The sequence below is a fragment of the Blastococcus sp. TF02A-35 genome (assembly GCF_004571075.1).
In the GTDB taxonomy this organism is placed as follows: domain Bacteria; phylum Actinomycetota; class Actinomycetes; order Mycobacteriales; family Geodermatophilaceae; genus Blastococcus.
In genome coordinates this window covers 1-46718 of the sequence record NZ_SPQP01000031.1, presented here as the reverse complement: position 1 = coordinate 46718, position 46718 = coordinate 1, and the positions used below count along the sequence as shown (strand labels likewise).

The 46718-nt window shown below is 75.2% G+C and carries 49 protein-coding genes, 1 tRNA gene, 2 pseudogenes and 1 riboswitch; of the genes and pseudogenes, 24 read left to right on the top strand and 28 right to left on the bottom strand.

Annotation, left to right across the window (positions count from 1 at the left end):
- Both selB and selA read right to left on the bottom strand, forming a co-directional pair.
- Positions 1-1168: selenocysteine-specific translation elongation factor (selB, locus tag E4P43_RS14630; protein ID WP_245159142.1), on the bottom strand; the 1168-nt coding region annotated here is incomplete at its 3' end.
- Positions 1159-2475, bottom strand: a complete 1317-nt coding sequence (gene selA, locus E4P43_RS14625; RefSeq protein WP_135146193.1) for an L-seryl-tRNA(Sec) selenium transferase — start codon at positions 2473-2475, stop codon at positions 1159-1161. The genes selB and selA, both read right to left, overlap by 10 nt.
- 100 nt (positions 2476-2575) lie before the next feature.
- On the opposite strand from selA, the gene E4P43_RS14620 reads away from it, so the two are divergent.
- From E4P43_RS14620 to E4P43_RS14610, 3 genes are read left to right on the top strand one after another with little or no spacing between them, the layout of a single operon-like run.
- Positions 2576-3172: a TetR/AcrR family transcriptional regulator gene (locus E4P43_RS14620; protein ID WP_135146192.1), complete on the top strand. Its 597-nt coding sequence runs from the start codon at positions 2576-2578 to the stop codon at positions 3170-3172.
- Between the two features lie 14 nt (positions 3173-3186).
- A complete protein-coding gene (locus tag E4P43_RS14615; RefSeq protein WP_209313894.1) occupies positions 3187-4104 on the top strand; it encodes a sterol desaturase family protein in 918 nt (305 codons plus the stop codon).
- 5 nt (positions 4105-4109) lie between these two features.
- Positions 4110-5294 carry a prolyl oligopeptidase family serine peptidase gene (locus E4P43_RS14610; protein WP_167759194.1) on the top strand — a complete coding sequence of 395 codons (1185 nt, stop codon included), beginning with the start codon at positions 4110-4112 and terminating at the stop codon, positions 5292-5294.
- A gap of 17 nt (positions 5295-5311) precedes the next feature.
- On the opposite strand, the gene E4P43_RS19990 is transcribed toward E4P43_RS14610, so the two are convergent.
- A tRNA-OTHER gene (locus E4P43_RS19990) sits at positions 5312-5407 on the bottom strand.
- A 53-nt stretch (positions 5408-5460) separates the two neighbouring features.
- Here E4P43_RS19990 and E4P43_RS14605 point away from each other — a divergent pair.
- The 6 genes from E4P43_RS14605 (at position 5461) to E4P43_RS14580 (ending at position 11506) form a co-directional block, all read left to right on the top strand.
- Entirely contained in the window at positions 5461-6045 is a 585-nt protein-coding gene (locus tag E4P43_RS14605) for a WYL domain-containing protein (protein WP_167759193.1), read from the top strand.
- 21 nt (positions 6046-6066) lie between these two features.
- Positions 6067-7074: a selenide, water dikinase SelD gene (gene selD, locus E4P43_RS14600; RefSeq protein ID WP_209313893.1), complete on the top strand. Its 1008-nt coding sequence runs from the start codon at positions 6067-6069 to the stop codon at positions 7072-7074.
- Between the two features lie 202 nt (positions 7075-7276).
- Positions 7277-8164, top strand: coding sequence for a sugar ABC transporter permease (locus E4P43_RS14595; RefSeq protein ID WP_135146189.1), 888 nt, complete (start codon positions 7277-7279; stop codon positions 8162-8164).
- Positions 8161-9009 (top strand): carbohydrate ABC transporter permease, encoded by an 849-nt coding sequence (locus E4P43_RS14590; RefSeq protein ID WP_135146188.1) that lies wholly within the window; start codon positions 8161-8163, stop codon positions 9007-9009. Before E4P43_RS14595 ends, E4P43_RS14590 begins: the two co-directional genes overlap by 4 nt.
- A gap of 60 nt (positions 9010-9069) precedes the next feature.
- On the top strand, positions 9070-10377 hold the full coding sequence (locus E4P43_RS14585; RefSeq protein ID WP_135146187.1) for an ABC transporter substrate-binding protein: 1308 nt from the start codon (positions 9070-9072) through the stop codon (positions 10375-10377).
- Positions 10378-10408: 31 nt separating this feature from the next.
- Entirely contained in the window at positions 10409-11506 is a 1098-nt protein-coding gene (locus E4P43_RS14580) for an ATP-binding cassette domain-containing protein (RefSeq protein WP_135146186.1), read from the top strand.
- Positions 11507-11521: 15 nt separating this feature from the next.
- On the opposite strand, the gene E4P43_RS14575 is transcribed toward E4P43_RS14580, so the two are convergent.
- Complete coding sequence (locus E4P43_RS14575) at positions 11522-12430, bottom strand: DMT family transporter (protein ID WP_135146185.1); 909 nt, start codon at positions 12428-12430, stop codon at positions 11522-11524.
- Positions 12431-12484: 54 nt separating this feature from the next.
- On the opposite strand from E4P43_RS14575, the gene E4P43_RS14570 reads away from it, so the two are divergent.
- Together E4P43_RS14570 and E4P43_RS14565 are read left to right on the top strand one after the other, a co-directional pair.
- Positions 12485-13042, top strand: a complete 558-nt coding sequence (locus E4P43_RS14570; RefSeq protein WP_209313892.1) for a TetR/AcrR family transcriptional regulator — start codon at positions 12485-12487, stop codon at positions 13040-13042.
- A 10-nt stretch (positions 13043-13052) separates the two neighbouring features.
- Entirely contained in the window at positions 13053-14018 is a 966-nt protein-coding gene (locus E4P43_RS14565; protein ID WP_135146184.1) for a zinc-binding dehydrogenase, read from the top strand.
- An 18-nt stretch (positions 14019-14036) separates the two neighbouring features.
- Here the strand turns inward: E4P43_RS14565 and E4P43_RS14560 are convergent, their stop codons facing one another.
- On the bottom strand, positions 14037-14351 hold the full coding sequence (locus E4P43_RS14560) for an SMR family transporter (RefSeq protein WP_135146183.1): 315 nt from the start codon (positions 14349-14351) through the stop codon (positions 14037-14039).
- Positions 14352-14362: 11 nt separating this feature from the next.
- A riboswitch (guanidine-III (ykkC-III) riboswitch) is annotated at positions 14363-14428 on the bottom strand.
- Positions 14429-14499: 71 nt separating this feature from the next.
- Between E4P43_RS14560 and E4P43_RS14555 the strand changes: the two genes are divergently transcribed.
- On the top strand, positions 14500-14733 hold the full coding sequence (locus tag E4P43_RS14555; RefSeq protein ID WP_135146182.1) for a helix-turn-helix domain-containing protein: 234 nt from the start codon (positions 14500-14502) through the stop codon (positions 14731-14733).
- 1 nt (position 14734) lies between these two features.
- Positions 14735-15271 carry a Clp protease N-terminal domain-containing protein gene (locus E4P43_RS14550; RefSeq protein WP_135146181.1) on the top strand — a complete coding sequence of 179 codons (537 nt, stop codon included), beginning with the start codon at positions 14735-14737 and terminating at the stop codon, positions 15269-15271.
- Here E4P43_RS14550 and E4P43_RS14545 read toward each other — a convergent pair.
- The 4 genes from E4P43_RS14545 to lepA form a co-directional block, all read right to left on the bottom strand.
- The gene (locus E4P43_RS14545; RefSeq protein ID WP_135146180.1) at positions 15231-16988 is read right to left on the bottom strand and encodes an MFS transporter; all 1758 of its coding nucleotides are present in this window, start codon (positions 16986-16988) and stop codon (positions 15231-15233) included. The genes E4P43_RS14550 and E4P43_RS14545 overlap by 41 nt on opposite strands.
- Positions 16957-17661 (bottom strand): LppX_LprAFG lipoprotein, encoded by a 705-nt coding sequence (locus E4P43_RS14540; protein WP_135146179.1) that lies wholly within the window; start codon positions 17659-17661, stop codon positions 16957-16959. The genes E4P43_RS14545 and E4P43_RS14540 overlap by 32 nt, the downstream gene beginning before the upstream one ends.
- Before the next feature lie 67 nt (positions 17662-17728).
- Positions 17729-18385: an MOSC domain-containing protein gene (locus tag E4P43_RS14535; RefSeq protein WP_135146178.1), complete on the bottom strand. Its 657-nt coding sequence runs from the start codon at positions 18383-18385 to the stop codon at positions 17729-17731.
- Positions 18382-20211, bottom strand: coding sequence for a translation elongation factor 4 (lepA, locus tag E4P43_RS14530; protein ID WP_135146177.1), 1830 nt, complete (start codon positions 20209-20211; stop codon positions 18382-18384). Before lepA ends, E4P43_RS14535 begins: the two co-directional genes overlap by 4 nt.
- 236 nt (positions 20212-20447) lie before the next feature.
- Between lepA and E4P43_RS14525 the strand changes: the two genes are divergently transcribed.
- Positions 20448-21980, top strand: a complete 1533-nt coding sequence (locus E4P43_RS14525) for a hypothetical protein (RefSeq protein WP_135146176.1) — start codon at positions 20448-20450, stop codon at positions 21978-21980.
- Positions 21981-22112: 132 nt separating this feature from the next.
- On the top strand, positions 22113-22373 hold the full coding sequence (gene rpsT, locus E4P43_RS14520; RefSeq protein WP_135146175.1) for a 30S ribosomal protein S20: 261 nt from the start codon (positions 22113-22115) through the stop codon (positions 22371-22373).
- Positions 22374-22461: 88 nt separating this feature from the next.
- On the opposite strand, the gene holA is transcribed toward rpsT, so the two are convergent.
- The 10 genes and pseudogenes from holA to E4P43_RS14470 all read right to left on the bottom strand — a co-directional run bounded on the left by holA (position 22462) and on the right by E4P43_RS14470 (position 33494).
- Positions 22462-23385 (bottom strand): DNA polymerase III subunit delta, encoded by a 924-nt coding sequence (gene holA / locus E4P43_RS14515; RefSeq protein WP_348522232.1) that lies wholly within the window; start codon positions 23383-23385, stop codon positions 22462-22464.
- 340 nt (positions 23386-23725) lie between these two features.
- Positions 23726-25153, bottom strand: a pseudogene (locus E4P43_RS20945) (ComEC/Rec2 family competence protein); the annotation flags it as partial.
- Positions 25154-25821: 668 nt separating this feature from the next.
- Positions 25822-26643: a ComEA family DNA-binding protein gene (locus tag E4P43_RS14505; RefSeq protein ID WP_135146172.1), complete on the bottom strand. Its 822-nt coding sequence runs from the start codon at positions 26641-26643 to the stop codon at positions 25822-25824.
- Positions 26644-26783: 140 nt separating this feature from the next.
- Positions 26784-27653 carry a DegV family protein gene (locus E4P43_RS14500; RefSeq protein WP_135146171.1) on the bottom strand — a complete coding sequence of 290 codons (870 nt, stop codon included), beginning with the start codon at positions 27651-27653 and terminating at the stop codon, positions 26784-26786.
- Positions 27654-27721: 68 nt separating this feature from the next.
- Positions 27722-28468 (bottom strand): histidine phosphatase family protein, encoded by a 747-nt coding sequence (locus E4P43_RS14495; protein ID WP_135146170.1) that lies wholly within the window; start codon positions 28466-28468, stop codon positions 27722-27724.
- Positions 28465-28866, bottom strand: coding sequence for a ribosome silencing factor (gene rsfS / locus E4P43_RS14490; RefSeq protein WP_135146169.1), 402 nt, complete (start codon positions 28864-28866; stop codon positions 28465-28467). Before rsfS ends, E4P43_RS14495 begins: the two co-directional genes overlap by 4 nt.
- A complete protein-coding gene (nadD, locus tag E4P43_RS14485; RefSeq protein ID WP_280791006.1) occupies positions 28863-29582 on the bottom strand; it encodes a nicotinate-nucleotide adenylyltransferase in 720 nt (239 codons plus the stop codon). Before nadD ends, rsfS begins: the two co-directional genes overlap by 4 nt.
- 334 nt (positions 29583-29916) lie before the next feature.
- Complete coding sequence (locus E4P43_RS14480) at positions 29917-31329, bottom strand: VWA domain-containing protein (RefSeq protein ID WP_135146167.1); 1413 nt, start codon at positions 31327-31329, stop codon at positions 29917-29919.
- Positions 31329-32210, bottom strand: a complete 882-nt coding sequence (locus E4P43_RS14475) for a MoxR family ATPase (RefSeq protein WP_135146166.1) — start codon at positions 32208-32210, stop codon at positions 31329-31331. Before E4P43_RS14475 ends, E4P43_RS14480 begins: the two co-directional genes overlap by 1 nt.
- 30 nt (positions 32211-32240) lie before the next feature.
- Positions 32241-33494: a glutamate-5-semialdehyde dehydrogenase gene (locus E4P43_RS14470; RefSeq protein WP_135146165.1), complete on the bottom strand. Its 1254-nt coding sequence runs from the start codon at positions 33492-33494 to the stop codon at positions 32241-32243.
- 87 nt (positions 33495-33581) lie between these two features.
- Between E4P43_RS14470 and E4P43_RS14465 the strand changes: the two genes are divergently transcribed.
- Genes E4P43_RS14465 through E4P43_RS14450 form a run of 4 tightly spaced genes read left to right on the top strand, consistent with a single transcriptional unit; the run spans position 33582 to position 36805 of the window.
- Complete coding sequence (locus tag E4P43_RS14465; protein WP_135146164.1) at positions 33582-34553, top strand: metal ABC transporter substrate-binding protein; 972 nt, start codon at positions 33582-33584, stop codon at positions 34551-34553.
- Positions 34550-35371, top strand: a complete 822-nt coding sequence (locus E4P43_RS14460; protein WP_135146163.1) for a metal ABC transporter ATP-binding protein — start codon at positions 34550-34552, stop codon at positions 35369-35371. The genes E4P43_RS14465 and E4P43_RS14460 overlap by 4 nt, the downstream gene beginning before the upstream one ends.
- A 1-nt stretch (position 35372) precedes the next feature.
- Complete coding sequence (locus tag E4P43_RS14455) at positions 35373-36389, top strand: metal ABC transporter permease (RefSeq protein ID WP_135146162.1); 1017 nt, start codon at positions 35373-35375, stop codon at positions 36387-36389.
- Positions 36386-36805: a transcriptional repressor gene (locus tag E4P43_RS14450; RefSeq protein ID WP_135146161.1), complete on the top strand. Its 420-nt coding sequence runs from the start codon at positions 36386-36388 to the stop codon at positions 36803-36805. Before E4P43_RS14455 ends, E4P43_RS14450 begins: the two co-directional genes overlap by 4 nt.
- Positions 36806-36807: 2 nt before the next feature.
- On the opposite strand, the gene E4P43_RS14445 is transcribed toward E4P43_RS14450, so the two are convergent.
- The 3 genes from E4P43_RS14445 to E4P43_RS14430 all read right to left on the bottom strand — a co-directional run bounded on the left by E4P43_RS14445 (position 36808) and on the right by E4P43_RS14430 (position 38791).
- Positions 36808-37191 (bottom strand): hypothetical protein, encoded by a 384-nt coding sequence (locus E4P43_RS14445; RefSeq protein ID WP_167759192.1) that lies wholly within the window; start codon positions 37189-37191, stop codon positions 36808-36810.
- A 77-nt stretch (positions 37192-37268) separates the two neighbouring features.
- The gene (locus tag E4P43_RS14435) at positions 37269-37520 is read right to left on the bottom strand and encodes a type B 50S ribosomal protein L31 (RefSeq protein WP_135146159.1); all 252 of its coding nucleotides are present in this window, start codon (positions 37518-37520) and stop codon (positions 37269-37271) included.
- Complete coding sequence (locus E4P43_RS14430; protein WP_135146158.1) at positions 37520-38791, bottom strand: GTP-binding protein; 1272 nt, start codon at positions 38789-38791, stop codon at positions 37520-37522. Before E4P43_RS14430 ends, E4P43_RS14435 begins: the two co-directional genes overlap by 1 nt.
- An 89-nt stretch (positions 38792-38880) precedes the next feature.
- On the opposite strand from E4P43_RS14430, the gene rpmB reads away from it, so the two are divergent.
- From rpmB to rpsR, 4 genes are read left to right on the top strand one after another with little or no spacing between them, the layout of a single operon-like run.
- On the top strand, positions 38881-39147 hold the full coding sequence (rpmB, locus tag E4P43_RS14425) for a 50S ribosomal protein L28 (protein WP_135146157.1): 267 nt from the start codon (positions 38881-38883) through the stop codon (positions 39145-39147).
- Entirely contained in the window at positions 39147-39314 is a 168-nt protein-coding gene (gene rpmG / locus E4P43_RS14420) for a 50S ribosomal protein L33 (RefSeq protein ID WP_135146156.1), read from the top strand. The genes rpmB and rpmG overlap by 1 nt, the downstream gene beginning before the upstream one ends.
- 1 nt (position 39315) lies before the next feature.
- Positions 39316-39618: a 30S ribosomal protein S14 gene (gene rpsN, locus E4P43_RS14415; RefSeq protein ID WP_135146155.1), complete on the top strand. Its 303-nt coding sequence runs from the start codon at positions 39316-39318 to the stop codon at positions 39616-39618.
- Positions 39615-39833, top strand: coding sequence for a 30S ribosomal protein S18 (gene rpsR, locus E4P43_RS14410; RefSeq protein ID WP_348522231.1), 219 nt, complete (start codon positions 39615-39617; stop codon positions 39831-39833). The genes rpsN and rpsR overlap by 4 nt, the downstream gene beginning before the upstream one ends.
- A 40-nt stretch (positions 39834-39873) precedes the next feature.
- On the opposite strand, the gene def is transcribed toward rpsR, so the two are convergent.
- The 6 genes from def to E4P43_RS14380 form a co-directional block, all read right to left on the bottom strand.
- Positions 39874-40356 (bottom strand): peptide deformylase, encoded by a 483-nt coding sequence (def, locus tag E4P43_RS14405; protein WP_135146153.1) that lies wholly within the window; start codon positions 40354-40356, stop codon positions 39874-39876.
- Positions 40357-40386: 30 nt separating this feature from the next.
- The gene (gene proB, locus E4P43_RS14400; protein ID WP_135146152.1) at positions 40387-41526 is read right to left on the bottom strand and encodes a glutamate 5-kinase; all 1140 of its coding nucleotides are present in this window, start codon (positions 41524-41526) and stop codon (positions 40387-40389) included.
- Positions 41523-43088 (bottom strand): GTPase ObgE, encoded by a 1566-nt coding sequence (obgE, locus tag E4P43_RS14395; protein WP_209313891.1) that lies wholly within the window; start codon positions 43086-43088, stop codon positions 41523-41525. The genes proB and obgE overlap by 4 nt, the downstream gene beginning before the upstream one ends.
- 76 nt (positions 43089-43164) lie before the next feature.
- Positions 43165-43422 carry a 50S ribosomal protein L27 gene (gene rpmA / locus E4P43_RS14390; protein WP_113800928.1) on the bottom strand — a complete coding sequence of 86 codons (258 nt, stop codon included), beginning with the start codon at positions 43420-43422 and terminating at the stop codon, positions 43165-43167.
- Positions 43423-43429: 7 nt separating this feature from the next.
- Positions 43430-43741: a 50S ribosomal protein L21 gene (gene rplU / locus E4P43_RS14385; RefSeq protein WP_135146150.1), complete on the bottom strand. Its 312-nt coding sequence runs from the start codon at positions 43739-43741 to the stop codon at positions 43430-43432.
- Positions 43742-43950: 209 nt separating this feature from the next.
- Entirely contained in the window at positions 43951-45999 is a 2049-nt protein-coding gene (locus E4P43_RS14380) for a ribonuclease E/G (RefSeq protein WP_245159140.1), read from the bottom strand.
- A 115-nt stretch (positions 46000-46114) separates the two neighbouring features.
- Between E4P43_RS14380 and E4P43_RS20600 the strand changes: the two are divergent.
- Positions 46115-46718: pseudogene (locus E4P43_RS20600) on the top strand (hypothetical protein); the annotation flags it as partial.

Here is a 46718-nt window from a genome sequence, read left to right as displayed (position 1 = left end):
GTCCGGCTCCGTGGCGGCCCGGCGCTTCCTGCGCCTCCGCTGGGCGCGCATCGCCCCGCCGTTCCTCATCGCGTGCGGCCTGTTCATCTGCCTGCAGGCCTTCTTCGGCGCCCCGCACCCGCTGCCGGGCGGCGCCACGGCGGCGCAGCTCCGGCGGGTCGACGTCGCGGACGTCGGCACCGAGCACGCGGCGCGCGCCGGGGTCGCGCAGCAGCAGCCGGTCGCCGACCCGGAGCGGCAGCGGCCGGGTGAGGCGCAGCCGCACGGCGGCACCGTCGAGCGGGCGGAGGCGGGCGCCCACGGTGGCCGACCCGACGTGCACCACCGGCTCGGCGGGCAGCTGGCCGTCCGGCTCGGCGTCGAGGGTCAGGTCGACGACGTCGGTGGCCCGGAAGGCGCCCGGGGTGAGCAGCGCGTCGCCGCGGGAGATGTCGTCGACCGAGACGCCCCGCAGGTTCAGCGCCACCCGGGCGGTCGCCGCGGCGCGCTCGACCGGCTCGCCCAGGGAGTGGACGCCCCGGACGGCGACCTCCCGGTCCCCGAGCAGGAACCGGTCCCCGGCGGTGACCGAGCCGGCGGCGAGGGTGCCGGTGACGACGGTGCCGGCGCCGGTGATCGTGAAGGCGCGGTCGATCCACAGCCGGACCGGCGCGGCGGCGTCCGGCGCGGGCAGCCCGGCCAGGAGGGCCTCCAGGGCAGTGGTCAGCTGCGGCAATCCCGCGCCGGTCACCGAGCTCACCGCGATGCCGTGGACGTCGCCCATCGAGGTGGCGGCGAGGCGCTCGCGCACGTCGGCGAGCACGGGTGCGGCGTCGGCCAGGTCGGACTTGGTGACGGCGAGCAGCGCGTGCCGCACCCCGAGGGCGTCGAGGACGGCGACGTGCTCGGCGGTCTGGGCCGACCAGCCGTCGTCCGCCGCCACCACGACCAGTGCCGCGGGCACCGAGCCGACGCCCGCGAGCATGTTGCCGACGAACCGCTCGTGCCCCGGGACGTCGACCACGGCGAGCCGGCGGCCCGAGGGGAGCGTGGTCCAGGCGAAGCCGAGGTCGATGGTCAGCCCGCGGCGGCGCTCCTCGGCCCAGCGGTCGGGCTCCATGCCGGTGAGCGCGCGGACCAGCGCGGACTTGCCGTGGTCGACGTGCCCCGCCGTGGCGATCACGTCCACGCGCGGGCCACCTCCAGCACGGCGTCGGCGAGGGCGTCGTCGGCGGCCGGCGGCACGCTGCGCAGGTTGAGCAGGGTGCGGCCGTCCTCGAGGTAGCCCACGACGGGCCGGGCGCCCAGCCGCAGCGGCTCGGCGAAGGCCGGGGGCAGCGAGACCGCCGCACCGGGGAGCGGGTGCTCGGGCGCCCCGCCCCCGCCGACCCGGGAGTCGGCGTCGACCGCGACGGCGTCCACACCGGCGCCGGCCAGCCGGGCGGCCAGCGCGCCGGCGCGGGCGCGCAGCCCCTCGGCGGAGGCGGCGAGCATCTCCTGCACCGGCGGCAGCGGGCCGCGCAGCGTGGCCTCGAGCGCGGCCAGCGTCGTCTTGTCCACGCGCAGCGCCCGGTACAGCGGGTGCCGGCGCAGCCGCTGCACGAGCTCGGCGCGGCCGAGGACCAGGCCGGCCTGCGGCCCGCCGAGGAGCTTGTCCCCGCTGGCCAGCACCAGGTCCGCGCCGGCGGCGAGCGTGGTCTGCAGGTCCGGCTCGTCGGGCAGCACCGGGTGGGGCCGCAGCAGACCGGAGCCGACGTCGGCCACGAGCGGGACGCCCGTCCCCTCCAGGGCCGCGGCCAGCTCGCCCACGTCGACGGCCCGGGTGAACCCGCGGACGACGAAGTTCGACGGGTGCACCTTGAGCACGGCGCCGGTCTGCGGCCCGAGCGCGCCGCGGTAGTCGGCGAGGGTCACCCGGTTGGTGGTCCCGACCTCGCGCAGCCGGGCGCCGGTGCTCTCCAGCAGCTCGGGGATGCGGAAGCCGTCGCCGATCTCCACCAGCTCGCCGCGGGCCAGCACCAGCTCCCGCCCCTGGCCGAAGGCGGTGGCCACCAGGGCGAGGGCGGCGGCGCAGTTGTTGACCACGATCGCGGCCTCGGCGGCGGGCACCGCGTCCAGGAGCGCCGCGACCGCCGCCTCCCCGCGCGGCCCGCGCCGTCCGGTGCGGAGGTCCAGCTCCACGTCGGTGGTCCCGGTGGCGGCCGCGACCGCCTCGGCCGCGGCGGCCGACAGCGGCGCCCGGCCGAGGTTGGTGTGCACGACGACGCCGGTGGCGTTGAGCACCGGCCGCAGGCTGGAGGCGGTGGCCGGGAGCTCGGCGAGGACGGCGTCGACGGCGCCCTCGGCGCTCACCTCACCGGCGCGCACCCGCTGCTGCACCCGCTGCACGGCGCTCTTCACCAGGCCACGGCCGAGCCGCTCCCCGGCGCCGGCCAGGCGCGGGTCGGCCAGCAGCGTGTCGGTGCGCGGCACCTGCCGGCGCGGGTCGGCGCTCATCGCCCGGGAGCGTAGGCCCCTGCGGCCACCCGCACCGGACGCGGTTGACATACCGAGTGCTCGCTCTCTAAGTTCGCCGCACCGATGTGACGGAGGCAACATGGCGACCCAGGACCAGCGACGCACGGCCACCCGTGCCGCGCTCGTCGAGGCCGCGCTGGGGTGCCTCGTCGACCGGGGCGTCGCCGGCACCACCACGGCCGCGATCACCGCCCGCGCGGGCCTCTCCTCCGGGGCGCTGTTCAACCATTTCCCCAGCAAGGCGGCCCTGCTCGGCGCCGTCGCCGAGCAGACCTTCGACGTCGCCGTCGCCGAGTACGTCGCGCGCTTCACCGCCGTCTCGGCGGTGAGCGGCGACCCGCTGGGCGACGCCGTCCGCGTGTTCTGGCAGATCCACGACGAGCCCCGCCTGGCCGCCGTCCTGGAGCTGTTCGTGTCGGCGCGGACCGACCGGGAGCTGGCCGCGCACCTCGCGGTCGTCAACGCCCCGCACACCGTGCGCGTCCTCGCCGTCGCCCGGCAGCTGCTGCCGCAGTACGCCGACCACCCCGCCCTGGAAGCGGTGTTCGACCTCGCCGCCAGCGCCGTCTTCGGTGTCGCCCTCGGCGTCGCCGGGGAGGCCGACCGCAAGAGCCGCGTCGAGACCCTCGTGACCGTCGTCCGGGCCCAGCTCGGCCCCCCCTCCCCCACCCCCTGAAGGAGCACCGCACCGTGGAGCAGTTCCTGCGCGGCTCGCTGGCCGACATGGCCGAGGTCGACCTGATCCTGTGGGCGATCCCGGTCTTCTTCCTGCTGATGCTCCTGGAGGGCATCGTCCTCACGCGGGAGGCCAAGGAGGACGCCATCGACCGCGCCGGGGAGGAGGCGGCCAGGAAGGGCTACGCCCTCAAGGACACGATGACCAGCCTGACCATGGGCCTGGGCAGCCAGGTCGTCCTCGCCGTCACGACGCTGCTCGGCCTGGGCGGCTACCTGTTCCTCTGGAACATCACCCCGTTCGACCTGGGCTCGGGCTGGGTGGCGTGGACGGTGGCCATCCTCGGCAAGGACTTCGTCTACTACTGGTTCCACCGCGCATCGCACGAGATGCGGTTCCTGTGGGCGGCGCACGTCGTGCACCACTCCAGCGAGCACTACAACCTGTCGACGGCGCTGCGCCAGGCGTGGACCCCGCTGACCGCCTGGCCCTTCGGCGCGGTGCTCATCCTGGTCGGCGTGAACCCGGCGCTGTTCGTGATGGCCAGCTCGATCAACCTGCTCTACCAGTTCTGGATCCACACCGAGTCGATCGGCAAGCTGTGGCGGCCGTTCGAGTACGTGTTCAACACCCCGAGCCACCACCGCGTGCACCACGGGATGAACCCGCAGTACCTGGACAAGAACTACGGCGGCATCCTCATCGTCTTCGACCGGTGGTTCGGCACCTTCGAGCCCGAGGTCGAGAAGGTCCGCTACGGCATCACCAAGCCGCTGGAGAGCTACAACCCGTTTTGGGTCTTCGCCCACGAGTACGTCGCGATCGTCCGTGACATGCGGTCCGACCGGCGGTGGGCCCACCGGCTCGCCCGGCTGTGGCGCGGTCCGGGCTGGTCGCCCGCGCCTGCCGAGGCGTCGGCCACCGCCCCGTGACGCCGGTGGCGGCGGCCGAGCGGCCCGCGACCGCGGGCCCGGCCCGCCGCCGGCGGTGGCCCCTGCGGGTGGGCATCGCCCTGGTGGTCCTCCTGGCCGCCGCGCCGCTGGTCCTCGGCTGGGTGTTCGCCGGGGTCGTGCTGGCCCCGGAGGGGCAGGCCGAGCGGCCGCTGGAGGGGACGGTGCTCGCGGCCGGCGACGGCGCGGTCGTCCTCCCCGACGAGCCGGACGCCCGGCTGGCGGTCGTCGGCCTGCAGACCGGCGACGGCTACTGGCAGCTGGCCGGGGCCGTGCGCGAGGTGGACTGCCCCGACGGCTCGGGCACGTGCGTGCGGCGGCAGGCCGCTCCGCTCACCGACCGGGTATCCCCCGCGGCGGGACCCGCCCGGCTGGACGCGGCCGCGTGGCCGGACGACCCCGCGGTCCTCGGCGGCACGGCGACGACCGTCGGGGCGGACCTGCCCGCCTGGTCCTTCCCCGCACGCGGACCGGCGAGCGGCACCTGGGTGGTCTACGCCCACGGCCGGTCGGCCGCCCTCGCCGAGTCGCTACGCTTCGTCGACCTGCTCACCTCCGCCGGGCACCCGGTGCTGGTGACCAGCCACCGCGGCGACGGCATCGCGCCCGACCCGGCCGACGGCGTCGGGGGCTTCGGCACCCGCGAGTGGCCCGACCTCGACGCCGCCGTCGGGGCCGCGCTCGACCGGGGGGCGGAGGACGTCGTCCTCTGGGGCACCTCGCAGGGGGCGGCGCTCGCCGCCGGGGTGCTGGAGCGCGGCGAGCACGCCGACGCGGTGCGCGCCGTCGTCTACGACTCCCCGCTGCTGAGCCTCGAGCGGACGCTGGAGCAGCAGGCGGCCAACCGCGGCATCCCGACCGCGCTGCTGCGCTCGACGTCCGTCGACGCCGCGCTCGTGTGGGCCGGGCTGCGCGGGGACCTCGACGCCGGTGCCGCCGAGCACGCCGAGCGGGCGGCCGCCTGGTCCCACCCGACGCTGGTGCTCCACGGCGCCGACGACGACCAGGTGCCGGCGTCGGTCAGCCGGCGGGTCGCGGCCCTCGCCGACCCGGACCTGGTGCGGGTGGAGGTCCTGCCCGGTGTCGGGCACGTGCGCGGCTGGAACACCGACCCGGACGGGTACGCCGCGACGGTGACGGCGTTCCTGGCGCAGGCCCTCGGCCGGGGCTGAGCCCGGGCGGGGGAAGGTGGCGGAGGCGGACGGGAATCGAACCCGCCTGGCCGAGATGCTCGACCACGTCGGCTTTAGAGGCCGCGGGGGCCACCAGACACCCTGACGCCTCCACCGGGCAGCGTACGTGCCGGAAATGTCAGAGGGCCCTGCCAGCCTCTCCCCCGTGACCCGCACCGAGCACCGCACCCCCGCGCCGCTGCCCCCGGTCGACCTCACCCCGGAGGAGGCGGCCGCGGTCGTCGGCGCGCTGGCGGCCCGGCCCGACGGCCCGTTCGCCGAGGCCGGGCAGTCCGCGCTGGAGAAGGTGCTCACCGCCCTGGAGCCCGACGCGGGCCGGCGGGCGCAGATGCTGGCGAGCAGCCGCTGGGTGGCCGCCGACGCGGCGCGGGCCGCCGAGGTCCGGCGCCAGGTCGACCGCGGGCTCGCCGAGCGGCGGGTCCTGGTGGTCGACTACTGCGACGGGCAGAACCGCTGGTCCCAGCGCGCCGTCGAGCCGCAGCTGCTGGTCCGCGACGGCGCCGCCGAGTTCCTGGTGGCCTGGTGCCGCGAGCGCGATGCGCTGCGCTGGTTCCGGGCCGACCGGATCAGCGAGGTGCGGCTCACCGACGAGGCCGCTCCCCGGCGCGAGCTGCCCGGGCTCGGCACGCCGCCGTCGTCGAACCACCCGGCCGGGCGGCGCCTCCCCCGCACCCCGCCGGCGGCACCGGCGGCCCCCCGGCTCCGACTGCTCCCCGGCGGCCTGGCCTGAGCGCGGCCTAGATTCGGTGCCGTGACCACCGCACCCGCCCGCATCCGGCTCACCCAGTACGCCCACGGCGGCGGCTGCGCCTGCAAGATCCCGCCCGGGGAGCTGGAGGCCGTCGTCGCCGGTCTCACCGCCCAGGGGCCGGTCGACCCGGCCGCCGAGCTCGTGGTCGGGCTCGACGACGGCGACGACGCAGCGGTCGTGCGCATCGCCGGTGGCCAGGGCCTGGTGCTCACGACCGACTTCTTCACCCCGGTCGTGGACGACGCCCACACCTTCGGCCGGATCGCGGCGGCCAACGCGCTGTCCGACGTCTACGCCATGGGCGGCACCCCGGTCGTCGCGGTCAACCTGCTGGGCTGGCCGCGCGACGTGCTGCCCGCCGAGCTCGCCGCGGAGGTGCTGCGCGGCGGCCTCGAGGTCGCGCAGGAGGCCGGCTGCCACGTCGGCGGCGGGCACTCCATCGACGACCCCGAGCCCAAGTACGGGATGGCGGTCACCGGGGTGGTCGACGTCGACCGGCTCATCACCAACTCCGGCGCCGTGGCCGGCACGCCGCTCAGCCTGACCAAGCCGCTCGGCGTCGGCGTGCTCAACAGCCGCATGAAGGCCACCGGGGAGGTGTCGGAGGAGGCGGTCGCCTCCATGACCGCGCTCAACCGCGACGCCGGCCGGGCCGCGGTCGCCGCCGGGATCCGCGCCGGCACCGACGTCACCGGCTTCGGCCTCCTCGGCCACCTCTACAAGATGGCGCGCGCCAGCGGGGTCACCGCCGTGGTCGACGCCGCCGCCGTCCCGTACCTGGCAGGTGCCCGGGAGGCGCTGGCCGACGGCTTCGTCTCCGGCGGGACCCGCCGCAACCTCGACTGGGTGCGGCCGCACGCCGACCTGTCCGCCGTCTCCGAGGACGAGGCGCTGCTGCTGGCCGACGCCCAGACCTCCGGCGGCCTGCTGCTGGGCGGCGAGGTGCCCGGCGCCCCCGTGATCGGCGAGTTCGTACCGCGCCGGGAGCACGTCCTCGTCGTGCGCTGAGCCGCTCGGCCCCGAAGGGGTGCTGTGAGCGCCGGCGGCCCGCCGGAAACAGGGGCGCTCAGACGTTCACGGTCTGGTGACCGACCGGTCGCCTGAGCACCAGCACCCGTTCACGCACGCACGACAGCGTGCCCCCGTGGCCACTGACCTGGTTGCCGGGGCGCCCGCGGGGAGCGCCCCGGCCGTTCCTCCCCGGCCATCCGTGCGTCGTCCGGCGCCGCGCCGGCGCGGCACGCTGCTCGCCGTCGCCTTCCTGCTGCCGAACCTCGTCCTGCTCGGTGTCTTCACCTACCGGCCGCTGCTGGACAACATCCGGCTGTCGTTCACCGACTGGAACATCTCCTCGCCGACGGCGACCTACATCGGCTTCGCCAACTACGTCGAGTGGTTCACCAGCTCCGCCAGCCACGCCGTGCTGTGGAACACCGCCGTCTTCACCGCCGCCGCGGTCATCGGCTCCATGGCGCTCGGGCTGGCGCTGGCGCTGCTGCTGGACCGCCCGCTGTTCGGCCGCAACGCCGTGCGCTCGCTGGTGTTCGCGCCGTTCGTCGTGGCCGGGGCCGCCGTCGGCGTCGCGTTCCAGTTCGTCTTCGACCCGACGTTCGGCCTGGTCCAGGACCTGCTGGCCCGGGTCGGGGTGGCCGCTCCGGCCTTCTACCAGGACCCCGAGTGGGCCCTGTTCATGGTCACCGCCACCTACGTCTGGAAGAACCTCGGCTACACCTTCGTCATCTACCTCGCGGCCCTGCAGGGCCGCCGGGCCGAGCTGGACGAGGCGGCCGAGATCGACGCCGCCTCGGCGTGGACGAAGTTCCGCAGGGTCACCTGGCCCCAGCTGCGGCCGGCGACGTTCTTCCTGCTGATCACGGTGCTGCTCAACAGCTTCCAGGTGTTCGACATCATCGACACGATGACCCGGGGCGGCCCCCTGGGGAACGGCACGACGACGATGGTCTACCAGGTCTACCAGGAGACCTTCGTCAACCAGCGCGCCGGCTTCGGCGCCACCGTGGCCACGGTCATGTTCCTGATCCTGCTGGTCGTCACGCTGCTCCAGGTCCGCGTGATGGAGCGGGGGCAGGAGCGATGAGCGCCCCCACCCCGGCCGGTGGCACCGGCCTGCGCGGACGTGTGGGCGGCTACGCCGGCCTCCTGCTGGTCGTCCTGCTCGTCGCCATCCCGCTGTACTGGATCCTGATCTCCTCGCTCAAGGAGCGGCCGGACATCTACACCGTCCCGGTCAGCTGGTTCCCGGACCCGGTCACCGGCGCGAACTACTCCACCGTGGGCACCGGCGTCGCGTTCACCGACTACCTGCGCAACTCGGTGGTCATCACCGCGACGCTGACGGTGGTCCAGGTGGCCCTCGGCGTGCTCTCCGCCTTCGCCCTGGCGTTCCTCCGCTTCCCCGGCCGCACCGCGGTGCTGCTGTTCGTCATCGGCAGCCTGATGGTCCCGAACCAGATCACCGTCATCAGCAACTACGCGCTGGTCGCGCAGCTGGGCTGGCGCAACACCTTCGCCGGCATCATCGTGCCGCTGGCCGGTGTCGCCTTCGGGACCTTCCTGATGCGCAACCACTTCCTCTCGCTGCCCCGCGAGATCATCGAGGCCGCGGAGATGGACGCCGCCGGGCCGCTGCGGATGCTCTGGCGGGTCGTGCTGCCGATGTCGTGGCCCACGCTCATCGCCTTCACGCTCATCACGATCGTCAACGAGTGGAACCAGTACCTCTGGCCACTCCTCATCGCCGACGACGCCTCCGTCGCGCCGTTGCCGGTCGGCCTGGCCCAGCTCCAGGACACCCAGGGCCTGACGAACTGGGGCCCGGTGCTCGCCGGGACCGTGCTGACCATGCTGCCGATCCTCGTGATCTTCCTGGCGCTCCAGCGCCACATGATCAAGGGCTTGACGGCCGGCGCCGTCAAGGGCTGACCGAACTCCCGGGCGCCAGCCCGGTGACACCCACGCGCCACCCACGAAGGAGCCTGACCCATGACCGCATCGGGACGTCGTCCCCTGCTCCGCCTCACCGGCGCGGCGGCGACGATCGCCGCTCTCGCCCTCTCCGGCTGTGCCGGGACCGGCTCGTCCGAGGACTCGGACGCCGGTGGCAGCGGCCCCGTCGAGACGTTGACCTTCTGGTCCAACCACCCGGGTGAGTCCAAGCCGGTGGAGACCGAGCTGCTGGAGGCCTTCGAGGCCGAGAGCGGCATCGAGGTCAACCTGGTCACCGCCGGCAAGAACTACGAGGAGGTGGCGCAGAAGTTCAACGCCGCGCTCTCCGGCGGGGAGCTGCCCGACGTGGTGGTGGCCTCCGACGTCACCTGGTTCAACTTCGCGCTGAACGACGCCATCACCCCCATGGACGACCTGTGGTCGGCCACGGACGTCGACAGCGAGGGCTACGTGGACTCGCTGCGCGAGGACTACGAGTTCGAGGGCGAGCACTTCGCCCTGCCCTACGCCCGCTCGACGCCGCTCTTCTACTACAACAAGGCCATGTGGGCCGCCGCCGGCCTTCCCGACCGCGGCCCGGAGACGTGGGAGGAGTGGGCCGAGTGGGCGCCGAAGCTCGCCGCCACCAACGGCGGCGTGGCGCCCATGGTGCTGCCCGACGGGAGCAACTACCTCGACTGGTACTTCCAGGGCATGGTCTGGACCTTCGGGGGCTCGTACTCCGACGAGTGGGACATGACCTTCACCTCGGACGAGACGATCGAGGCCGGGACGTTCCTGCAGGACCAGTACCGCCAGCAGCACATCGCCGTCTCCAATGACGCCAACAACCAGTTCGGCGCCGGGCAGGCCGCCGCGCTGCTGCAGTCGACCGGGTCGCTCAAGGGCCTGACCGGCGCGGCCGACTTCGAGATCGGCACCGCCTTCCTCCCCGGCCCGACCCCCGGCTGCCCCACCGGTGGCGCCGGCCTGGCGATCCCGGAGCGCATCTCCGACGAGCGCAAGGAGGCGGCCATGGAGCTCATCTCCTTCCTGACCAACACCGAGAACACCGTGAAGTTCAGCCAGGCCACGGGCTACATGCCGGTGCAGAAGGACGCGGTGGACCACCCGGACATGAAGCCCTTCCTCGAGCAGAACCCGAACTTCCGCACCGCGCTGGAGCAGCTCGAGGTCACCTCGTCGCAGGACTACGCCCGGGTGCTCCTGCCGGGTGGCGGCGCCCGCATCGGCGCCGGCCTGGACCGGATCACGATCGGCGGCGAGGACGTGAAGACGGTCTTCGGCCAGCTCGACGAGGAGAGCACGCAGGTCTACGAGCGCGACATCGAGCCGAAGCTGTGACGCCGGCGCCGAGGGAGGAGGGCCCCCGACCGTGGCGGCGGTGACCTTCGAGGCGGCGACCCGCAGCTTCCCGCAGAGCGACCGCCCGGCGGTGGACTCCCTGGACCTGGAGATCGGCGACGGCGAGTTCGTGGTCGTCGTCGGGCCCTCCGGCTGCGGGAAGTCCACCAGCCTGCGGATGCTCGCCGGGCTGGAGCCGGTGAGCTCCGGCCGGGTGCTCATCGACGGCGTCGACGTCACCGGGCGCCGCGCGCGGGACCGGGACGTGGCGATGGTGTTCCAGAGCTACGCGCTGTACCCCAGCATGACGGCCGGCGAGAACATGGCCTTCGCGCTGAGGAACCTGGGGGTCGGCGCGGCGGAGATCAGGGCGCGGGTGGCCGAGGCGGCCCGCATCCTGCAGCTGGAGGACCTCCTGGACCGCAAGCCGGCCAGGATGTCCGGCGGCCAGCGGCAGCGGGTGGCGATGGGGCGGGCGATCGTGCGCGACCCCAAGGTCTTCTGCATGGACGAGCCGCTGTCCAACCTCGACGCCAAGCTGCGGGTGTCCACCCGGGCGGAGATCGCGGCCCTGCAGAAGCGGCTGGGCACGACCACCGTCTACGTCACCCACGACCAGACCGAGGCCATGACGATGGGAGACCGCGTCGTCGTGCTGCGGGACGGCCGGGTGCAGCAGATCGGCACGCCGACCGAGCTGTACGAGCGGCCGGTCAACACCTTCGTCGCCGGGTTCATCGGGTCGCCCTCGATCAACCTGGTCGACGGGGTGCCCGTCCGCGAGGGGCGGGCGGTGGTGGCCGGCTCCCTGCAGGTGCCGGTGCCGCCCTCCGGGGCCGGGCTGGGCTCGGTGACCGTGGGCCTCCGGCCGGAGGGTGTGGACGTCGGCGACGGCCCCACCGGTGACGGCAGGCTCGTGGCGCGGGTGCTCCGCGTCGAGCGGACCGGGGCGGAGATCTTCGCCCTGGTGCAGCCGGTCGGCCTGTCGGACGGGGTCAAGTACCGCGGCGACCACCTGGTCGTCCGGCTGGACAAGCGCCTCGCCGTCGAGGAGGGCGCGGAGCTGTCGCTGCGCGTCCACGTCGACGAGGCGCTGCTGTTCGACGGCGACGGGGACGCCTTGCGCTGACACCGGCGGCGCGGGTCACCGGGCGTGCCCGGTGACCCGCGCACGTCCGGCTCGCGCCCCGGCCCCGCGGCGCAGCGCCAGGGCCATGCCGACCGCGCAGACGAGCACGCCCGGCAGCGCGGTCGGGCCGGGCAGCTGCCCGAACATCGCCCACGCCCACAGCGCCGTCGCGGGCGGCGTCAGGTACAGCAGCGTGCTGGCGGTGGTGGCACCGGACCGCCGGACGACGACGAGGTAGCTGCCGTAGCCGCCGACGGTGGACAGCAGCACGAGCCACACCATCGCCGTCCAGAAGGTGGTGTCGGGCGGAGGGGCCAGCTCGCCCCGGGTGCCCGCCACCGCGCCGAAGACCAGCGCGGCCACGCCGGACTGCAGCGCCAGCGAGACCACGAGCGACTCCGACGGCGCCCACCTCCGCTCCAGCACCGTGCCGGCGGACAGGCCGAGCAGGGCCACGACCGGGAGCAGGAAGGCCACGGCCGCCGCGCCGCCCGCGCCGAGGTCGCCGGCGACCACGAGGGCCACCCCTGCCGCGCCGAGAGCCAGCCCGGCCCGCTGCCGCCGGTCGGTCCGCTCGCCCAGCAGCGGGCCGGCGAGCGAGGCCACGAGCAGCGGCTGGAGCGCCGCGACGAGGGCGGAGGTCCCCGCGGACACGCCCGCGCCGGCAGCCGCGAAGACCCCGCCGAGGTAGACGGCCTGGACGAGGAGCCCGAGGCAGGCCTGCCGCACGAGCGACCGGCGCGCCACGCGCTCGCCGCGGGCCAGCGCCCAGCCCCCGAGGAGCACCGCGGCGAGCGCGGTCCGCCAGGCCAGCACGGTGCTGACCGGCGCGTCCTCCGTGGCCAGCTCGGCCCCCACGAAGCCGGAGGACCAGCACACGACCAGGACGGCTGCGGCCACGGCATCGGTCCTGCGCTCGGTCATCCACCGGAGGTAACCACACCGGTCGGTATACTCGCAGTGCACCCGAGGAGGACCGTGACCGAGCAGACCCTCACCCCCGCGGCCGAGCGCCTGCTCGCCGCGGCGTCGGCGCTGTTCTACGCGCACGGCATCCGGGCGGTCGGCGTGGACGCGATCGCCGAGGCCGCGGGCACGACGAAGAAGACCCTCTACGACCGGTTCGGCTCCAAGGACGCCCTGGTCACCCTCTACCTCGAGCGCCGGGCGAGGCGCTGGCAGGAGTTCCTCGAGGAGGAGGTCGCCCGCCACGAGGCCGGCCGCGACCGGCTGCTGGCCGTCTTCGACGCCCTCCACCGGTGGCAGGACGGCCAGACCAGGGGCTGCGCGTTCGTGAACGCCTACGCGGAGGTCGGTGGCACCTCGCACCCGGCCCTGGCCGTCATCCGCGCCGAGAGGGACTGGATGCGCAGGCGCTTCACCGAGCTGGCCACCGAGGCCGGCGCCGAGCGGCCGCGCGAGGTGGGCGCGACGGTCCACCTGCTCTACGAGGGCGCGCTCGTGGCGTCCACCGTCGGGAGCGACCCGGGGGCGCTGCGGACGGCACGTGAGGCAGCCGCGAGCCTCGTCGGTTAGGTTCGCGATCATGCTGGCTGCCTTCGTCTCCACCCCCGCCCCGAAGGACCCGCTCTCCGTGCTGGAGGTCGGCGAGCGCCCCGAACCGGAGGCGCCCGAGGGCTGGACGACGATCCAGGTGAAGGCGGTCTCGCTCAACCACCACGACCTGTTCAGCCTGCAGGGCATCGGCCTGCCGGCCGAGCGGATGCCGATGATCCTCGGCACCGACGCCGCCGGCATCGACGAGGACGGCAACGAGGTCGTCGTCCACGGCGTCATCTCCACCCCCGACTGGATGGGTGACGAGACGCTGGACCCGAAGCGGTCGCTGCTCTCGGAGGTGCACCAGGGCTCGATGGCGGAGAAGGTCGCCGTGCCGCGCCGCAACCTGCTCCCCAAGCCCTCGGAGCTGTCGTTCGCCGAGGCCGCCTGCCTGCCGACCGCCTGGCTCACCGCCTACCGGATGCTCTTCGTGAAGTCCGGCCTGCGCCCCGGGCAGACGGTGCTCGTGCAGGGTGCCAGCGGCGGCGTCGCCACCGCGCTGATCGTGCTGGGCCGCGCGGCCGGCTACCGGATCTGGGTCACCGGCCGCAGCGAGGAGAAGCGCGCCGCCGCGCTCGCGCTCGGTGCCGAGCAGGCCTTCGAGTCCGGTGCCCGGCTGCCGGAGCGGGTCGACGGCGTCATGGAGACCGTGGGCGAGGCGACCTGGAGCCACAGCATCAAGTCGCTCAAGCCCGGCGGCGTGCTCGTCACCTCCGGCGCCACCACCGGCTTCAACCCCGGCGCCGAGCTCAACCGGGTCTTCTTCACCCAGCTCTCGGTGGTCGGCTCCACGATGGGCACCAAGGCCGAGCTGGAGGCGCTCATCCAGATGTGCGCCGTCACCGGGATCCGCCCGACGATCGACGTCGAGCTGCCGCTGGCCCAGGCCCGCGAGGGCTTCGCCCGCATGCTCGAGGGCCGCACCAACGGGAAGATCGTCTTCACCCTCTGAGGCCGCCGCGCAGCTGCGTCAGTGCAGGACCTTCAGGCCGACGACGCAGCCGACGATCCCCGCGAGCAGCAGCAGCTTCACCACCGACACCGACTCGGCGCCGGTGAGCATGGCGTAGACGACGGTGAGCACCGCGCCGATGCCCACCCAGACGGCGTACGAGGTGCCCAGCGGCAGCTCGCGCATCGCGTAGGCCAGCCCGCCCATGCTCCCGACGAGGGCGACCGCGAAGACCACCGACGGCCACAGCCGGCTGAAGCCCTCGGAGCGGTCCAGGGCCGTGGCCCAGACCGCCTCCAGGACACCCGAGACCACCAGCACCAGCCACGACATGACGAACCCCTCTGGCGCCGTCTTGTCGCACACCGGGTACGGCACCGCTCGTCCGGGAGCCGTGGTGGCGGCTCCCCCCGACCGTAGCCCGGACCGCTCTGTCAAAGCCAGTTGACAACGTCGGGCGACGCAACCTAGGTTGACAGCCATGGCCGACACAGCAGAGGTGGCCACCGCCGCCGGCAGCAAGGACCCGTCCGTGGGCCTCAGGGCGGTCCGGTCGCTGCGGGTCCTCGTCGAGCGCCTGGAGGTCCTCCAGGTGCAGAACGCCCGCGACCAGGGCTGGACGTGGGAGCAGATCGCGCAGCTCCTCGGCGTCACCCGGCAGGCGGTGCACAAGAAGTACGCCGGCGGACGAGGTCCGCTCCGACGGAAGGACTGACATGTTCGAACGCTTCACCCGCGAGGCCCGCGAGGTCGTCGTCGGTGCTCAGCACGAGGCGCGGGTCCTGCACTCCCCCACGATCGGCACCGAGCACCTGCTCCTCGCGCTGCTCCGGCAGCAGACGCCGTCAGCCGCGGTGCTCATCCGTCACGGCCTCACGCCCGAGGAGGTCGCGGCTGACGTCGTCCGGTTCACCGGCAGCGCCGACCTGGACGCCGACGCCCTGACCAGCGTGGGCATCGACCTGGACGCCGTCCGCAGCACCGTGGAGGCCGCCTTCGGGCCGGGCGCGCTCGACGACCCGAAGCAGAAGGCGGCGCGCAACGGGCACCTCCCCCTCACCCCGCGGGCGAAGAAGGTCCTGGAGCTGTCGTTGCGCGAGGCGATCGCGATGAGGTCGCGGAGCATCACCGACGGCCACATCGCGCTCGGCCTCCTCCGCGAGGGCGAGGGGCTGGCGATGAAGGTGCTGCACGACCGCGGCGTCGACCCGGTCAACCTGCGGCAGGACCTCGGGCTGGTCCTGAACTCCTGAGCAGCACCAGCGCGGCGACGCCGGCCAGCGCTGCCGCGATGCCCGCACCGGCGAAGACCGTGTGCAGCTGGGTCAGCAGCGCCGCCCCGGTCGCGGCGTCGTAGGCGGCGCAGTCCGCGGGCGTCGACGGGCAGAGCTCGAACGGGGTGCCGATGGCCGCCACCTCGGCGGTGAAGCGGCGCAGCGCGACGGCCGTGAGCAGCGAGAGCCCGACCAGCATGCCGATGGTGCGGGCGACCACGGCGAGGGCTCCGGCGCTGCCGTGCACCTCGGGTCGGGTGACGGCGAGCAGCACGGCGTTCACCGGGGCGATCGCCAGCCCGAAGCCCAGGCCGGCAGCCAGCAGGACCACCCATGAGCCGGCGCCGTCCAGGGCCGACTCGTCCCACCGCGTCATCGCGAGGAAGGCGACGGCGGCCAGCGCCATGCCGCCCGCCGCGACCAGCCGCGGGGCGACCACCCGGCACAGCCAGCCGCCGGCGACGGCGCCGGCCGGGACGGCGACCAGCAGCCGCAGCAGCACCAGCGCGGCACCCAGCTGGTCGCCGGGCGTCGTCGTGGCACGGGCGAAGAGCGGGACGTCGACCAGTGCCGCCACCAGGGCGACCCCCACGAGGAGGTTCACCACCAGCGCCCCCCATGCACCCACCGGGCGCAGCGCGTCCAGCGGCAGGACCGGGGCAGCCGCCCGGCGCTCGTGCAGGACGAACAGCAGCGCGGCCACCGCGGACAGCGGCAGCAGCACCCAGCCGTGCGCGACCACCTGCCGCTCGGGATCGGCGGCCGCGAACGCCCACACCAGGGCGCCCAGCGCCACGACGGCGAGCGCCGACCCGAGGACGTCGACCTCACGGGCCAGCGCGGCCAGACCCCGCAGCGGCAGCACCGCCCCGGCCGGGTGCAGCAGGCTGCGCGCGGCCAGCCCGACGGCGGCCACCAGCGCGGCCAGCGCCAGCGGCGTGCTCCACGCGGACGCCCCGGCCAACGGCACGTAGAGCAGGCCCAGCTCGACGTCCTCGACCAGCGAAGGCGGCGCCGCCAGCTGCAGGCCGAGCGCGAGGAACGCGAGGCCGGCGAGCAGCAACCCCACGACGTCCGGGCGCCGCAGCCGGCCGGCCACCGCCACCCCCGCCGCCAGCCCGAGGCCCAGGAGCAGGTTCAGCCAGAAGATCGCCCGCCAGTCCGCGACGGCGAGGACGGCGGCGCCCGCGAGCGGCCCGAGCACGGCCCCGGCCTCCTGCACGGCGCCGACCACGCCGAGCGGGACCGATCGCCGCTCCGGTGGCCACCGGTCGGCCACGAGCGCCAGGGTCGCCGGCACCAGCCCGCCCGCACCGATCCCCTGCAGCGCCCGGCCGGCCACGGCGGGCCCGAGGGAGTCCGCGGAGGCGGTCAGCAGCGAGCCGAGGGCGAACAGCAGCAGGCAGCCGACCAGCACCGGGGTGCGGCCGCGCAGGTCGGCCAGCCGCCCCAGCAGCGGCAGGGTCGCGGTGTAGCCGAGCAGGAAGCCGCCGACGATGGGGGTCGCCCGCTGCAGGTCGTCCAGGCCGACGCCGACGCCGGTGAGGATGTCGGGCAGCGCCAGGACGACGACGTAGGTGTCGGCCGCGGTGACCAGGACCGCGAGGGTGGCGAGGACGACCGCCGGCAGGCCCGGGACGCGGGCGCCTCCCGCGACCGGCGTGTCAGCCGGTGGTCGGTGCGGTGATCTCGACATCGGCCCCGAAGTCGCTGAGCTCGAGCGTGTAGGTGCCGTCCTCGTCGGCGGCGAAGAACGGGCCGGTCAGCGCCGCCCGGCGCAGCTCACCGCTCCCGGTGGCGATGGAGAAGGTGGCCTGCACCTCCTGCGACGGGTCCTGGCTGGTGAGCAGCTGCTCCACGAGGTCGCCCGGCAGCACCGCGGTGACCTCGCGGACCACCTCCCCGCCGACCCGGCGCTCCTCCCCCAGCTCCGCGGACCGCGCCTCGGTGAACAGCTGGGAGATGCCGGTCCCGGGGTCGATCAGCGCGCCCGGGTCGCCGATGCCGAACTGGGCCGGGTCGATGACGCTGAAGGTGGGGGCGAAGGGCAGCTGCGCGTAGACGGTGCCGTCGACGGAGACCACGTCCAGGTCGACCGTCGAGCCGAGGGCCACCACCTTGAGCGTCCCCTCGAACGACGCGGGGCGGGCGATGTCGCCCTCGCCGCCGACCAGCGCCGTCCCGGTGCTCGGCGCCCCCTCGCTGGTGAGGACGAAGTGCGCGCTCTCGGCGCCGTCGAGGTGCTCCTTGGCCCGGGAGAGCAGCTCGGTGGCCGACTCCTCGGGCTCGTCGCTGCCGCAGCCGGCCAGCGCCGGCCCGGCGAGCAGCGCGAGGGCGAGCAGCGGGACAGCCCGGCGGCGCAGCGACATGGAGACCTCCCCGTCAGCCGGGGACGGGCCCGCGGCGTACCGCGGCGGACAGTAGCGCGACCGGACCTCAGCCCGCAGGAACGGTGCGCGCGGCGATCCGCTCGGCGGCCTTGGCCCGGTTGCGCTCGGGGAGCACGTCCAGCGCGGGCGCCAGCTCGGCGGCCCGGTACTTCTGCGTCGTCCACGCCCGGAAGACGAGGTCGACCGTCACGCCGTGGTCGGGCCGGTGGACCAGCTCGACCAGGTCGCCGGCACCGAGCTCGCCGGTCTCCAGCACGCGCAGGTAGGCGCCGGGAGCGCCGTGGGCGGTGAACCGCTTCACCAGCTGCGGCACGTCCCAGAAGCGGGCGAAGTTGGCGCACGGGATCCGCGGGGCGGTGACCTCCAGCAGCGCCGTCCCGACCCGCCAGCGCTCGCCGAGGACGGCGTGCGTCAGGTCCACGCCCGTCGTCCGCAGGTTCTCGCCGAACCGGCCGGGCGGCAGCTCGCGGCCGAGCTCCGCGGCCCACCAGTCGGCGTCCTCCTGGGCGTAGGCGTAGACCTGCTGGCCGTCGCCGCCGTGGTACTTCCGGTTGACCTGGACGTCGCCGTCCAGGCCGTGCTCGCCGACGGCGACCCGCCCCTCGACCAGCCGCTTGTCGATGCCGGTGCGGACGGGCTTGCGGCCGGCCACCGCGGGGAGGTCCGTGCCGGAGACGCAGACCGCTTCGACCCGGCCGGTCACTTCTTGGAGGCGGTCGACTCGTTGGTGGAGAGCGCGGCCACGAAGGCCTCCTGGGGGACCTCGACGCGGCCGACCATCTTCATCCGCTTCTTGCCCTCCTTCTGCTTCTCCAGCAGCTTCCGCTTGCGGGTGATGTCACCGCCGTAGCACTTGGCCAGGACGTCCTTGCGGATCGCGCGGACGGTCTCGCGGGCGATGACCCGGGAGCCGACGGCGGCCTGGATGGGCACCTCGAACTGCTGCCGCGGGATCAGCTCGCGCAGCTTGCCGGCCATCATCACGCCGTAGCTGTAGGCCTTGTCCTTGTGCACGATCGCGCTGAACGCGTCGACGGCCTCGCCCTGCAGCAGGATGTCCACCTTCACCAGCGCGGACTCCTGCTCGCCGGACTCCTGGTAGTCCAGCGAGGCGTAGCCGCGGGTGCGCGACTTCAGCGCGTCGAAGAAGTCGAAGATGATCTCGCCGAGCGGCAGCGTGTAGCGCAGCTCCACGCGGGACTCGCTCAGGTAGTCCATGCCGCCCAGCTGGCCGCGACGGCTCTGGCAGAGCTCCATGATCGCGCCGGTGTAGTCGCTGGGGGCGATGATCGTGGCCTTGACGATCGGCTCGTAGACCCGGTCGATCTTGCCCTCGGGCCAGTCGCTGGGATTGGTCACCGTGATCTCGGAACGGTCCTCCATGACCACCCGGTAGACGACGTTCGGCGCGGTGGAGATGAGGCTGATGCCGGCCTCGCGCTCCAGCCGCTCGCGCACGATCTCCAGGTGCAGCAGGCCCAGGAAGCCGACGCGGAAGCCGAAGCCCAGCGCCGCCGACGTCTCCGGCTCGTAGGTGAGCGCCGCGTCGTTGAGCAGCAGCTTGTCCAGGGCCTCGCGCAGCAGCGGGTAGTCGCTGCCGTCGATCGGGTAGAGGCCGGAGTAGACCATCGGCTTCGGGTCGCTGTAGCCGCCGATCGCCTCGGCGGCCGGCTTGTGCTGCAGCGTCACGGTGTCGCCGACGCGGGACTGGCGGACGTCCTTCACCCCAGTGATGAAGTAGCCGACCTCGCCGACGCCCAGGGACTGCACCGGCTTGGGCTCGGGCGAGATGACGCCGATCTCGAGCAGCTCGTGCGTGGCGCCGGTCGACATCATCTTGATCCGCTCGCGGGCGGAGATCCGCCCGTCGACGACGCGGACGTAGGTGATGACGCCGCGGTAGATGTCGTAGACGGAGTCGAAGATCATCGCGCGGGCGGGGGCCTCGGCCTCGCCCTCCGGCGCGGGGATCTGCGCGACGATCGCGTCGAGCAGCGCGGGCACGCCCTCACCGGTCTTGCCGCTGACGCGGAGGACGTCGTCGGGGTCGCAGCCGATGATGTGCGCGATCTCCGCGGCGTACTTCTCCGGCTGCGCGGCCGGGAGGTCGATCTTGTTGAGGACCGGGATGATCGTGAGGTCGTTCTCCATGGCCAGGTACAGGTTGGCCAGGGTCTGCGCCTCGATGCCCTGCGCGGCGTCGACCAGCAGGACGGCGCCCTCGCAGGCGGCCAGCGAGCGGGACACCTCGTAGGTGAAGTCGACGTGGCCCGGGGTGTCGATCATGTCGAGGACGTACTCGGTGTCCCCGACCGTCCACGGCAGCCGCACGTTCTGGGCCTTGATGGTGATGCCGCGCTCGCGCTCGATGTCCATGCGGTCGAGGTACTGGGCGCGCATCTGCCGTGCCTCGATGATTCCGGTGACCTCGAGCATCCGGTCGGCCAGCGTCGACTTGCCGTGGTCGATGTGGGCGATGATGCAGAAGTTCCGGATGAGGGCCGGATCGGTGGCAGCGGGAGTCGTCACAGTGCCGCCATCGTCCCACGGCTTCGGCGCGCAGGCGGGCGCGACCCGGCCGAGTGACCGGCCCGGGCCCGCGGTTCCGGATGCGCCGGTCCGGGCAGAGGGAGCGCGTGCTCCGGACTGCGACCCCGACGCCCGGGACGGCGGCCCCCTCGGCGGTCCCCCCAGCCACCCCGTCGGCACCCTCCCGGGAACGGCCCGCGCGGGCCCTGCTGCGCCACCCCGTCGCGGTCTCGGCGGTGGCGGCGCTGGTGATGGCGCTCCTGGTCGAGGCGGCGCCGGTGGTGGGCGGCGACCTGGTCGCGCAGGAGTGGTGGGCGTCGTGGGCGTCGTCCAGCCGGGCCCCGGTCGACCTGGGCTGGTACGGCGGGGTGACCGTCGCCTCCTACAGCCTGCTGAGCCCGTGGGCGGGGGCGCTCCTGGGCCTGCCGGTCGTCGGGGTCCTAGGCACGGTGCTGGGCACCGCCGCCACCACCGCCCTGCTCGGCCGGCTCGACCCCACCCGGGTGCGGTGGACCGTCGCCGGGGTCTGCGGGGCGGCCATGTGGGCCGCGAACGAGTGGAGCGGCCGCACCACCTTCGGCCTGGGTGCCGCGCTGGGGTGCCTCGCGCTCGTGGTGGTGAGCGGGCGTCCGCGCCCCTCGGCACGCGTCGCCGGGGCGGTCCTGGCCGCGCTCGCCGGGGCGACGAGCCCGGTGGCTGCGGCCTTCTTGGTGCTGGCCGCCGCGGCGTGGTGGTGCGGCCGCCAGCCGTCGGTGCGCGTCTCCTCCTGGCGCCCGGGCCCGGTGGAGCCGTGGCTGGTCGCCGGCGGGGCACTGCTGTCGGTGGTGGTCGCCAAGCTGCTCGGGGCGGTGAGCGGCCCGCAGCCGACGAGCGCCCACCAGATGCTGGCCGCGGTAGGGGCGGCGGTGCTGACCGCTTCGCTGCTGCCCGCGGGCCACCGGGTGCTGCGCCTGGGCGCGGTGCTCACCGCGCTGCTCCTGCTGGCGACGTGGCTGGTCAGCAGCCCCGTCGGGTCGACGTCCACCCGCCTGGTCCTGCTCTTCGCCGTCCCGGTGCTGGTCGCCTCACCGCGCGCGCGGCCGGCGGTCGCCTTCCTCGCCGCGGCCGGCGTGGTGTGGCTGCTGCCGCCCCTCGTCGTGAAGGACCTCATGCCGCGCGACGCGGTCCCGCCGGCGCCGCAGGCCGAGACGCTGCTGGCCGAGCTGCGGGACCGCGGCCCGGTCGGCCGCATCGAGGTGGTGCCGCTGAACAGCCACGAGGAGAGCATGTCGGTGGCGCAGGGCGTCCCCCTGGCGCGCGGCTGGCTGCGGCAGCTCGACACCGTGCACGCGGGCCTCTTCTACGACGGCTCGCTCGACGCCGGCACCTACCTGGCCTGGCTCCGCGACGCCGGCGTCTCCCACGTGGTCCTCCCCCGCGCACCGCTGGACTGGCCCTCCGGCGGCGAGGCACGCCTGCTGCGCCAGGGCGTCCCCGGCCTGACGGAGGTGTGGTCGGACCGGTCGTGGCGGCTGTTCGAGGTCGCCGGCGGCGGGATGCTGCGGGGCGAGGCGACGCTCGTGTCGAGCGACCGCTCCCGGGTCGTGGTCGACGTGCCGGCGGCCGGCGAGGTGGAGGTCGCGCTCCGCTGGTCGCAGTGGTCGTCGGTCGAGGGCCCGCAGGGCTGCGTCGGACCCGGGGGCCGGGACGGCTGGACGACGCTGAGGGCGGACCGGCCCGGCCGGTTCGTGCTGAGCAGCTCCTGGCAGCCCGCGGGGCGGTGTGACTGACGCCGGTACCGGCCGGGTTGGGAACCGACCGGGGGCGCTGGTATCTTGGCAGACCGGTCCTGTCGCGCGGTTGTTCGCTGCGCCCGGACGCACTGTCAGAAGCATCCCCTCCAGACTTTTCGAGGCTCACGCGTGGCGAACATCAAGTCCCAGATGAAGCGGATCAAGACCAACGAGAAGGCGCGCCAGCGCAACGTTGCCGTCAAGTCCGCCCTGAAGACGGCCGTGCGGCGCGTCCGCACCGCCGCCGAGTCCGGTGACGCCGCTGCCGCGACCGCTGCCCTGACGAACGCCAACAAGGCGCTCGACAAGGCCGCCAGCAAGGGCGTCATCCACAAGAACCAGGCCGCCAACCGCAAGTCGGGTCTGGCGAAGCTCACCGCCGGTCTCTGATCCGGCCCCGCGCCCCGCGCGGACCGAACGAGCCCCTGTCCCTCCCGGGACGGGGGCTCGTCGCTTTCCCCGCCCCGCCGCGCCGCGGTCAGCGGCCGGCGCGGGCGCGGCCCCGTCCGGTCTCGGTGCGGATCGTGACGATCCGCCGGATCGCCCGCTCGAGCGCGTAGTCCGCGCTGGCGGCGGCACCCTTCACGTCGGCGTTGAGGTCCGCGGCCACCCCGAGCGCCAGCTGCAGCCCCTCGATGCTCCAGCCGCGCGCCTGCGCCTGCGCCTTCTTGACCTTCCACGGCGGCATCTTCAGCGTGCGGGCCAGGTCGCCGGGGTTGCTGGAGCTCAGTGAGGCCACCCGGGCCGCCGTGCGCACGCCGTCGGCGATGGCGTCGGCGATCAGCACGTGGGCCACCCCCCGCTCCAGCGCCCAGCGGAGCATCTCGATGGAGCCCGCGCGGTCCCCGGTGAGCACCCGCTCGGCGACGGTGAAGCCGGTGACCTCGGCCTGCCCGCGGTGGAACCGGGCGACGTCGTCGGCGTCGATGTTGCCGCCGAAGTCGCTCACCAGCTGGCTGGCCGCCGCGGACAGCCCGCGCAGGTCGGCACCGATGGCGTCGACGAGCGCGGTGACGGCGTCGGGGGTGATCCGGCCCCCGAAGGTGCGGACCTCATTGCGCACGAAGGCGATCCGGTCGCCGACGGAGCTGACCTTGGGGCACTCGTCGACCGCGGCGCCGGCCGACCGGAACGCCTTCACCAGGGCCTCGTTGCGCTTCCCCCCGGCGTGGACGACCACCAGCGTGAGCTCGGGGTCCGGGTCCTTCGTGTAGGAGGTCAGCGAGTCCACCAGCGCGCCCGCGGCCTCCTGCACACCGGTGACGACGACCATCCGGTGCCCGCCGAACAGCGAGGGTGCCAGGACGTCGGCCAGCTGCCCGACCGGCAGCCCCACGGCGGCCAGCTCGTGCACCTCGGCGTCCGGGTGGCGCGCGAGGACGGCGGTGCGGACGGCGCTCACGGCGCGGGCCCGGAGCAGCTCCTCCTCGCCGATCACGACGCGCAGCCGAGAGGTGGGCTCGACCGGTGAGGCAGGCACACCTGCATGGTGTCACGCGGCGCCGACCTTCTCGGCCGACCACCGGGCCCCGCACGGCGACGCCCCAGTCGCCGGCCTCCCCCACGACGGCGAGGTCGCCCTCGCGGTCGGTGCGGTGCACCCGCATCCCCGCCTCCTCGAGCCAGCCGAGCAGCCGCGGGGCCGGGTGTCCGTAGGTGTTGTCGGCGCTCACCGACACCACGGCGACCGACGCACCGGTCGCGGCCAGGAACCCCGGGTCGGCGTCGCCGCTGCCGTGGTGCGGAACCTTGAGGACGTCGGCGGTCAGGTCGGGCACCTCCCGGGCCAGCCGTGCCTGCGCCTCGGCGCCGAGGTCGCCGGTGAGCAGGACGCGCAGCCCGCCGGCGGTCACCCGCACCACCAGCGAGAGGTCGTTGGGCTCGGCGGCCGCCGTGGCCCGGCGCGGGGCCGGCGCGAGGACCTCCAGCACCGCTCCCCCGACCGTGCGCCGGTCACCGGGCACGAGGACCTCGGGCGTGCCGCCGGCCCGCCGCACCAGCTCCGCGACCGGTCCCGCGCGGTCGTCCGCCGGGGACAGGGTGCCGGTGGCGACCACCCCGACGTCGCGGCCGGAGAAGGCGCCGGCCAGTCCCCCGACGTGGTCGGCGTCGAGGTGCGAGAGCAGGACCAGCGGCAGCTCGTCGATGCCGAGCCGGTCCAGGCAGGCGTCCACCGGACCGACCTCCGGGCCGGCGTCGACCAGCACACCGGCGCCGTCGCCCAGGGGCAGGACCAGGCCGTCGCCCTGGCCCACGTCGCAGGCGACGAGGACGGCCTCCTGCGGTGGCCAGCCGACCAGCGGCTGGCGCAGGGGCCAGCCGACCAGGACCAGCCCGACCAGGGCCGCCAGGGCGAGCGGTCGGAGGCGGGAGAACCGCCACAGCGCCCAGCCCAGCGCGCCCAGGACCAGCGCCAGCACGACCGCTCCGAGGACGCCGCGGGGCCAGCCCGCCACCGCGTCGGGCAGCGCCGAGGCCCGCTCGGCGACCAGCACGACCCACCGCACGGGCCACCCGGCGAGCCACACCAGGACGTCGCCCAGCGCGGGGACGGCCACCGCCGCGACAGCGGCCAGCAGACCGAGGACGGTGGCCGGCGCGACCGCCGGCGCCGCCAGCAGGTTGGCCGGCAGCGACACCAGGCTGACGGTCCCGGAGAGCCCCGCGACGAGGGGCGCCGTCACCAGCCCGGCGGCGGCGCTCACCGCCACGGCGTCGGCGGGCCAGACCGGCCAGCCGCGGCGTCGGAGCCTGCGCGACCACCCCGGCGCCAGCAGCACGATGGCGGCGGTCGCCGCGACCGACAGCGCGAAGCCCGGGTCGCGGGCCAGCCCGGGGTCGACCAGCAGCAGGACCGTGGCCGCCCCGGCGAGCGCCGGCAGCGCGGCCCGCGCCCGGCCCGAGGCGAGGGCCAGCAGGGTCACCGCACCCATCGCGGCCGCGCGCAGCACGCTGGCGCTCGGGCCTGCCAGCACGACGAAGGCGGCCAGCGCGAGGAGGCCGACGGCCGCCTGGGCCCGCCGGTCCACCGCCCGTCGCCGCAGCGGCCAGAGGGCGCCGGCGACGACGATCGCCACGTTCGCGCCGGAGACGGCGGTGAGGTGGGACAGCCCGGCGCGCCGGAACTCCTCGTCCAGGACAGGGTCCATGGCGCCCGTGTCACCGACCACCAGGCCGGGCAGCAGCCCTCCGGACCGGTCGTCGAGGACGCGCGCCGACGCAGCGGACAGCGCGGCCCGGACCGAGGCCGCCACCCGCTGCTCCGGCCCGGGCGCCCCCACCTCGTCGGGCGGGCCGCGCGCCGACAGCACCGCGACCACCCCCGCGCCGGTTTCCGGGGGCCCGGTGCCGAAGCGGGCCCGGACCTCCTGGCCCGGCAGCAGGTCCGCCCAGCCCTCGGCCGGCGCGAACACCAGGACCGGCGCTCCTGGGCCGTGCTGGGCGGAGACGACGTCGGCGTCGAGGACGACCCTCGGCTCCCCCGCCCCCCGGACCAGGCGCGGGGCACCGGTGACGGCCACCCGGACCTCCGCCGTCCCCCTCTCCGCGGCGACGCCGGAGAGCGGGGCGGCCTCGCGTTCCGCGGCGCGGACCGCCCCGGTCCCCGCCGCGGCCAGCACGCCGGCGAGCACCGCCACGGCCACCGGTACGCCGGGCCCGCGGCGGCGCCCGACGACGAGGGCGAGCACGGCCGCGCCGGCGGCCACCGACGTCAGCGTCTGCGCGGTGAGGTGCGGTCCGGCCAGCGCGACCGCCCAGACCGTGGCGGCGACCGGCCACAGCCGCAGGTCCAGCCAGCTCCACCGCCGGTCGGGCAGCTCGTCGGGGCCGACGGGCCTCACACGGTCACCAGCCCGGCGATCTCCGCAGCGGTCGACGGGCCGATCCCCGGGACGTCGTCGAGCTCCTCCACGCTGCCGAAGGGGCCGTTGCGCGTGCGGTGGTCCACGATCCGCTGGGCCAGCACCGGGCCGATGCCGGGCAGGCCGTCGAGCTCGGCGGCCCCGGCGGTGTTCAGGTCCAGCAGGCCGCCAGCCCTCGGCGGCGCGGGCCCCTGCTGTGCTGCCGCCGGGCCGGCACCGCCGGGCAGCCCCACGGCGATCTGCTCGCCGTCGGCCACCGGTGCGGCCAGGTTCACCGACGCGGCGTCCGCACCCGGCAGCGGACCTCCGGCCGCGGCGAGCGCGTCGGCCACCCGCGCACCGGTCGGCAGGGTGACCAGGCCGGGCCGCGCGACCTGCCCCACCACCGAGACCACCACCGTGGCCGAGCTCTCGGCCATCTCCCCGACCGGGGTGGACGGGGGAACGGGCGCGGCCGACGGCCGGTCCGCGGGGCCGGCCGGCTCCACGGCGGGCCGGTCCAGCCAGGTCCAGCCCAGGAGCAGCGCCACCGCCAGGACGGCCGCGAGCAGCAGGGCGCGGGCACCCGGCCGGCCGGTGTCGACGCGCGCCGCCGTCCCCGGCGCACGGTGCCGGCCGATCCCCGCCGGCATCCCGCCCAGGGCCTCGGCCGGCACCTCGACCGGCACCGTGCGCGCCTCGCCGTCGTCCTCCTCGGGCACCCACCCGCCCGGCGGCCCCGGCTCCTGCGCCAGCAGCGCCCGGAGCCGGGCCCGGATCAGGTCCGCGTCGTCGGTCCTGCGGAGAGGGAGGCGCACCCCGGCGACGCTAGGAGGACCGGGTCACCCGCCGGCCCGTCCGAAGCCGGCTGTGGACGCACCCCCGGGGTGTGGACGACCGGAGGCCCTCCCCGCCGGCGTCGGGCCACCCTGTGCGCGTGCCCGACAGCCCCAGAGCCTCAGCCCGCCGCGGGCGCGTCCCCGGCGGGCAGCGAGACGACCACGCCGACCGCACCGGGGCCCACGTGCGCCCCGATCGCCGCGCCGAGCTCGCTCACGTGCAGCTCGCGGACGTTCGGCACCCGCGCGCGCAGCTCGGCGACCAGCCGCTCCGCCCGCTCCGCGGCCGCGAGGTGGTGCACCGCGAGCGACACGTCCCGGTCCCCGGCGTAGTCCACGGCGTGCTGCACGAGCCGGGCCAGCGCCCGCGCGGAGGTGCGCACCTTCTCCAGGGGGACGACGTGCCCGTCGACGACGTGCAGCACCGGCTTCACGGCCAGCGCGGACCCGAGGATCGCGGCAGCCGAGCCGATCCGTCCGCCCCGGCGCAGGTGCTCGAGGGTGTCGACCACGAAGAAGGTCCGCGTGCGGTCGACCGCCTCGCGGGCGATCCGGTCGACCGTGTCGCGGTCCGCGCCGTCGGCCGCGGCCCGGGCGGCCTCGAGCACGGCGAAGCCGGTGGCCATGGCCGTGGAGCGGGAGTCGACGACCGAGACGATGTGCTCCCCCACCTGGGAGGCGGCGACCCGCGCGGCGTCCCAGGTCCCGGACAGCTCCGAGGAGAGGTGGATGGAGACCAGGCGGTCGGCGCCGGCGTCCAGCGCGGCACGGTAGGCCGCCACGAAGTCGCCCGGGGTCGGCCGCGACGTGGAGACCCGCTGCCCCCGCGTCGAGAGCGCCTTCGCCACGTCGTCGGAGCTGATGTCCTCGCCCTCGCGGCCGGACCGGCCGGAGAGGACCACGTACAGCGGGACGACGTGGATGCCGTAGGCCTCGACGAGGTCACGGGGCAGATAGGCCGCCGAGTCGGTGAGCACGGCGACAGGCACGCGGCGAGGCTAACCGGCACCCGCCCGGTCGGCGGCCTCCGGTGCCGCCCAGTGGGAGGAGCCGCCGATCAGCCGACGGCGTCGGCGTCCTGCGCGGGGTCCGGCCCCGGCTGGCGGCCGGTGCCGGGCAGGACCGCGGTCCCCGTGTCCTGGCTCGCGCGGCGGGTGCCCGCACCCTCGGGCAGCGGGCCCGCCGAGTGGTTGTGCCGGAGCAGCCGCCAGCGGCCGCTCTGCCGGGCCAGCTCGCTCCACGCGCAGTTGCCCAGCGGGCCGAACACGCGGCGGTGGTCGGGGCCGAGCCCCAGCAGCCGCTCGATCAGCCGGCCGCTCGTGCCCCCGTGGGTCACCACGACCGCGACCTCGACCGGCGGGAGGTCCTGCAGGGCGGCCAGCACCCGCTGGGCCACCGCCGCCGTCTCCTCGCCGCCGCGGCCGACCACCGGGCGGCCGGCCAGCCAGTCGGCGTACTGGTCGGGGAACCGGTCGGCGATCTCGTCGCGGGTCAGGCCCTCCCAGGCGCCCATCCCGTGCTCGCGGAGGCGCTCGTCCAGCCGCAGCTCCACACCCATGAGCGCGGTGAGCGCCTGCGCCGTCTCGGCTGCACGGACGAGGTCGCTGGAGACCACGACCGCGTCCTGCCCGCCGAGGCCGGCGAGCAGGTGCGGCGCGGCGTGCTGCGCCTGCGCGCGGCCGACGTCGTCCAGGGGCGGGTCCAGCTGGCCCTGGAAGCGACCGGCCGCGTTCCACTCGGTCCGGCCGTGCCGCCAGACGACCAGACGGGCCACCGGCAGCTCGGGCAGGGCCGCAGCGGTCACTGGCCGGCCGTCTCCGGGGTCGCGGTCTCCGCCGGCTGCGCGGCGTCCACGAACGGGATGGCCGGGCAGTCCTTCCAGAGCCGCTCGAGGGCGTAGTAGGCCCGCTCCTCGGCGTGCTGGACGTGCACGACGACGTCGACGAAGTCGAGGAGCACCCAGCGGGCCTCGGCGACGCCCTCGCGGCGCACCGGCTTCACCCCGTGCTCCCGGAGCCGCTCCTCCACCTCGTCGACGATGGCCTGCACCTGCCGCTCGTTGGGAGCCGATGCGAGGACGAACGCATCGGTGATGGCGAGCCGCTCGCTGACGTCGACGATGGTGACGTCGGTGGCCAGCTTGTCCGCAGCCGCCTGGGCGGCGACGAGCGCGGTCTCCCGGGCCTCGGCCGAGGCGGTCATCGGGGTACCTCCTGGAGGTGTGGAGTAGGTGATGGGTCAGCGCCCGCGCCGGTGGAGGTGTTCCCGGACGCGTTCGGCGGTGGGCGGTCGTACGTGGGGCGGTCGTTCGCGAGCCGCCCGTCGGCGCTCGCCTGCGCCGTCCGGCCGACCGGCCGGCGGTACAGGCCGCGCTTCTCGATGTACTGGACGACGCCGTCGGGGACGAGGTACCAGACCGGCATCCCCCGGTCGACCCGCGCGCGGCAGTCGCTGGAGCTGATGGCCAGCGCCGGGATCTCGACCAGGCTCACGCCCCCCTCGGGGAGGTGCGAGCCCGCCAGCGTGTACCCGGGGCGGGTCACGCCGATGAAGTGCGCCAGCTCGAAGCACCGGGCACCGTCGCGCCAGGTCATGATCTGGGCCAGCGCGTCGGCGCCGGTGATGAAGAACAGCTCGTCGTCGGGACGCTGCGCGTGCAGGTCGGTGAGCGTGTCGAAGGTGTACGTCGGGCCGCCTCGGTCGATGTCCACCCGGCTCACCGAGAAGCGCGGGTTGGACGCCGTCGCGATGACGGTCATCAGGTACCGGTCCTCGGCGGGGCTGACCGACCGGTCGCTCTTCTGCCACGGCTCGCCGGTCGGCACGAAGACCACCTCGTCGAGCCCGAACAGCCCGGCGACCTCGCTGGCGGCCACCAGGTGACCGTGGTGGATGGGATCGAACGTCCCACCCATCACACCGACTCGTCGACCCGCCACCGGACGAGGGTATCCGGGGGGCGCCGGGGCCGGCCCCCGAGGACCGGCCCCGACCCCGCCGGCCCGTTCGTCCCGGCCCTCGGACCGGGACGGACGGACCCGCTGCGACCGGCTCCCCCGTGCAGCCGGTCGCGGTCGACCGCGACGTTGCGGTCGGCCGGTGCCGACTTGTCGACACCGCGTTGAAAAACGCGGCAGCCCGTGTTCGGTTACGGATTCGTCTCGGGGCGGCGATGTGGGGCGCGCCACTGCCGGCGACATGTCGACCTGCCGACGCGGCGACAGGCCGACCTGCGGCCGTGTCGACCGGTGCTCAGAGGGTGGTGACGAACTCGGTCAGCTGCGCGGCGTTGCGGCACTCGACCATGTCGATGACCTCGCCGTAGCGGTCGGCCGCCGAGTCACCGCTCCCCCACAGCCGGCGCGGCTCGGGGTTGAGCCAGTGCGCCGAGCGCGCCCGCCGCACGAGGTCGGCGAGCACCGGCACCCCGGGCTGGCGGTAGTTCGTGCGGCCGTCGCCGAGCACGAGCAGCGACGTCTTCGGCCCGACCGCCGACGCCCAGCGGTCGGCGAACACCTCGAAGGCGGTGCCGTAGTCGCTGTGGCCGTCGTAGGCCACGACCTGCGCCTCCCGGCCGATGCGCGCGATGGCGTCGGCCACGTCGACCCCGGGGCGGAAGAACCGGGTCACCTCGTCGGTGGAGTCGACGAAGGCGAAGGCGCGCACGCCGGTGAAGTGCTCGCGCAGCGCCTGGGTGAGCATCAGGGTGAAGTGACTGAACCCGGCCACCGACCCGCTCACGTCACAGAGGACGACGAGCTCGGGCTTGTGCACCTTCCGCGGCCGGTGGTGGGTCACGACGGGGACGCCCCCGGTCCCCAGGGAGGCGCGGACCGTCTTGCGGAAGTCCAGCCGCCCCTCGCGGCCCATCCGGCGCCGGGCCGACAGCCGGACCGCCAGCCGCCGCGCCAGCGGCGTCACGGCGCGGCGCAGCTCGGCGAGGTCCGCGGCCTGGGCGCGCAGGAAGTCCACCTGGTCGGCCAGCGGGCGCACGGCGTTCTTCGCGACCCGGTCCCGGCCCTTCTCCGCGGCCGTCCGCCGGCGCACCTCGGCCTCGACCGCGGACTTGAAGGCGGCCAGCCGGTCACGGACGGTCTGCCGCGCCACCTGCTCGGCCAGCCCGCCCCGCTCGGCGTCCCCGAGCAGCCCGGCGAGCAGCTGCGCCACCAGGGTGTCGGGCGAGAGCGCCCGCATCACGCGGTAGCTGAAGTAGGACTGCCCCGACGGGCTCGGCTGCCCCTGGCCCAGCTGGTCCACGGCGTCGCGGGCGAACCGGCGGAGCTCCTCCGGGTCGCCGTCGGTCAGCAGGCGGAGCAGCTCGGCGCGCATCAGCTCGGTGAAGGCCGCGTCGTCCGGCACGTCGAGCGTCGACTCCCCGCCCTCGCCGGCGCCCTCCTCGTCGCCCGCGGCCACCGGCCGGTCGCCGAGCGGCCACCACAGGTCGAACAGGACGTCGTAGGTCGACCGCTGCGCGGCCCGCTGCAGCAGGACGGCGGCCAGCCCGTGGCGCAGCTGCTCGCGGTCGAGCAGGTCGACCACGGTCAGGATCTCGGCGGCGTCGACCGCCTGGCTGATGCCGACCGGGATCCCGGCCTCGCGGACGGCCCGGACGAACCCGTCCAGGTGGCCCGCCAGCCCGCCGTGCCCGGCGACCGCCGCCGACATCAGTTGAGCCGGAGCTCGGCGGCGGCGCGGGTCTGGTCGCTGGCGTGCTTGAGCACCACGCCGAGGGTCGAGCTCATGGCCGGCTCGTCGAGGGTGTCCAGCCCGAGCTCGAGCAGGGTCTGCGCCCAGTCGAGGGTCTCGGAGATCGACGGCGACTTCTTCAGCTCCAGGCCGCGGAGCGCGCGGACGGTGCGCACGAGCTGGTCGGCCAGCCCCGGCGCGAGGTCGGGCACCCGCGAGAGCACGATCTCCCGCTCGCGCTCGGCCGTCGGATAGTCCAGCGAGAGGTACAGGCAGCGCCGCTTGAGCGCCTCGGAGAGCTCGCGGGTGGCGTTCGAGGTGAGGACGACCGTGGGCCGGCGGGTCGCGGTGACCGTGCCGAGCTCGGGGATGGTCACCTGGAAGTCCGAGAGCACCTCCAGCAGCAGCCCCTCCACCTCGACGTCGGCCTTGTCGGTCTCGTCGATGAGCAGGACCGTCGGCTCGCTGCGCCGGATGGCGGTCAGCAGCGGCCGGGAGAGCAGGAACTCCTCGCCGAAGATGTCGTCGTGGACGGTGTCCCAGTCGGCGCCGCCGGCACCCTGCGCGGCCTGGATGCGCAGCAGCTGCTTCTTGTAGTTCCACTCGTAGAGCGCCCGCGCCTCGTCGAGGCCCTCGTAGCACTGCAGCCGGATCAGCTCCGAGCCGGTCGCGGCCGCCAGCGCCTTGGCCAGCTCGGTCTTGCCGGTGCCTGCCGGCCCCTCGACCAGCAGCGGCTTGCCGAGCCGGTCGGCGAGGAAGACCGTCGTCGCGATCTGCGCGTCGGGCAGGTAGCCGGCCGCGGACAGCCGCTTGCTGACGTCCGCCACCGAGGCGAAGTTCGGGGACTGCTGGCGGGACATCGGCGCTCCTGCTCGGTGGGGGTGCAGGGGTCAGCGGGTGTGGCCGCTGCCCGTCACGACGTAGGTGGTGGAGGTCAGCTCCGGCAGCCCGAGCGGGCCGCGGGCGTGCAGCTTCTGGGTCGAGATCCCGATCTCGGCGCCGAACCCGAACTCGCCGCCGTCGGTGAAGCGGGTGGAGGCGTTCACCATCACCGCGGCCGAGTCGACGCCCGCGGTGAACGCCGCGATGGCGGCGGCGGAGTCGGCGACGATCGCCTCGGTGTGCCCGGTGCTCCACCGCGCGATGTGCTCCAGGGCCTGCGGGAGGTCGTCGACGACGCGCACGGCCATGTCCATCGACAGGTACTCGGTGGCCCAGTCCTCGTCGGTCGCCGGGACGACGGCGTCGTGCGCCGCCCGCGCGGCGTCGTCGCCGTGCAGGTCGACGCCCGAGCCGGACAGGGCCGCGAGGAGGCGGGGCAGGTGCGGGTAGCCGCGGTGGACCAGCAGCGTCTCGGCGCTGTTGCAGACGCTGACCCGGGAGGTCTTGGAGTTGAGCACCACCGACTCGGCGATCTCGGGGTCGGCGGAGGCGTCGACGTAGACGTGGACGTTGCCCTCCCCGGTCTCGATGACGGGCACCCGCGACTCGCGGACGACCCGCTGGATCAGCGAGGCGCCACCCCGCGGGATCACGACGTCGACGAGGCCGCGGGCGTCCAGCAGCTCGCCGACCGACGCCCGGTCGGCCGGCAGCAGCTCGACGAAGCCGGCCGGCAGGCCCGCCTTCTCCCCCGCCTCGGTGAGGACGGCGACCAGCGCGGTGTTGGTGCCGAACGCCGACGCCGAGCCGCGCAGCAGGGCCGCGTTGCCGCTCTTGAGGCAGAGCCCCGCGGCGTCGACGGTCACGTTGGGCCGCGCCTCGTAGACGATGCCCACGACGCCCAGGGGCACGCGGACCTGCGTGAGCTCCAGCCCGTTGGGCAGCCGCGAGCCGCGGACGACGTCGCCCACCGGGTCGGGCAGTGCGACCAGCTGGCGCAGCGCGTCGGCCACCCCGGCGATGCGTGCCGGGTCCAGCCGGAGCCGGTCGAGCACCGAGGCCGGGGTGCCGGCGGCAGCCGCGGCGTCGACGTCGGCGGCGTTCGCGCTCAGGATCTCGTCGGTGCGCTCGACCAGGGCCTCCGCCATCGCGGTGAGGGCGGCGTCCTTGGCGTCGCTCGGCAGGGTGCGCAGCACCCGGGCGGCCGCCTTCGCGCGGAGCGCGGCGGCACCGATCAGCGGCAGCTCAGCAGCGTCGGACACGCCCGCGAGCCTACGCGGGCGGGCGCCCCCGTTCCGCCGGTCAGGGGCGTGGGACCACCCATCGTGGCATATGCGAGAATGATTCTCATGCGCACCGCTCCCCGCCGCTGGACCGCACTGACCGCCGTCGCCGCCGCCGCGGTGCTGACAGCAGGGTGCGGCGGCGGCAGCGGGGACGACGCCGCGACCGACGGCCTCACCGTGGTCGCCGGCTTCTACCCGCTGGAGTGGGCCGCCGAGCGCGTCGGCGGCGACCGGGCCTCCGTGTCGTCCCTGACCCCCGCGGGCGCCGAGGCCCACGACCTGGAGCTCGCCCCGCGCGACGTCGCCGCCATCGGCGAGGCCGACCTCCTCGTCTACCTGGAGGGCTTCCAGCCGGCGCTGGACGAGGCCGCCGGGTCGGAGGCCGGTGACGCCGCGTGGAACGCGGGCGACGCGGCCGACCTGGTCGAGGGAGACCACCACGGCCACGCCGAGGAGAAGCACGCCGAGGAGGAGCACGCCGAGGACGAGCACGGGCACGACCACGGCGACGAGGCCGTCGACCCGCACTTCTGGCTGGACCCCACGCGGCTGGCCGCCGTCGGCGACGCCCTGGCCGAGCGGTTCACCGAGCTCGACCCGGACGGCGCCGCCGCCTACGAGGAGAACGCGGCCGCGCTGCGGGCCGACCTCGAGGAGCTCGACGCCGAGATGGAGGCCGGGCTGGCGACCTGCGCGGTCGACACCCTGGTGACCAGCCACGAGGCCTTCGGCTACCTCGCCGAGCGCTACGGTCTCGAGGTGGTCGGCATCAGCGGCCTGAGCCCGTCGCAGGAGCCGAGCCCCGCCCAGCAGGCGGAGATCGCCGACCTCGTCCGGGACCGCGGCATCACGACCGTCTACAGCGAGACCCTGGTCGACCCCGCCGTCGCCGAGACGGTGGCGGAGGAGGCCGGGGCGCGGGTCGCCGTCCTCGACCCGATCGAGGGGCTGACGGACGAGTCCGCCGGCGAGGACTATCTGCAGGTGATGCGCGCCAACCTCGCCACGCTCCAGGAAGGCCAGTCCTGTTCATGACCGACCGCTCTCCCGCCGACGGCCCCGCCGTCCGGCTGCGGGACGCCAGCATCGGCTACGACGACGTCCCGATCGTCACCCGCGTCGACCTGACCGTGCAGCGGGGTGAGGCGGTCGCGGTCCTCGGGTCCAACGGGTCCGGCAAGACGACCCTCGCCCGCGGGATGCTGGGCCTGGCGACCGTGCTGGGCGGCGAGGTGGAGCTCCTCGGCGCCCCGGTCGGCCGGCTGCGCGAGCGCGGCCGGGTCGGCTACGTGCCCCAGCGGCACACCGTGAGCGGCGCGGTGCCCGCGACCGTCCGCGAGGTGGTCTCTGTGGGCCGCCTCGCCCGGCGGGGCCTGTTCCGCCGGCTCGGCGCCGCCGACCGCGTGGCCGTCGGCGAGGCGGTCGCCGCCGTCGGGCTCGCCGACCGCATGGAGGAGCCGGTGGCCTCGCTCTCCGGCGGGCAGCAGCGGCGGGTCCTGGTCGCACGCGCCCTGGCCGCCCAGCCGGAGCTGTTGGTCATGGACGAGCCGACTGCGGGCGTGGACGCGGCGAGCCAGCAGGCGCTGGCCGAGGTGCTCGCCCGCGTCTCGGCCGCCGGCACGACCCTGCTGGTGGTCACCCACGAGACCGGCCCGCTGAGCGGCGTCCTCACCCGCGCCGTCGTCGTGGACCAGGGGCACATCCGGTACGACGGCCCGCTCACCGGCGCCGAGCCGGCCACCGGCCACGGCGACCACCACTGCGGCCCGGGCGAGGAGCCCGTCCGGGCGGGCTACCGCCTGGACCAGCCCACCGTGTCGACGCGCCCCGTGCGCCTGGGCGGAGGGCGCTGACGTGGAGGTCCTCGAGTACGGCTTCATGCAGCGTGCGCTGCTGGCGTCCCTGCTGGTCGGGCTGGTCGCCCCCGCGGTGGGCATCTTCCTGGTCCAGCGCCGGCTGTCGCTGCTCGGCGACGGGCTGGGGCACATCGCCCTGACCGGCGTGGCGATCGGGGTCCTGACCTCGACCGCGCCGGTGGGGGCGGCCCTGGTCGCCGCCGTCCTCGGTGCGGTCCTGATCGAGCTCGTCCGGGCCCGTGGCCGCACCAGCGGTGACGTCGCGCTCGCGGTGCTCTTCTACGGCGGCATCGCCGGCGGCGTGGTGCTGCTCAGCCTCGCCCCGCGCGGCCAGGCGACCAACCTGGAGTCCTACCTCTTCGGCGCCATCACCACGACCAGCGGCGACGACCTCGTCGTCTTCTCCGTCATCGCCCTGCTCGTGCTCGCCGTCGTCGGCCTGCTGGGCCAGCGGCTCTACGCGGTGAGCGACGACGAGGAGTACGCCCGCGCCGTGGGGCTGCCGGTGCTGGCCCTCAACATCGTGCTGGCCGCCCTCGTCGCGTCGACCGTCGTGCTCTCCATGCGGGTGGTCGGCCTGCTGCTCATCAGCGCGCTGATGATCGTGCCGAGCGCGGTGGCGCAGCTGCTCGCCCGCAGCTTCCGGCAGGCCCTGTTCCTCGCCTGCGGCATCGGGCTGGTCGTCAGCGTCTCGGGCACGACGGCGTCGTACTACACCGGCACCCCGTCGGGCGGCACCATCGTGCTGCTGGCGATCGCCCTCTTCCTCGTGGTCGCCGCCGCGGTGGCGCTGCGCGAGGCCACCGCCCGCCGGCGGCACCGGCGGCGCGGCGAGGTGCACGCAGCCCACCCGCACGAGCACGGCGAGGGCTGCGGCCACCGCCCGGTCCCGCACGGGGACCACGTCGACTACGACCACGACGGGCACCTGCACGCCCCGCACCTGACCGCTGCCGGCGTCCACTACGACGAGCACGGCGTCGAGGTCCCGGCCCCCGGCGCAGGGCAGCGGTGAGCGCCCCCGGGCAGGCGGAGGGTGCGGCCCGGCGGCCCAGCCGGCAGCGTGACGCCGTCCTGGGCCTGCTGGAGGAGCTCGACGGCTTCCGCAGCGCCCAGGACCTGCACACCCTGCTCCGCGAGCGGGGCGACACCGTGGGGCTGGCGACGGTGTACCGCGCCCTGCAGGCCCTGGTCGACGACGGGCTGCTCGACGTGCTGCGCGGGCCGGACGGCGAGGCCGGGTACCGGCGGTGCTCGCCGAGCCACCACCACCACCTCGTCTGCCGCTCCTGCGGGCTGACCGTCGAGGTCGCGGCCCCTCCGGTCGAGCGCTGGACGGCGCGGGTCGCGGCGGAGCACGGCTTCGCCGACGTGCGGCACGACCTCGAGGTGTTCGGCACCTGCCGCGGCTGCGCGGCCCGGCGCGGCTGAGCTCAGCCGCCGGCGGGGCCGATCCGCATCGGCGGCCCGATGGTCGCCTCAGCGGGCACGAGCGTGGCCGGCAGCCCGGCGTCGGGCTCGCCCGAGGGGCCCGGCCCGCCCTCCCGCACCCAGGCGGCGAGCGCTGCGGCCCGCTCGGCGTCCTGGACCCCGGACAGCCACACGGTCGGCCCCGAGCACCCGTCCTCGCCTCGCCGGTGGGCCACCGCCGCCACCGCGGCGAGCCCGCAGGGCCCGAGGCAGCCGGCGGTGACCAGGACCGCCCCCCGCGTGCTGCGCACCGCCTCCCCCACGGCGCCGACCGTCCGCGCGCGGGCGACCGCGCAGGCAGTGCCGAGGCACAGGGCGACCACGGGCCCACCGGCCGGCGGGCTCACCGGAGGAGCCCCCGCTCGTACGCCCGGCACGAACGGGTGCGGGACCGGGAGGTGCGTCGCTTCGGTACGGCCACCGCTCAGCCCTCCGCCCGCGTGCCGTAGCGGCGGTGGAACCGCTCCACGCGACCGGCCGTGTCGAGCACGCGCTGGGTGCCCGACCACAGCGGGTGCGACGAGGCGCTGACGTCGACGACGACGAGCGGGTAGGTCTGACCGTCCAGCTCGACGGTCTGGTCGGCCGGCACCGTGGACCTGGTCCGGTACGTGGCTCCGGTGCCGGCGTCGCGGAAGACGACGGTGCGGTACTCGGGGTGGATGCCTCGGCGCATCAGGAACGGTCCTCTCGGTCGGTGGTGGATGCGGTCCGGTCGTCGGCCGGCGGTGTCCCCTCGCAGGGGTCCTCGTGCCAGGCACCGAAGGGGTCGCCGAGCTCCCGCCACACCTCGGGCCCGGCGGCCAGCTCGTCGTCGGTGAGCAGCGCCGCGTCGAGGGCCTCGATGACCGCCACGCCTGGCTGCCGGTGGGAGAGCACCACCAGCTCGGTGTGCCGGTCCCCGTGCAGCGGGTCCCAGCGGAGCGCGGCCGCGACCCGGCGTTCCGGGGCGACCTGGTCCCAGGCGGGGCCGTCGTCGGGCAGGGTGGCCAGCCAGGGTCCGGCGTCACCGATGCGGAGCCCCTGGCCGGCGGACTCCAGCCAGAGGGCGCGGTCGTGCCGGGTGGCCAGCCAGAGCCGCCCCCGGCTGCACACCACGCCCTCCAGGAGCACGTCCAGGGCCTCGTGGAACCGCTCCGGGTGGAAGGGCCGGGTGGAGCCGAACCGGACGATGCTCACGCCGACGTCCTCCCCGACCGGCGGCATGCCCGGCAGCAGCGGGTCGTCGACGGAGGTCGGCCGGCCACGCCGGGCACCCGGGCCGAGGGCCGCGAGCAGCCGCTCCGGCCCCACGCTCACGTCGCACCGGGGCGTCCCGGAGACGAGGCGGTCGAGGACCGCGTCCAGCCGGGCACGGGTCCACGCGTCGACGTGCCGGCCGGCCACCAGGAGGCCGTCGGCGAAGGCCACCTGGCCGAGGGCGACCTGGGCGAGGCTCCGCTCGTCGTCCGGCATGGCAGCGAGCCCGCGGTCGACGAGGTCGTCCCCCGAGGTCACGTCGTCCAGCCAGGTGCGGCCGTCGACGACGGCCAGGACGCCGGCGACCTCGACGTGGTCCCCGGCGGTGGACGTGGCGCCGCCCTCGTCGTCGAGCAGCAGGTTCCCGATGGCCCAGCAGAGGTGCTCCGGCTCCAGCGCGGGGTCCAGCCGCAGCACGATGCGCTGGACCGACGCGCGTCGGCCCAGCTCGCGGAGCAGCGGCAGCAGGTCGAGGCGGAGCGTGCAGGACAGGCACCCGTGGGCGAGCTCCACGGCGGTGCGGTCCTCGACGACCAGCCCTGCGGAGCGGCGCGCGACGGTCCTGACCACGACGCCCTGACCGAGCTGGCCCACGTCGTGGTGGACGACGACCGTGCCGGGCCGGTCGAGCAGGTCCCTGCTCACCCGGCCGCAGTGCGCGGCGTCCAGGCCGGTGACGACGACCAGAGGGGTGCGGCGGTTCTCCATGCCACCACCCTAACGTGAAGTGGGAATTATTCTCATCTAGGGTCCCTGCACGCCCTGGGACGGACCGGGGCCCGACCCATGGAGGTGCCATGGCCACCTACTGCGAGGTGGCCGGCCGGCGACCGAGCTTCGGCAAGACGGTCAGCCACTCCCACCGGCGGACCACCCGCCGGTTCGACCCCAACCTGCAGCGGAGGCGCTTCTTCCTGCCCAGCGAGGACCGGTGGATCCGGCTGACCGTCTCGGCCAAGGGGATCAGGACGATCGACGCCCAGGGCATCGAGGCCGTGGTCGCCCGGCTGCGCACCACCGACCCCGACGTGCGGCGCCGGCTCGGCCCCGGACGGACCGCCTGATGGCCCGGTCGACCGACATCCGCCCGGTCATCAGGCTCACGTCGACCGCCGGGACCGGATACACGTACGTGACCCGGAAGAACCGGCGCAACGACCCCGACCGGCTCGTGCTCCGCAAGTACGACCCGGTGGTCCGCCGCCACGTCGAGTTCAGGGAGGAGCGCTGAGATGGCCAAGACGTCGAAGGTCGTCCGCGACCGGCAGCGCCGCGAGGTGGTCGCCCGCTACGCCGAGCGCCGTGCCGAGCTCAAGGAGGTCCTGCGCACCGCCGCCACGACCGCGGAGCGCGCCGATGCGCTGCGGTCCCTGCAACGCCTCCCCCGCGACGCGAGCCCTACCCGGCTGCGCAACCGCGACGTCGCCGACGGCCGCCCGCGCGGGCACCTGCGGAAGTTCGGCCTCTCGCGGGTCCGCTTCCGCCAGATGGCGCACGCCGGTGAGCTGCCCGGTATCCGGAGGAGCAGCTGGTGACCGCGCAGCGGCCGCCGGCCCGGCGGAGGGCGCGACTCGACGGGCCGGTGAGCTGGCACGACGTCGCGACCCTCCGGGCGTTCCTGTCCGACCGGGGCAAGATCCGTAGCCGCCGGGTGACCGGCCTCGACCCCCAGCAGCACCGGCAGGTCACGACGGCGATCAAGAACGCCCGGGAGATGGCCCTGCTCCCCTACCCCACGAGGGGGCGCTGACGACCGGCCGCTGGGCCTCCGGAGCGCCGCCCCGGACGGCTCAGCGGTTCCGCAGCGCGCGCAGGGCGGACTTCCGCGCCTCGCCGGTGAGCCGGTCGAGGAAGAGCTTGCCGTCGAGGTGGTCCACCTCGTGCTGCAGGCACCGGGCCAGCAGCCCGCTGCCCTCCACGCGCACCGGCTCGCCGTTCAGGTCCACGCCCTCGACGACCGCGTGCATGGCGCGGACCGTGGGCGCCCAGATGCCGGGGACGGAGAGGCAGCCCTCGTCGCCGTCCTGCGTCTCCTCCGACAGCTCCACGATCCGCGGGTTCACCACGTGCCCGATCACGCCGTCGACGTTGTACGAGAACGCGCGCTTGCCGACGCCGATTTGGTTCGCCGCCAGGCCTGCCCGCCCGGGGTGGTCCACCGTCTCGAGCAGGTCGCGGACCAGCGCGGCCAGCTCTCGGTCGAACGAGCGCACCTCGTCGGTCGGGGTGCGCAGCACGGGGTCACCGACTTCGCGGATGGGGCGGATCGTCACCGGGTCAGTCTCTCAGCCGCCCGTCACGGGTCAGCGCAGACGTCCGACCAGCACCATCTCGTCGCGGTGCACGACCTCGCGCCGGTGCTCCGGAGGCAGGTCCCCGGTCTTGCGGCCCAGCAGCGCCGGCATCTCCCGGGCGTCGTAGGCCACCAGCCCGCGGGCAACCACCACACCGTCGGGGCCGACCAGCTCGACCGGGTCGTCGGCGAGGAACTCCCCCGCGACACCGGTGATGCCCGCGGCCAGCAGCGAGGCGTGCCGCTCCCGCACCGCGGTCACCGCACCGGCGTCCAGGATCAGCCGGCCCCGGGGGCGGCTGGCGTAGCGCAGCCAGAACTGCCGCGCGCTGGGCCGCTTCCCCATCGGGGCGAACAGCGTGCCCACCCGGTCGCCGGCGAGCGCGCCCGCCGCCTGGGGCGTGGAGGTGACGACGACGGGGACCCCGGCGTGCGCGGCGATGAACGCCGCCTCCACCTTGGTCGCCATGCCGCCGGTGCCCACGCCGTTGCGGCTGGCCGAGCCGAGCGTGACCGAGGCCAGGTCGCTGCGGCCGCGGACGGTGTCGACCAGCTCGGCCGGGCCCGTGCGGGGGTCGCCGTCGTAGACGCCGTCGACGTCGGACAGCAGCACCAGCGCCTCCGCCCTCGCGACGTGCGCGACGAGGGCGGCGAGCCGGTCGTTGTCGCCGAACCGGATCTCCTCGGTGGCCACGGTGTCGTTCTCGTTGACCACCGGGAGCACCCCGAGGTCCAGCAGCCGGTCCACGGTCTGGCGGGCGTTGCGGTAGTGGCTGCGGCGGGTGAGGTCGTCGGCGGTGAGCAGCACCTGGCCCACGGTGATCCCGTGCCGGCCGAACGCGTCGGCGTAGGTCTGGACCAGCCGCAGCTGCCCCACGCTGGCCGCCGCCTGGGCCGTGGCCAGGTCGCGCGGGCGGCCGTCGATCCCCAGCGGCGCGAGCCCGGCCGCGATGGCGCCGGAGGAGACCAGCACCACCTGGCGGCCCGACGCCCGGACGGCGGCGAGGACGTCGACCAGCGCGGTGAGCCGGTCGGCGTCCAGCCCGCCGGGCAGCGTGGTCAGCGACGAGGAGCCAACCTTGACCACGACGCGGCCCGCACCGGCGATCTCCGGGCGCGCGGGGACAGCGGTGGGGGCCTGCGCGGTCACCGCTCGCCGTCCACCAGCACGTCGTCGGCCATGTCCCCGTCCGTCTCGTCCTCGACGTCGTCGTCCGCGTGGTCGAGGACGTCGACGCCCTCCAGGTCCTCGTCGGTCCAGCCCTGCTCGCCGGCCTCGAACGGCATCCGGCGGGCCTGCTTGGCCGCCAGCCGCTCGGCGGCGCCGATGCGGCGGTTGTCCTCGAGGCGGTTGTCGGTGCCACGACCACCCAGGCCCGCCGACTCCTCGGCGGTGAGGGTGCCGGCCGGCAGCGTCGGGGACCAGTCGAAGGTGACCCCGCCGATGGTGACGGCGTCGCCCTCGCGGGCCCCGGCCTTGGCCAGCTCCTCCTCGACGCCCAGCCGGTTGAGCCGGTCGGCGAGGAAGCCCACGGCCTCGTCGTTGGTGAAGTCGGTCTGGCGCACCCAGCGCTCCGGCTTGACGCCGCGGACCACGAAGCCCTCCGGGTCCTCGGGGTCGCGCTCGACGGTGAAGCCCGTGTCGTCGACCGCGCGCGGGGTGAGCGTGATGCGCACCGGCTCGGGCGCCGGCAGCGAGGCGCGGTGCTCCTCGACGGCGCGGGCCAGGGCGTAGCCGAAGGCGCTGAGCCCCTCCCCCGTGACGGCGCTGATCGGGTACACCTCGAGGCCACGGGCCTCGAGGGCGCCGCGGACGAGGTCCACCAGCTCCCGGCCGTCGGGCACGTCGATCTTGTTGAGGACGGCGATGCGCAGCCGGCCCACGAGGTCCAGCTCGTCGCCGCCGTACTCGGCCAGCTCGTGCTCGAGCGCGTCGATGTCGGTCTCGGGGTCGCGGCCGGGCTCCATCGTGGCCATGTCGACCACGTGCACCAGGACGGCGCAGCGCTCGACGTGCCGCAGGAACTGCACGCCCAGGCCCTTGCCCGCCGACGCCCCGGGGATGAGGCCGGGGACGTCGGCCATCGTGTAGACCGTGTCGCCCGAGCGGACCACGCCGAGGTTGGGCACCAGCGTGGTGAACGGGTAGTCGGCGATCTTCGGCCGCGCCGCCGACATGGCCGCGACCAGGGAGGACTTGCCGGCGGAGGGGAAGCCGACCAGGCCGACGTCGGCGATGCTCTTCAGCTCGATGACGGCGTCGAACGCCTCGCCCGGCTCGCCGAGCAGCGCGAAGCCGGGGGCCTTGCGACGGGCGTTGGCCAGCGCGGCGTTGCCGAGCCCGCCCTTGCCGCCGTGCGCGAGGACGACGCGGGTGCCCGCGCCCATGAGGTCGGCGATGACCCGGCCGTCGGACGTGCTCACGACGGTGCCCTCGGGGACGCGCAGGACGCGGTCCTCGCCGCGGGCGCCGTGCCGGTTGCTGCCGGCGCCGGGGCGGCCGTTCGCGGCCTTCTGGTGCGGCCGGTGGTGGAAGTCCAGCAGGGTGTGCACGTTGGGGTCGACCTCGAGGACGACGTCGCCGCCGTCCCCGCCGTTGCCCCCGTCGGGCCCACCGAGCGGCTTGTACTTCTCGCGGTGCACCGAGGCCACGCCGTGCCCGCCGTTCCCGGCGGCGACGTGGATGGTGACGCGGTCGACGAAGGCGGCCATCAGTCAGCTACTCGCGAAACGCCACGAGCGCACGGGCACAAGGCCCGTGCGCTCGTGAAGCGGATCGTTCGAGTGCTCAGGCCTCGACCGCGGAGATGGAGACGGTCTTGCGTCCCCGCCGCGTGCCGAAGGTCACGGCGCCGGCAGCGAGCGCGAACAGCGTGTCGTCGCTGCCGCGGCCGACGCCCAGGCCCGGGTGGAAGTGGGTGCCGCGCTGGCGGACGATGATCTCGCCGGCCTTCACGACCTGGCCACCGAAGCGCTTGACGCCGAGGCGCTGAGCGTTCGAGTCGCGGCCGTTGCGGGAGGACGAGGCGCCCTTCTTGTGTGCCATGTCAGCGTCAGCCCTTCGAGATGTCGCGGACCACGACGCTGGTCAGGGGCTGACGGTGCCCCTGCCGCTTGTGGTAGCCGGTCTTGTTCTTGAACTTGTGGATGTGGATCTTCGGGCCCTTGCCGTGCTCGAGGATCTCACCGGTCACGGTCACCTTGGCCAGGGCCGCGGCGTCGCTGGTGACGGTGTCGCCGTCCACCAGCAGGATGGCCGGGAGAGCGACCTTGTCGCCCGCCGCACCGGCCAGGCGGTTGATCGTGAACGTGTCGCCCACGGCCACCTTGTGCTGGCTGCCGCCGGCCTTCACCACTGCGTACACCACTGACTCCTCGTTCGCTTCTACGTCAAGCTCTGTGTCCGGCGCGCACGACCGGAGCAGGTGCCGGGTGCTTGGACGGGCTGCGCACGCCGTCCCGGCGGCACCCGGAGGCGCCTGCGCGGGGGCGCAGCAACCCGACCAGCGTACCCGAGCGGCCCGCGGCCGGTCGACACGCCCTGGTTGTGGTCCTGCTGACCCGGGTCGCCGCCCTACGCGGGCGGGCCTGCGGGTCGGCTGGCTGCCCGGCGGCGACGCGGCCGGGACGCGGCGGCGGGTGCCGCGACGTCCTCGGCAGCGGGCACCACCGGCGTACCGGCGCCTGCCTCGGCACCGGCGTCGGTGCTGTGCGCGACCCCGTCCGGGGTCACGTCCGCCGCCGTCGTGGCGGGGGTGATCGGCACCGCGTCCTGCTCCGGGGCCTCCACCGCCGCGACCTCGCCGGCCGGCAGCACGTCGTCGGCCTCGACCGGGGCCGCTGCCTCGGGCTGGGCCTCGGGCTGGGTCCCGGGCTGGGTCCCGGGCTGGGTCTCCGCCTCGGGCTCCGCGACCGGCTCCACCGGCTGCTCGGCCGGCGGTGCGACGTCCTCCACCGTCTCGGCGGAGCCGTCGGCGGCCGGCTCGGCCGGCGCGCCCTCGTCCCCCCGGGCGCCGGCGAGCACGGCGGCGTCCTCGGCGGCGCGGTCCTCGCCGGACTGGCCGCGGTTGCGCCGGCCCCGGTTGCGACGCCCGCCGCTGCGCGGCGTGCCCTCGGACGGCTCGGCCTCGGTGGTCGGCTCCGGCGCGGCCTCGGCGGTCACCTCGGCGTCGTCCCCGGCCGTGTCCTTGGCCGGGTCCTTGGCGGCGTCCCGGCCCTGGTCCCTGTTCTGGTCCCGGCCCTGGTCCCTGTTCTGGTCCCGGCCCTGGTCCTTGCCGCCGCCGCCGCCGCGGTTGCGGCCGCCACCGGAGTCCTTGGCGCCCCCGCCGGAGTCCTTCCCGCCGCCGTTGCCGCCACCGTTGCCCCGGCGCTTCTCGTCCACCGGGTCGGTGCTGACGATGATCCCGCGCCCGCGGCAGTGCTCGCAGGACTCGGAGAAGACCTCCAGCAGGCCCTGGCCCACGCGCTTGCGGGTCATCTGGACCAGGCCCAGCGAGGTGACCTCGGCGACCTGGTGCTTGGTGCGGTCGCGGCCCAGGCACTCGGTGAGCCGGCGCAGCACGAGGTCGCGGTTGCTCTCCAGCACCATGTCGATGAAGTCGATGACGATGATGCCGCCGATGTCGCGCAGCCGGAGCTGGCGGACGATCTCCTCCGCGGCCTCCATGTTGTTGCGCGTGACGGTCTGCTCCAGGTTGCCGCCGGAGCCGGTGAACTTGCCGGTGTTGACGTCGACGACGGTCATCGCCTCGGTCCGGTCGATCACCAGCGAGCCGCCCGAGGGCAGCCACACCTTGCGGTCCAGCGCCTTGGCCAGCTGCTCGTCGATGCGCAGGTCGCGGAAGGCGTCGCCCTCCCCGGTGTAGCGGGTGAGCCGCTCGGTCAGCTCGGGGCTGACGTGCGCCACGTAGGCCTCGACGGTGTCCCAGGCGTCGTCGCCCTGGACCACGAGCTCCTTGAAGTCCTCGTTGAAGACGTCGCGGATGACGCGGATCGCCAGGTCCGGCTCGCCGTAGAGCAGGGTCGGCGCGTTCGACGTCGACTCCGACTTCTGCTTGATGACCTCCCACTGGGCGGTCAGCCGGTTGACGTCGCGGGTCAGCTCCTCCTCCGAGGCGCCCTCCGCGGCGGTCCGGATGATCACGCCGGCGTCCTCGGGGACGATCCGCTTGAGGATGTCCTTGAGCCGCTGGCGCTCGGTGTCGGGCAGCTTGCGGCTGATCCCCGTCATCGAGCCGCCCGGCACGTAGACCAGGAAGCGGCCGGGCAGGTTGATCTGCTGGGTCAGCCGGGCGCCCTTGTGGCCGATCGGGTCCTTGGTGACCTGCACCAGGATCTTGTCGCCGGACTTGAACGCGGTCTCGATCGAGCGCTGCTTGCCCGAGAGGCCCGCGGCGTCCCAGTTGACCTCGCCGGCGTACAGGACGGCGTTGCGGCCCTTGCCGATGTCGACGAACGCCGCCTCCATGCTGGGCAGCACGTTCTGCACCCGGCCGAGGTAGACGTTGCCGGCGAAGGACGTCGCCGACGCCTGGGTCACGTAGTGCTCGACGAGGATGTCGTCCTCGAGGACGGCGATCTGCGTCCGCTCGCCCCGCTGCCGGATGACCATCTTGCGGTCCACGGCCTCGCGACGGGCCAGGAACTCGGCCTCGGTCAGGATCGGCTGGCGACGGCGCCCGGTGTCCCGGCCGTCGCGGCGGCGCTGGCGCTTGGCCTCGAGCCGGGTGGAGCCGGTGATGCCGCGGACGTCGTCGTCGCTGGTGCTGCGGCCGTTGCGGCCGGCGCGCTCCGGGCGGTCGTCGTCGTCGGTGTCGTCGGAGGCGTCGTCCCCGCCCGAGCTGCCGCTGCGACGGCGACGGCGGCGCCGGCGGCGGGTGCTCGAACCGCTCGCGGACTCGTCGCCCTCGGCGTCGTCGTCGGAGTCACCCGGCTCGTCGGCGGGGTCGGTGTCCTCGTCCTCGTCCTGGTCGGTGTCGACGGGGCGCTCGTCGGTCTCGTCGTCGGAGTCCGCGGTGTCCTCGCCGCTGCGGCCGCGGCCACGGCCGCGACGGCCCCGGCGACGGCGGCGGCTGCCCGACGAGCCGCCCTCCTCGCGGTCCTCGGCGGAGTCGCGGTCCTCGGTGTCGTCGCCCTGCTCGTCCTCGACGTCGGCCGCCTCGGCCTCGGGCTGCTCCTCGGCCGGGCGGCGGCCGCGGGAGCGGCTGCGGCGGGATCACTCCCAGCTGCGGTACGCCGAGATCGACCGCGTGGTGGCCGAGCACGTCGCGCGCAGCACCGGCGAGGACCCCGCCGGCCTGCTGCCGCGGCTGGTGGCCGCCAGCACCCGGGCCGCGGCCACCA

Excerpts from the sequence above, each read along its gene's own strand:
- selA (WP_135146193.1), bottom strand. The coding sequence starts at position 2,475 with ATGAGCGCCGACCCGCGCCGGCAGGTGCCGCGCACCGACACGCTGCTG.
- E4P43_RS14620 (WP_135146192.1), top strand. The coding sequence starts at position 2,576 with ATGGCGACCCAGGACCAGCGACGCACGGCCACCCGTGCCGCGCTCGTC.
- E4P43_RS14590 (WP_135146188.1), top strand. The coding sequence starts at position 8,161 with ATGAGCGCCCCCACCCCGGCCGGTGGCACCGGCCTGCGCGGACGTGTG.
- E4P43_RS14585 (WP_135146187.1), top strand. The coding sequence starts at position 9,070 with ATGACCGCATCGGGACGTCGTCCCCTGCTCCGCCTCACCGGCGCGGCG.
- E4P43_RS14575 (WP_135146185.1), bottom strand. The coding sequence starts at position 12,430 with ATGACCGAGCGCAGGACCGATGCCGTGGCCGCAGCCGTCCTGGTCGTG.
- E4P43_RS14565 (WP_135146184.1), top strand. The coding sequence starts at position 13,053 with ATGCTGGCTGCCTTCGTCTCCACCCCCGCCCCGAAGGACCCGCTCTCC.
- E4P43_RS14560 (WP_135146183.1), bottom strand. The coding sequence starts at position 14,351 with ATGTCGTGGCTGGTGCTGGTGGTCTCGGGTGTCCTGGAGGCGGTCTGG.
- E4P43_RS14555 (WP_135146182.1), top strand. The coding sequence starts at position 14,500 with ATGGCCGACACAGCAGAGGTGGCCACCGCCGCCGGCAGCAAGGACCCG.
- E4P43_RS14550 (WP_135146181.1), top strand. The coding sequence starts at position 14,735 with ATGTTCGAACGCTTCACCCGCGAGGCCCGCGAGGTCGTCGTCGGTGCT.
- E4P43_RS14545 (WP_135146180.1), bottom strand. The coding sequence starts at position 16,988 with ATGTCGAGATCACCGCACCGACCACCGGCTGACACGCCGGTCGCGGGA.
- E4P43_RS14540 (WP_135146179.1), bottom strand. The coding sequence starts at position 17,661 with ATGTCGCTGCGCCGCCGGGCTGTCCCGCTGCTCGCCCTCGCGCTGCTC.
- rsfS (WP_135146169.1), bottom strand. The coding sequence starts at position 28,866 with ATGACCGCCTCGGCCGAGGCCCGGGAGACCGCGCTCGTCGCCGCCCAG.
- E4P43_RS14480 (WP_135146167.1), bottom strand. The coding sequence starts at position 31,329 with ATGTCGGCGGCGGTCGCCGGGCACGGCGGGCTGGCGGGCCACCTGGAC.
- E4P43_RS14475 (WP_135146166.1), bottom strand. The coding sequence starts at position 32,210 with ATGTCCCGCCAGCAGTCCCCGAACTTCGCCTCGGTGGCGGACGTCAGC.
- E4P43_RS14465 (WP_135146164.1), top strand. The coding sequence starts at position 33,582 with ATGCGCACCGCTCCCCGCCGCTGGACCGCACTGACCGCCGTCGCCGCC.
- E4P43_RS14460 (WP_135146163.1), top strand. The coding sequence starts at position 34,550 with ATGACCGACCGCTCTCCCGCCGACGGCCCCGCCGTCCGGCTGCGGGAC.
- E4P43_RS14435 (WP_135146159.1), bottom strand. The coding sequence starts at position 37,520 with ATGCGCCGAGGCATCCACCCCGAGTACCGCACCGTCGTCTTCCGCGAC.
- E4P43_RS14430 (WP_135146158.1), bottom strand. The coding sequence starts at position 38,791 with ATGGAGAACCGCCGCACCCCTCTGGTCGTCGTCACCGGCCTGGACGCC.
- rpmB (WP_135146157.1), top strand. The coding sequence starts at position 38,881 with ATGGCCACCTACTGCGAGGTGGCCGGCCGGCGACCGAGCTTCGGCAAG.
- rpmG (WP_135146156.1), top strand. The coding sequence starts at position 39,147 with ATGGCCCGGTCGACCGACATCCGCCCGGTCATCAGGCTCACGTCGACC.
- rpsN (WP_135146155.1), top strand. The coding sequence starts at position 39,316 with ATGGCCAAGACGTCGAAGGTCGTCCGCGACCGGCAGCGCCGCGAGGTG.
- obgE (WP_209313891.1), bottom strand. The coding sequence starts at position 43,088 with ATGGCCGCCTTCGTCGACCGCGTCACCATCCACGTCGCCGCCGGGAAC.
- rpmA (WP_113800928.1), bottom strand. The coding sequence starts at position 43,422 with ATGGCACACAAGAAGGGCGCCTCGTCCTCCCGCAACGGCCGCGACTCG.